The organism is Kiloniella litopenaei, assembly GCF_000982415.1.
Lineage (GTDB): Bacteria > Pseudomonadota > Alphaproteobacteria > Kiloniellales > Kiloniellaceae > Kiloniella > Kiloniella litopenaei.
The window spans coordinates 57,672-114,396 of record NZ_LANI01000001.1; the positions used below are offsets into that span (position 1 = coordinate 57,672).

At 44.8% G+C, this 56,725-nt stretch carries 58 protein-coding genes and 1 tRNA gene (2 of these 59 only partly in view); 18 read left to right on the forward strand and 41 right to left on the reverse strand.

All coding sequences use genetic code 11. The annotated features are described in order from the left end of the window. The 4 genes from WH95_RS00250 to WH95_RS00265 all read left to right on the forward strand — a co-directional run. Positions 1-754, forward strand: the 3' end of a protein-coding gene (locus WH95_RS00250) for an ABC transporter ATP-binding protein (RefSeq protein ID WP_046501496.1). Its footprint begins 842 nt before the window's first position; only the last 754 of its 1,596 coding nucleotides appear in the window; its start codon lies off the left edge, out of view; the stop codon is at positions 752-754. Beyond that, on the forward strand, positions 744-1,793 hold the full coding sequence (locus WH95_RS00255; RefSeq protein WP_046501497.1) for an ABC transporter permease: 1,050 nt from the start codon (positions 744-746) through the stop codon (positions 1,791-1,793). Before WH95_RS00250 ends, WH95_RS00255 begins: the two co-directional genes overlap by 11 nt. 4 nt (positions 1,794-1,797) lie before the next feature. After that, complete coding sequence (locus WH95_RS00260; protein WP_204247632.1) at positions 1,798-2,745, forward strand: ABC transporter permease; 948 nt, start codon at positions 1,798-1,800, stop codon at positions 2,743-2,745. A 75-nt stretch (positions 2,746-2,820) separates the two neighbouring features. Beyond that, a complete protein-coding gene (locus WH95_RS00265; RefSeq protein ID WP_046501501.1) occupies positions 2,821-4,113 on the forward strand; it encodes an amidohydrolase family protein in 1,293 nt (430 codons plus the stop codon). A gap of 181 nt (positions 4,114-4,294) precedes the next feature. Here WH95_RS00265 and WH95_RS00270 read toward each other — a convergent pair whose 3' ends face one another. Continuing rightward, positions 4,295-4,936 (reverse strand): hypothetical protein, encoded by a 642-nt coding sequence (locus WH95_RS00270; RefSeq protein WP_113771966.1) that lies wholly within the window; start codon positions 4,934-4,936, stop codon positions 4,295-4,297. Between the two features lie 302 nt (positions 4,937-5,238). Between WH95_RS00270 and ilvA the strand changes: the two genes are divergently transcribed. Beyond that, positions 5,239-6,516, forward strand: coding sequence for a threonine ammonia-lyase IlvA (ilvA, locus tag WH95_RS00275; protein ID WP_046501504.1), 1,278 nt, complete (start codon positions 5,239-5,241; stop codon positions 6,514-6,516). A 55-nt stretch (positions 6,517-6,571) separates the two neighbouring features. On the opposite strand, the gene WH95_RS00280 is transcribed toward ilvA, so the two are convergent. The 6 genes from WH95_RS00280 to WH95_RS00305 all read right to left on the reverse strand — a co-directional run bounded on the left by WH95_RS00280 (position 6,572) and on the right by WH95_RS00305 (position 12,050). Then, a complete protein-coding gene (locus tag WH95_RS00280) occupies positions 6,572-7,300 on the reverse strand; it encodes a sulfite exporter TauE/SafE family protein (protein ID WP_046501506.1) in 729 nt (242 codons plus the stop codon). A 17-nt stretch (positions 7,301-7,317) separates the two neighbouring features. Beyond that, on the reverse strand, positions 7,318-8,598 hold the full coding sequence (locus tag WH95_RS00285; protein ID WP_046501509.1) for a hypothetical protein: 1,281 nt from the start codon (positions 8,596-8,598) through the stop codon (positions 7,318-7,320). A gap of 74 nt (positions 8,599-8,672) precedes the next feature. Beyond that, positions 8,673-9,053 carry a hypothetical protein gene (locus WH95_RS00290; protein ID WP_046501511.1) on the reverse strand — a complete coding sequence of 127 codons (381 nt, stop codon included), beginning with the start codon at positions 9,051-9,053 and terminating at the stop codon, positions 8,673-8,675. A gap of 29 nt (positions 9,054-9,082) precedes the next feature. Continuing rightward, the gene (locus tag WH95_RS00295) at positions 9,083-10,588 is read right to left on the reverse strand and encodes a tripartite tricarboxylate transporter permease (RefSeq protein WP_046501514.1); all 1,506 of its coding nucleotides are present in this window, start codon (positions 10,586-10,588) and stop codon (positions 9,083-9,085) included. Between the two features lie 11 nt (positions 10,589-10,599). Beyond that, complete coding sequence (locus tag WH95_RS00300) at positions 10,600-11,046, reverse strand: tripartite tricarboxylate transporter TctB family protein (protein ID WP_046501516.1); 447 nt, start codon at positions 11,044-11,046, stop codon at positions 10,600-10,602. 26 nt (positions 11,047-11,072) lie between these two features. Next, positions 11,073-12,050: a tripartite tricarboxylate transporter substrate binding protein gene (locus WH95_RS00305; protein ID WP_052741650.1), complete on the reverse strand. Its 978-nt coding sequence runs from the start codon at positions 12,048-12,050 to the stop codon at positions 11,073-11,075. A 159-nt stretch (positions 12,051-12,209) separates the two neighbouring features. Between WH95_RS00305 and WH95_RS00310 the strand changes: the two genes are divergently transcribed. The 5 genes from WH95_RS00310 (at position 12,210) to WH95_RS00330 (ending at position 18,346) form a co-directional block, all read left to right on the forward strand. After that, a complete protein-coding gene (locus WH95_RS00310; protein WP_046501519.1) occupies positions 12,210-12,893 on the forward strand; it encodes a GntR family transcriptional regulator in 684 nt (227 codons plus the stop codon). A gap of 127 nt (positions 12,894-13,020) precedes the next feature. Beyond that, positions 13,021-14,907, forward strand: a complete 1,887-nt coding sequence (locus tag WH95_RS21765; protein WP_052741651.1) for a calcium-binding protein — start codon at positions 13,021-13,023, stop codon at positions 14,905-14,907. 67 nt (positions 14,908-14,974) lie between these two features. Then, on the forward strand, positions 14,975-16,414 hold the full coding sequence (locus tag WH95_RS20215; RefSeq protein WP_157845838.1) for an RNA polymerase sigma factor: 1,440 nt from the start codon (positions 14,975-14,977) through the stop codon (positions 16,412-16,414). Between the two features lie 143 nt (positions 16,415-16,557). Beyond that, a complete protein-coding gene (locus WH95_RS00325; protein ID WP_046501521.1) occupies positions 16,558-17,016 on the forward strand; it encodes a hypothetical protein in 459 nt (152 codons plus the stop codon). A gap of 232 nt (positions 17,017-17,248) precedes the next feature. Further along, complete coding sequence (locus WH95_RS00330) at positions 17,249-18,346, forward strand: heparan-alpha-glucosaminide N-acetyltransferase domain-containing protein (RefSeq protein WP_046501524.1); 1,098 nt, start codon at positions 17,249-17,251, stop codon at positions 18,344-18,346. Positions 18,347-18,381: 35 nt separating this feature from the next. Here the strand turns inward: WH95_RS00330 and WH95_RS21400 are convergent, their stop codons facing one another. The 5 genes from WH95_RS21400 to dctP form a co-directional block, all read right to left on the reverse strand. Further along, a complete protein-coding gene (locus WH95_RS21400; RefSeq protein WP_204247633.1) occupies positions 18,382-18,558 on the reverse strand; it encodes a hypothetical protein in 177 nt (58 codons plus the stop codon). A gap of 142 nt (positions 18,559-18,700) precedes the next feature. Then, entirely contained in the window at positions 18,701-19,630 is a 930-nt protein-coding gene (locus WH95_RS00335; protein ID WP_046501526.1) for a glutaminase, read from the reverse strand. A 356-nt stretch (positions 19,631-19,986) separates the two neighbouring features. Next, positions 19,987-21,300, reverse strand: coding sequence for a TRAP transporter large permease (locus WH95_RS00340; protein ID WP_046501529.1), 1,314 nt, complete (start codon positions 21,298-21,300; stop codon positions 19,987-19,989). Between the two features lie 2 nt (positions 21,301-21,302). Further along, positions 21,303-21,830 carry a TRAP transporter small permease gene (locus WH95_RS00345; protein ID WP_046501531.1) on the reverse strand — a complete coding sequence of 176 codons (528 nt, stop codon included), beginning with the start codon at positions 21,828-21,830 and terminating at the stop codon, positions 21,303-21,305. 78 nt (positions 21,831-21,908) lie between these two features. After that, a complete protein-coding gene (gene dctP, locus WH95_RS00350) occupies positions 21,909-22,916 on the reverse strand; it encodes a TRAP transporter substrate-binding protein DctP (RefSeq protein WP_046501533.1) in 1,008 nt (335 codons plus the stop codon). A 264-nt stretch (positions 22,917-23,180) separates the two neighbouring features. On the opposite strand from dctP, the gene WH95_RS00355 reads away from it, so the two are divergent. The 3 genes from WH95_RS00355 to WH95_RS00365 all read left to right on the forward strand — a co-directional run bounded on the left by WH95_RS00355 (position 23,181) and on the right by WH95_RS00365 (position 26,960). Then, positions 23,181-23,840 (forward strand): GntR family transcriptional regulator, encoded by a 660-nt coding sequence (locus tag WH95_RS00355; RefSeq protein WP_046501535.1) that lies wholly within the window; start codon positions 23,181-23,183, stop codon positions 23,838-23,840. A 38-nt stretch (positions 23,841-23,878) separates the two neighbouring features. Beyond that, entirely contained in the window at positions 23,879-25,390 is a 1,512-nt protein-coding gene (locus WH95_RS00360; RefSeq protein WP_046501538.1) for a malonate--CoA ligase, read from the forward strand. A gap of 178 nt (positions 25,391-25,568) precedes the next feature. Next, the gene (locus tag WH95_RS00365; RefSeq protein ID WP_046501540.1) at positions 25,569-26,960 is read left to right on the forward strand and encodes an HD-GYP domain-containing protein; all 1,392 of its coding nucleotides are present in this window, start codon (positions 25,569-25,571) and stop codon (positions 26,958-26,960) included. A 128-nt stretch (positions 26,961-27,088) separates the two neighbouring features. Here WH95_RS00365 and WH95_RS00370 read toward each other — a convergent pair whose 3' ends face one another. From WH95_RS00370 to gstA, 3 genes are all read right to left on the reverse strand, one after another. Then, positions 27,089-27,295, reverse strand: a complete 207-nt coding sequence (locus WH95_RS00370) for a tautomerase family protein (RefSeq protein ID WP_046501541.1) — start codon at positions 27,293-27,295, stop codon at positions 27,089-27,091. Positions 27,296-27,337: 42 nt separating this feature from the next. Then, a complete protein-coding gene (locus WH95_RS00375; RefSeq protein WP_046501543.1) occupies positions 27,338-27,742 on the reverse strand; it encodes a nuclear transport factor 2 family protein in 405 nt (134 codons plus the stop codon). A gap of 82 nt (positions 27,743-27,824) precedes the next feature. After that, a complete protein-coding gene (gene gstA, locus WH95_RS00380) occupies positions 27,825-28,436 on the reverse strand; it encodes a glutathione transferase GstA (RefSeq protein ID WP_046501546.1) in 612 nt (203 codons plus the stop codon). Between the two features lie 185 nt (positions 28,437-28,621). On the opposite strand from gstA, the gene WH95_RS00385 reads away from it, so the two are divergent. Continuing rightward, positions 28,622-28,975, forward strand: a complete 354-nt coding sequence (locus WH95_RS00385; protein ID WP_046501549.1) for a winged helix-turn-helix transcriptional regulator — start codon at positions 28,622-28,624, stop codon at positions 28,973-28,975. 14 nt (positions 28,976-28,989) lie between these two features. Here WH95_RS00385 and WH95_RS00390 read toward each other — a convergent pair whose 3' ends face one another. Further along, positions 28,990-29,937, reverse strand: coding sequence for a glycosyl hydrolase family 18 protein (locus WH95_RS00390; RefSeq protein WP_046501552.1), 948 nt, complete (start codon positions 29,935-29,937; stop codon positions 28,990-28,992). A 356-nt stretch (positions 29,938-30,293) separates the two neighbouring features. On the opposite strand from WH95_RS00390, the gene WH95_RS00395 reads away from it, so the two are divergent. Next, positions 30,294-31,199, forward strand: a complete 906-nt coding sequence (locus tag WH95_RS00395; RefSeq protein ID WP_046501554.1) for a DMT family transporter — start codon at positions 30,294-30,296, stop codon at positions 31,197-31,199. Positions 31,200-31,226: 27 nt separating this feature from the next. On the opposite strand, the gene WH95_RS00400 is transcribed toward WH95_RS00395, so the two are convergent. The 5 genes from WH95_RS00400 to WH95_RS00420 form a co-directional block, all read right to left on the reverse strand. Continuing rightward, positions 31,227-31,829 (reverse strand): paraquat-inducible protein A, encoded by a 603-nt coding sequence (locus tag WH95_RS00400; protein WP_052741653.1) that lies wholly within the window; start codon positions 31,827-31,829, stop codon positions 31,227-31,229. 404 nt (positions 31,830-32,233) lie between these two features. Continuing rightward, the gene (locus WH95_RS20220; RefSeq protein WP_052741654.1) at positions 32,234-33,028 is read right to left on the reverse strand and encodes a substrate-binding periplasmic protein; all 795 of its coding nucleotides are present in this window, start codon (positions 33,026-33,028) and stop codon (positions 32,234-32,236) included. Positions 33,029-33,175: 147 nt separating this feature from the next. Beyond that, positions 33,176-33,571 carry an ABC transporter permease subunit gene (locus WH95_RS00410; RefSeq protein WP_052741655.1) on the reverse strand — a complete coding sequence of 132 codons (396 nt, stop codon included), beginning with the start codon at positions 33,569-33,571 and terminating at the stop codon, positions 33,176-33,178. A gap of 35 nt (positions 33,572-33,606) precedes the next feature. Next, on the reverse strand, positions 33,607-34,323 hold the full coding sequence (locus tag WH95_RS00415; RefSeq protein WP_052741656.1) for an ABC transporter permease: 717 nt from the start codon (positions 34,321-34,323) through the stop codon (positions 33,607-33,609). A 182-nt stretch (positions 34,324-34,505) separates the two neighbouring features. Further along, positions 34,506-35,264, reverse strand: a complete 759-nt coding sequence (locus tag WH95_RS00420) for a transporter substrate-binding domain-containing protein (protein WP_046501556.1) — start codon at positions 35,262-35,264, stop codon at positions 34,506-34,508. A 265-nt stretch (positions 35,265-35,529) separates the two neighbouring features. Between WH95_RS00420 and WH95_RS00425 the strand changes: the two genes are divergently transcribed. After that, positions 35,530-36,441: a LysR family transcriptional regulator gene (locus WH95_RS00425; protein WP_082113912.1), complete on the forward strand. Its 912-nt coding sequence runs from the start codon at positions 35,530-35,532 to the stop codon at positions 36,439-36,441. A gap of 145 nt (positions 36,442-36,586) precedes the next feature. Here the strand turns inward: WH95_RS00425 and WH95_RS00430 are convergent. Beyond that, positions 36,587-36,677 (reverse strand) — tRNA-Ser (locus WH95_RS00430). Between the two features lie 274 nt (positions 36,678-36,951). On the opposite strand from WH95_RS00430, the gene WH95_RS00435 reads away from it, so the two are divergent. Further along, positions 36,952-37,842, forward strand: coding sequence for an AraC family transcriptional regulator (locus tag WH95_RS00435; protein WP_046501562.1), 891 nt, complete (start codon positions 36,952-36,954; stop codon positions 37,840-37,842). A gap of 112 nt (positions 37,843-37,954) precedes the next feature. Further along, complete coding sequence (locus tag WH95_RS00440) at positions 37,955-38,245, forward strand: hypothetical protein (protein WP_046501564.1); 291 nt, start codon at positions 37,955-37,957, stop codon at positions 38,243-38,245. A 95-nt stretch (positions 38,246-38,340) separates the two neighbouring features. Here the strand turns inward: WH95_RS00440 and WH95_RS21405 are convergent, their stop codons facing one another. The 19 genes from WH95_RS21405 to WH95_RS20230 form a co-directional block, all read right to left on the reverse strand. Further along, on the reverse strand, positions 38,341-38,763 hold the full coding sequence (locus tag WH95_RS21405; protein ID WP_052741658.1) for a DUF1353 domain-containing protein: 423 nt from the start codon (positions 38,761-38,763) through the stop codon (positions 38,341-38,343). Then, positions 38,756-38,956 carry a hypothetical protein gene (locus WH95_RS00450; RefSeq protein ID WP_046501566.1) on the reverse strand — a complete coding sequence of 67 codons (201 nt, stop codon included), beginning with the start codon at positions 38,954-38,956 and terminating at the stop codon, positions 38,756-38,758. The genes WH95_RS21405 and WH95_RS00450 overlap by 8 nt, the downstream gene beginning before the upstream one ends. Next, positions 38,953-39,270 (reverse strand): hypothetical protein, encoded by a 318-nt coding sequence (locus WH95_RS00455; RefSeq protein ID WP_046501568.1) that lies wholly within the window; start codon positions 39,268-39,270, stop codon positions 38,953-38,955. The genes WH95_RS00450 and WH95_RS00455 overlap by 4 nt, the downstream gene beginning before the upstream one ends. Positions 39,271-39,280: 10 nt before the next feature. Further along, entirely contained in the window at positions 39,281-39,655 is a 375-nt protein-coding gene (locus tag WH95_RS00460) for a D-Ala-D-Ala carboxypeptidase family metallohydrolase (RefSeq protein ID WP_046501570.1), read from the reverse strand. After that, on the reverse strand, positions 39,645-39,848 hold the full coding sequence (locus tag WH95_RS00465; RefSeq protein ID WP_046501573.1) for a hypothetical protein: 204 nt from the start codon (positions 39,846-39,848) through the stop codon (positions 39,645-39,647). The genes WH95_RS00460 and WH95_RS00465 overlap by 11 nt, the downstream gene beginning before the upstream one ends. Further along, positions 39,845-40,387, reverse strand: a complete 543-nt coding sequence (locus WH95_RS00470; protein ID WP_046501575.1) for a hypothetical protein — start codon at positions 40,385-40,387, stop codon at positions 39,845-39,847. The genes WH95_RS00465 and WH95_RS00470 overlap by 4 nt, the downstream gene beginning before the upstream one ends. A 2-nt stretch (positions 40,388-40,389) precedes the next feature. Next, a complete protein-coding gene (locus WH95_RS00475; protein WP_046501577.1) occupies positions 40,390-43,866 on the reverse strand; it encodes a DUF7483 domain-containing protein in 3,477 nt (1,158 codons plus the stop codon). Beyond that, a complete protein-coding gene (locus WH95_RS00480) occupies positions 43,863-44,771 on the reverse strand; it encodes a hypothetical protein (protein WP_046501580.1) in 909 nt (302 codons plus the stop codon). The genes WH95_RS00475 and WH95_RS00480 overlap by 4 nt, the downstream gene beginning before the upstream one ends. 116 nt (positions 44,772-44,887) lie before the next feature. Further along, entirely contained in the window at positions 44,888-47,971 is a 3,084-nt protein-coding gene (locus tag WH95_RS00485; RefSeq protein ID WP_046501581.1) for a hypothetical protein, read from the reverse strand. A 133-nt stretch (positions 47,972-48,104) separates the two neighbouring features. Next, a complete protein-coding gene (locus WH95_RS00490) occupies positions 48,105-48,935 on the reverse strand; it encodes a hypothetical protein (RefSeq protein ID WP_046501583.1) in 831 nt (276 codons plus the stop codon). Continuing rightward, positions 48,910-49,434, reverse strand: a complete 525-nt coding sequence (locus WH95_RS00495) for a hypothetical protein (RefSeq protein WP_162199363.1) — start codon at positions 49,432-49,434, stop codon at positions 48,910-48,912. Before WH95_RS00495 ends, WH95_RS00490 begins: the two co-directional genes overlap by 26 nt. A 166-nt stretch (positions 49,435-49,600) precedes the next feature. After that, positions 49,601-50,044 (reverse strand): hypothetical protein, encoded by a 444-nt coding sequence (locus WH95_RS00500; protein ID WP_046501589.1) that lies wholly within the window; start codon positions 50,042-50,044, stop codon positions 49,601-49,603. A 794-nt stretch (positions 50,045-50,838) separates the two neighbouring features. Beyond that, positions 50,839-52,152, reverse strand: coding sequence for a hypothetical protein (locus WH95_RS00510; protein WP_046501592.1), 1,314 nt, complete (start codon positions 52,150-52,152; stop codon positions 50,839-50,841). A 49-nt stretch (positions 52,153-52,201) separates the two neighbouring features. Beyond that, complete coding sequence (locus tag WH95_RS00515; RefSeq protein WP_046501594.1) at positions 52,202-53,965, reverse strand: hypothetical protein; 1,764 nt, start codon at positions 53,963-53,965, stop codon at positions 52,202-52,204. Next, the gene (locus tag WH95_RS00520) at positions 53,965-54,543 is read right to left on the reverse strand and encodes a hypothetical protein (RefSeq protein WP_046501598.1); all 579 of its coding nucleotides are present in this window, start codon (positions 54,541-54,543) and stop codon (positions 53,965-53,967) included. Before WH95_RS00520 ends, WH95_RS00515 begins: the two co-directional genes overlap by 1 nt. Before the next feature lie 103 nt (positions 54,544-54,646). Further along, positions 54,647-54,871, reverse strand: a complete 225-nt coding sequence (locus tag WH95_RS00525) for a hypothetical protein (protein WP_046501600.1) — start codon at positions 54,869-54,871, stop codon at positions 54,647-54,649. Continuing rightward, the gene (locus WH95_RS00530; protein WP_046501602.1) at positions 54,871-55,293 is read right to left on the reverse strand and encodes a Bbp16 family capsid cement protein; all 423 of its coding nucleotides are present in this window, start codon (positions 55,291-55,293) and stop codon (positions 54,871-54,873) included. Before WH95_RS00530 ends, WH95_RS00525 begins: the two co-directional genes overlap by 1 nt. Before the next feature lie 28 nt (positions 55,294-55,321). Further along, a complete protein-coding gene (locus WH95_RS00535) occupies positions 55,322-56,341 on the reverse strand; it encodes a major capsid protein (RefSeq protein WP_046501604.1) in 1,020 nt (339 codons plus the stop codon). Between the two features lie 2 nt (positions 56,342-56,343). Further along, positions 56,344-56,725, reverse strand: the 3' portion of a protein-coding gene (locus WH95_RS20230; RefSeq protein ID WP_052741659.1) for a hypothetical protein. Its footprint extends 434 nt past the window's final position; only the last 382 of its 816 coding nucleotides appear in the window; its start codon lies off the right edge, out of view — the gene reads right to left on this strand; its stop codon occupies positions 56,344-56,346.

A 56,725-nucleotide genomic window follows, 5' to 3' on the forward strand; every position in this document is an offset into this window, starting at 1 on the left:
CGTCCATCAACATGAAATAGTTGGAATAGCGGGTGTTGCCGGAAATGGCCAGTCAACCCTCGCCGATCTGCTTTCCGGTCTGGAAAAGCCCGATGCAGGTACCTTTACCTTGCTTGGCAAAGAAGTCACCAGCGCCTCACCCGCCGATATCGTGCACCGGGGTGTTGGGCGTATTCCCGAAGACCGCCACAGTTCCGGCGTTGTCGGGGACATGATGCTTTGGGAAAACCTGATCAGCGAAGACTTGCGACACGCCCCCGTTTCCAAAGCAGGCGTTTTAATAGATCGCAAAGCCTGCCTTGAACGTGCCAACAAATTGATTGATGCTTTTGACATCAGATGCGAAGGCCCCGAAGCCGAGACAAAACTGCTTTCCGGCGGCAATATGCAGAAACTGATCCTTGCCCGCGCCCTTTCCCCAAAGCCTGACTTTATCCTCGCCAATCAGCCTGTGCGTGGCCTGGACGAAGGGGCCATTGCCTATGTCCATGAACAGCTTCTCGCCGCCAGAAAGCGGGGCGCCGCCATTGTGCTGATATCCGAAGATCTGGATGAACTCTTTGCCCTTTGTGACCGGATCGCGGTGATGTACCACGGCGCCCTGACCCAAAGTTATGATGCAAAAAGCCTGACCACCGCAGAGGTTGGTTTGATGATGGCCGGAACAAACCATTTAGTACAGGCACCCTCTGACAACTCAATTCATTCAGAAACAACAAATTCAGGGAACGAGGAACAACCCCATGCAAATTGAACCTCGGGAACATATCGCCCCCTGGCGCATTGCCCTGGCACCTGTTGCCGCTGTCTTTATTTCTTTGCTCATCGGCTCTGTTCTGATCCTGTGGGTCGGTGCACCTGTGTTCGAAGCCTATGGCCTGTTGGTCAAAGGGGCTGTGGGGTCCGGCTTTGCCCTGACCGAAACACTCACGCGCTCTATTCCGCTGATCTTTACCGGGTTAGCCGCGACCATCGCCTTTCGGGCCAAGTTCTATAACATCGGCGCCGAAGGGCAGCTCTATTGCGGGGCCTTGGCCGCAACCTTTTTTGGTACAGGTCTGATCACGCTACCCCCGCTGTTGATGATCCCCTTCCTGATGCTGGTCGGGGCCTTGGCGGGTGGCGCCGCCCTTGCCGTTCCCGTCATGCTCAAAACCCACCTGAAGGTTGACGAGGTCGTGACAACCCTGTTGCTCAATTTTGTGATCCTGTTGTTTGTCGGGTACTTTCTGGAAGGCCCCTTGAAAGACCCCATGTCCATGGGCTGGCCACAGGCCGAACCCATTATTAACGAAGGACTTTTCCCAAGTCTGGTTGATAAAAGCCGACTTCACTTTGGCTTTGTCTTTGCCCTGATCGGCTCTGTCCTCTGCTGGGCCATGATGCGCTTTACCGTATGGGGCTATGAAATCAGGGCCGTCGGCCTAAACACATCTGCCGCCAGATTTTCTGGTATCAATGTCAACACCACCGTTATCCGCACAGCGCTGATCAGTGGCGGGCTTGCGGGCATTGCCGGGGTCAGCGAAGTCGCCGGGTTAAAGGGATACCTTACCCTAGATATTTCCCCCGGCTTTGGCTACACAGGCATTGCCGTTGCCATGCTGGCACAGCTTAATCCCCTCGCCGTCATTCTCTCGGCGCTGTTTATTTCCATGATCTATGTCGGCGCAGATTCCATGAGCCGGGCGATTAATATACCGACCTATATTGCGGATGTTCTGGTGGGTCTTTCGGTTCTTTCCATACTTGTCAGCGTGATGCTAACCCGCTACCGCGTGAGGTTCAGATAAAGCCATGATGGATATTCTTGAAATACTCGTTTCTGCTGGCTTCTGGGCCGCGACAATCCGCATTGTAAGTCCCCTTATTCTTGGCACGCTCGGGGAATTGATCTGCGAGCGTGCTGGCGTTCTCAACCTCGGGATCGAAGGCATTATGACCATGGGCGCCATGTCAGGTTGGATGTGGGTTTACATGGGCGGTGACCTTTGGACGGGCGTTATGTTTGCGGCTTTTCTCGGCCTGATGTTCGGCCTGCTCCACAGCATATTCACCGTTTATCTGGGGCTGTCACAACATGTGACCGGGATCGGGATTACGCTCTTTGCCTCTTCGCTTAGCTATTACGTCTATCGAATGTTATTGCCCGATGCGACAACGCCCCCGAAAATTGAACCCTTTCAGGTTTATGAGGTTCCTTTTCTGTCTGAAATTCCGGTAATCGGCGAAGCACTCTTCAGCCAGACACCCCTGACCTATCTCGCCCTGATCCTTGTACCTGTTGTCTGGTATGTGCTTTACAAAACACCACTTGGCCTTGCGGTGCGTATGGCGGGGGAAAATCCCATGGCCGTCGAAGCACAAGGCATCAATGTTCTCTCTGTTCGTACAGGGGCCGTGATGGTCGGCAGTGCCTTTATGGCCGTGGGCGGCGCCTTTATTACCATGTCGGCCTTTGATGCTTTCTTCTTTGGCATGATCAACGGGCGTGGCTGGATTTGTATTGCACTGGTGATCTTTGCGTCATGGAAACCCGGCAAGGCATTGTTGGGCGCGCTTCTCTTCGCCGGGCTTGATGCGCTACAGGTACGCGCACAGCAAACATCGGGCGCTTTGATCCCCTATCAGTTCTTCCTGATGATACCCTATATTCTCAGTATCGTTGCCATGGTCATCATGGCCCGCAAAGCCAGCTACCCTAAAGCACTTCTGGTTCCCTTCCGCAGAGGGGAGCGGACATGATACGCACGCACAGAATTTCGGCACCAGACCACGACCAACGAATTTGGCAAAAGTACCTAACGAACGGATATGCCCATGCTTGATCTCATCATCAAAAACGCCCGGCTTGCTGATAGCACAGATGCTAAAAACAGTGTTGATATCGCCGTTCAAGATGACCGTATTGTCGAGATCAGACCGAATATTACGAACGGCATCGTCGAGGGGCAGACAGAGGTCATTGACGCCGGGGGACATCTGGTCACCGCCCCCTTTATCGATCCGCACTTCCATCTTGATTCCACCCTCAGCCTCGGGCAGCCCAGACTGAACGAAAGCGGGACACTGCTGGAAGGCATTCAGCTTTGGGGGGAACTGAAACCACACCTGACCCACGAGGCGATCAAGCAACGCGTTCACGCCCTCGCCCGCTGGTCTATCGCCCGTGGCACCTTAGCGATACGCAGCCATGTGGACACTAGTGACGACCGTCTGCTTGCTGTTGGCGCACTATTGGAAGCCAAAAAAGAACTCGCCCCGTGGATTGATATTCAGTTGGTTGCCTTTCCACAGGACGGATATTTCCGTTATGAAAAAGCGGCAGAGAACCTGAAGCGTGCCCTGGATATGGGCGTTGATGTTGTTGGCGGCATTCCCCATTTCGAGCGCACCATGGACGATGGCGCACGTTCCGTAAAAGCACTTTGTGAAATTGCGACCGACCGTGGCTTGCTGGTGGATATGCACTGCGATGAGACCGACGACCCCATGTCCCGCCATATCGAAACCCTTGCCAGCGAGACGGTGCGTCTGGGCCTACAGGGACGTGTTGCCGGATCACACCTGACTTCCATGCACTCCATGGATAACTACTACGTCAGCAAGCTCCTGCCCCTGATCAAGGAAGCAGGTATTACCGCAATCCCCAACCCGCTGATCAACATAACCCTGCAAGGCCGCCACGATACCTACCCGAAACGACGCGGCATGACACGGGTCAAGGAAATGACCGCCATGGGCATTAACGTCGCTCTTGGCCACGACTGTGTGATGGACCCGTGGTACAGCTTTGGCAGCCACGACATGCTCGACGTCGCCCACATGGCAACCCATGTCGGTCAAATGACGGGCGTTGCAGAAACCAAAGCCATGTTCAAAGCTGTCACCGATAATTCAGCCAAGGTCATGCATCTGCAAGACTATGGTATCGCCAAAGGCAACTACGCTGATCTGGTAATCTTGCAAGCACAAGACCCCATCGAAGCCATCCGCCTGCGCCCCGCCCGCCTGTTTGTCATACGCCGCGGTAAGGTAATTAGCACAACCGCCCCCGTTGAGGCACAGCTTAATCTGGACGGGGACAAGGAAACGGTGAATTTTCTGAGGTGATTGTAACAAGCAGATATTCAAACCGCATTTATCAAGTTTTTAAAATCACGTCGACTGTGGGTAAAATAAGATTACGTGCTAATATAGATCAGGTCATAGTTTAACTACTTTGTTCCATTAGTGGTCATGAATGCATCTATTATACTGATTTATAGTCTAATAAATTTAAAAGATAAGTTTGTTACTCTTGTATAGATTTAATAATTTGTCGAATTTTCGTGGCATTTTGACTTGAGTTTTCAAAGATAAACGCACTTGAACACGGCGCTTGAAGGACGGTCATCAAATTTGGTTCAACACTTGGCGGAATAGTTGCCGATGGTCCTCGTAATGGAGGGTGCGTATCGACGGGATTGCTCAATGCTATTAAATATAAAAAATCAGAAAGGTTATCAGGCTCACCAAAAGTTGAGTTGTTCCAAGTCACCGTAATTGTATCGGATACATTTCCTAAAAGCACCTCTCTAACATCGATATCGAAGCGCGCATAATCAGTTATAAATGAACGTTGTTCTATAGTGCTCCTTTTTTCTGCTCGTTCCTTTTCTGATAGACCCGTTTGCTTTTCGAGAGCAGCGATGGTTAGTTTCCTAAAATTTTTATCTTTAACAATCTCATAATTAATTACTTTGCCTACAACTACAGCTTCGGCATATTTGACATCTTCCATAACCATTCTTGCGCTAATAATGCAGGCATTTACAGGACTCGAAAGATAAATAACGTACGAGCTTAAACACAATAGAACCAGACGCTTTATGTTGTTCTTATTGGTATCATTACGGCCACCAAGGACTTCATTATTTCCGATAATCTTTGCCATTGAATTCACCTTATTAGATTCAATATAGACAGTCCGCTTTTGGGCGATTGTGGGAGTACCTACATTAGAAAAAACATTATATAAAACACCCCAAAATACAATCCTTAGTGTAATATTAACCTCTATAACTAATACCTTTTTCTTGACGCTAAAACACTTTGGTGATTGAGAATAATCACCGTTAAAACCCAATGCCTTCACCGAACTGCCGCGAATGCATGAGAGCTATTCGCAAATGCCCTATACAAAAACCGGCAGAGCGACTATACAAATAGCTGTTGTTCTTCAAGGGTTAAGAGATAATGACTGCATTCAAGGGTTCCGTTCAGAAAGCGCGACAGAATATTTCCACTGTTTTTTCGGAAACACCGCTACAGCATAACCGCTTTCTATCGGATAAATATGACTGTAATGTTTATCTCAAACGCGAAGATTTGACCCCGGTCCGCAGTTATAAAATCCGTGGAGCCTTTAACTTTTTCAGCAAGGCGCTTGAGAAGGGGCATGGTACGGCGAAGGATCAACAATTTGCCGAGCAGCAATTTGTATGTGCTTCGGCTGGCAATCACGCACAGGGCTTTGCCTATACCTGTAACCATTTCAAAAAGCGCGGCACGGTCTTTATGCCAACCACGACGCCGCAGCAGAAAATTCACAAGACCCGCGCCTTTGGCGGTAAGTACATTGATGTAAAGCTGGTCGGGGATATCTTTGACGAGGCATATGAAGCCGCCCACAGGTTCACTGACGAAGAAGGCGCCTTTATGGTGCCACCCTTTGACCATCCCGATATCATCGAGGGACAGGCGACCATCGGGTTGGAAATTATGGACCAGTTGGATGGTGAGCCTCTGGATACCCTGATCATGCCAACAGGCGGCGGTGGTTTGGCGGCTGGCGTAACCCGGTATCTGAAAGAAGCATCACCAGCGACAGATTTCTGGTTTGTTGAACCCGAAGGCGCACCAAGCTTGAAGGAAAGCCTTGCCGCCGGAGAGCGGATCAAACTGGACAGCGTTGATAACTTTGTTGATGGCGCTGCCGTTGCCCTGATCGGGGAACATAACTTTGAGGCGCTCAAGGATTTTTCTGCGGATCGTGTTCTCCTGGCCCCCGAAGATCGCCTCTGCGCCACCATGATCACCATGCTTAATATCGAAGGCGTGGTGCTGGAACCCGCGGGTGCCCTGACCATTGATATTCTGCAATCTCTCGACCCCGAAAGTATCCGGGGCAAAAACGTTGTCTGTGTGACCTCTGGCGGGAACTTTGATTTTGAACGCCTGCCCGAAGTAAAAGAGCGTGCTTTAAGACATGCTGGCCTCAAAAAATACTTCATCCTTCGCATGCCCCAACGTCCCGGCGCGTTGAAAGACTTCCTCTTCCTGCTTGGCGATGAAGATGATATTTCTCGTTTCGAATACCTGAAAAAATCCGCCCGAAACTTTGGCTCTATCCTGATCGGCATCGAAACCAAAAACCCGAAGAACTTTGATACCCTGATGGAAAAATTCCACGAAAACGGCATCAAGTTTCAGGACATCACCAACAATGAAATTCTGGCTAATTTCTTGATTTGATTTATTAAAAAATAACCTTGTCTTAGTAGTAAGTAAAAAAACAGGAATTACATTCTTAAGACCACAAGCCCAATACGATCAAGTACCCCCCGACTAAAGTCGTTACGAACTTAAAGGCAGTTTGGAAAAATTTTTCTGGCATTTTTCGGACAAATACAACACCTACTGAAGTACCAAGAATCCCACATAACCCGAAAATTATAAGAATAGAAATGTACTTTAGGGGTAAAAATGCCAGCAGGGAAAAACCAATAACCTTAGTAAAATGTTGAAATGACATACACGCAGCATCGGTTCCCAAAATGGCTTCCCTATGTCCTCTTGATGCTGCTATATACGTAAAAACAGCGGGCCCTGTTGCTCCCACAAAAACGGTCAAAGCACCTGTAACTAATCCAATAATAATATCCAGATAAGATACAGCTTTGCCCCCAATAAAGTCCTTATAAGGAATATAATTATTAAAGAGAACAAAGCTGCCGATAACGACTAGTAAAATACCTTCGTCAATCTGAAAAAAAACAGCAATAGAAACGCTGGTGCCGATAATAGAACCAAGACAAAAGCGAAGAACAAAAAACCAATCAACCGACGATCTAAACTGATAAAACCGTGTCAGACTAGATGTGCCCGAAATAACAGCATGTACAGGTATAGAGAGTTGCGGAGGCAATAAAGATGCAACCAAAGCCAGTTGAATGCCGCCCGTTGGTCCAATAGCCGCATTAAAGGATGAGACAAGGAAAGTTCCTACTGCAATGATAACAATGACATGAATTTCCACCTCTCACCCCTCAATACCTAGCTATTCACCAGCTCTGAGACATCAATAATATAACGTTGGCGAGAGCCTTCATGAACAGAATCTATACAAACCTGCTGACAATCGGGGCTCCACCTTGGATGGAGATCGCAACGATTGTGTTTGCCAAGATCTGGTGGCGTATAAAAACTGCCAATATTATAGCGTTGATTATTCTCAACATCATACAAGATTAAGAAACGTTCATTCGTTACATCGTCAGGATATGTATCCGACAACAACCAACGACCATCTTTAGAAAATGTCATATGCCCATTTTCTGTCAGCTGCTCTTTGCCAATGACCTTAACTTGATTGGTTTTATCATCATAAAGGTGATAATGGATATTTCCCTTATGTGGGCCCCATACAATTACTGTATCGTCGTCTTTCCAAACAGGATGAGAAATTTGATATTCCGATTTTTCATAATCAAAAGTTCCCAAAGCATCAGGGTCAAAATCTTTTGCCAATTGTGGAATTGGGTGATCTGTACATTCCAATAATCGCAGATCGCTACCATCTTCATTGATGGTAAACAGTCGATGTAAAAAACAGAACTCATCTTCAACACGCTCTGTCCAGCGATGGATAAATAAAAACCGTGAAGAATTTGGACAAATTTCCAAATGTGTAACCCAATGAATTGCTTTATCCATAGAAGGTACATGACGGTAATTGAACAGGTCCTTTAAGCTAAGGATCAGCTTATAGCAACCTGTTTCAATATCCATACGCCAGATACCATCGTTTTCTGGTGCCAAAGGCAATTCAGGTTCCTGATGTGTTGCATTATAACCAATTGTACGATGTGTTTCTTGAAAGCGTGAATAATCAACAGATAATGCGTACTCACTATTAGGAGCCACAACATAAATAGGCAAAGGCAACTTTTTTTCTATACCAGTTTCCACATTATAAATAGTGGAACAAAAATCAGGGTAAACAGTCTCTTCACCGTCTTCGTTGCGTGTATTATAAATAATACTATGACCTTTATAGCCCTCTAACCATTGCAACTGACACCCCATTTGCCAATTCCATGTCGTAGTGGAACCAATAGGAATGTATTTATCACCGTCTTCCAAGTCAAAATACCCAACCTTTGCAACCTCTTTGCCAGTTAAATTCTGAGTCATCATCTGTACTTGGTTTGATAAAAAATATCTGCCAGTACGGTCCCATACATTTTTGTTATAATACCCAAAGAAATGATGTAGCTCCCCCTCTCCTACACGGCGAATAGGGCAGAAATGTTGAATGGCACTAACGTTGCTCATGAATAATCTTTCACTTTTCTTATGACAAAAAATATACACCTGCCAAATTCATGACAGGCGTATACTCAAATGGATTATTTGAAGCTTACAACCTCTTGGGCTAAAGGCGTAAAATCACTATCTGTCGCGATCAGGGTATAGTCACCCGCAGCAACTAATTTCTTTTTGACAAAACGGCCATAAGACCACGTCGTGACCCAATTACCTTCGTAGTCAGCTTTCGGCGCAGGGTCGACGGCATAAGTGATGTCACTTTCTACACCGTCTATTGTCCTAAAGACCAATGTCACATCTGAATTTGGAACAAATCCACTACCAGATAATTCAACTGTTCCCTTTTTATCAAGCGCCAGTGGTCCTTTGAAATTGATTTCAGGATCTGGGGTTGAAGTGGTTCCACAAGCACTAACCAATAAAGTACAGGCGAGAACACAAGCTGCAAAAAGTGATTTCATAATTTTCCTCTCTGTCCATAAAGACGTTATTAATCCTCAAGAATTTTAGATTTTTTGCGATGCTGTACGATGCCTTGATATAAGGCATAAAAACAAAGCAGCAGAATTACAAAAGAGATAGGACGCGTTACCAATTGAGTGGCAAAAGCAAAGACATCACCATGAACCAGCGCTAAGGATCTGGCTAATTCGCCTTCGGCCAATGTTCCCAATACCAAACCAAGTACGAGGGGAGCCCTGGGCACATTAAAGAGCTGAAAGATAAACCCAACGGCGCCGACAAAAAGCATAATCGCGATATCTTCAATCGAGCTACGAATAGAGTAAGCCCCCACGACTGCCAAAGTCATAATTATTGGCGCGAGAATTGGTCTCGGCACCTGAATGATGCGCACGCAGTATTTCGCAATAAATAATCCGATGGGCACGAACAAAAGGTTGGCAACAAACAAGCTGAGAATAAAACCATAGGTGATTTCAGCGTTCAGGGTAAAAAGTTCAGCACCAGGGCGTAAACCATGTATCATGATTCCCCCCAACAAAACCGCAGTCACTGGATTTCCCGGTATTCCAAGTGTGAGCAACGGAATCAATGTCCCCCCGGTTACAGCATTATTAGCTGTTTCACATGCTATAACGCCCTCAGGTGAACCATTACCAAACTCTTTTGGTTTCTTGGATATACGTTTAGCAGCATCATAGGACAAAAAGCCTCCGACACTGCACCCCACACCAGGTATAATCCCAACCACTATTCCGATTAAGCTAGAACGGAGTAGATTTATTTTCTGGCTTAGAACTTCTGGTAAAAATGTGAACGGATTGGAAGCGTCAGTATTGATAAGCGGGCGTTCAGACTGATTACGTTTAGTAACCATATCAATTACTTCAGGAATTGAATACAGTCCAATTAACGATACAACTAGAGGAATCCCATCATATAAAGAAGGTAATCCTAAGGTATAGCGCATCTCCCCTGTCAAAGGGTGATTACCGATAGTGCTCAGGATCAGACCAATTGCGCCAGCAATTAAGCCCTTTTCCATAGCGCCGGCGGATAAAGATGCAATAACTGTAATACCAAATACAGCAAGCAAGAAATATTCGGGAGAACCGAACATTAAAGAAAATTCTGCTAAGGGTGGGGCGATAAAAAGAAGAGCAACGACACTAATTAATCCACCAATACAAGACCCAAAAGTTGCCAAAGAAATTGCCCGTGTTGACTGTCCCCTCTTTGACATAGGATGCCCATCAAGCAACGTCGCGACCGCCGCCGAAGTACCAGGGATATTTAGTAGAATTGCACTAATTGAACCACTGTAAGTAGAAGAAAGATAAATCCCCCCCAGCATAGCCAATCCGACTTGTGGCGGCATTGAAAATGTTATCGGAATAAGCAATGCAACGCCCATCGTACTACTTAATCCCGGCAGAACCCCAATCATCACGCCACCGAGTACACCTGCGGCAATTGCAGCCAACATCGTTACGTCCGAGAGTGCTGATAATCCAAGCAAAATATTATCAAACATAACCTTCGCCCTTATTGCAAAAAGAGACTTTCAGGACGACTTACCGCCAAGAATTCAAAGAAAACACCGTAAAGAAGTGCTGTTACGCCGAGGCTAACACCACATATAATCAATAGATTTCGATACCCGAGATAAAAGATAAATCCGGCAATAAAAATTATTGTTGAAAGTTCAAAGTTGATAATTTGGATACCAACGGCATAGAGCGCAATGCCCGTAAAGACACTAAGACCAGCTAGAGTTTGGTCTTTTATCCCGTCAACCACAGCGCTTTCGTCCTTACCTGAAGCTGACTTAAGGCGGACTAAAAGAAGCAATGCTACCGCAGCAATGAATGCCGAAAGGAGACGTGGAAAATATGACGATTCATAAGAATACTGAAAAGCCACAATCCCACTGGTGATAGCAAAAACTATCATCAATAAAGAAAACAATTTATCCATAAAGTCTTGGCGCATCACGTACTCCTTTCAGGCTTTCTCTACTATTTTAATAATGAAATATAGCTCTCGACAGATTCAGCAGCCGTTTTGAGATAGGCATCAAAATCTTTTGCATTCATATAATGTAGCGGTAAGCCCATTTTATCTGCATGCGCTATGAATTCAGGATCTTTCATCACTTTTGCAAATGCAGCTTCAATGATTTTTTTACGGGCAGGATCCATCCCCTTAGGAACAGCAACACCACGCATTGAAGCACCTATTGACGGCACATCAACACCAGACGCTTCTTTAATGGTTGGTACATCGGGAAGGTATTTATACCGCGCATCAGCAAAGACAGCTAAGGCACGTAGCCGACCATTCTGTATGTGGCTTGTGGCAGAACTCGCTGATGGGACAGAAGCAACAACCTGATCACCTAACGTTGCCGTAATCGCAGGTCCAGAGCCGTTGAATGAAACAAAATTCACATCGATCCCCAGTTTGTCCTCAGCAACAACAACTTGCAACTGGTTGTTAGATTGAGGCCCATCACCACCAACATTAACATTACCAGGGTTCTTTTTTACCGCATCCATAAACTCTTCAAATGTTTGATAAGGACTATCGGCCTTGACCGTCAGGACAACAGGGTCCAGTTGAATATTTGCGATAGCCTCATAATCTGACATCTCATACGGCACATTATCTCGCAACATTTTGACCATAAAAATCGACGGAATATTAATAAATCCAATTTTGTAGCCGTCATTCTTAGCGTTCGCTAATGCCGTAAAGCCAATTTGACCACCTGCGCCAGGTTTGTTTTGGATAATAAGCCTTTGTCCCAAGTGAGGTTGAACATATTTAGCAATTACGCGTGCTGCGGTATCAGTCCCACCACCGGGTGAATAAGCGACAATCATTGCCAAAGGCTTTTTCGGAAAATCATCCGCTTTTAGTTCAAAAGTCGGGAGTATTGTTGATACAGCCGCCAAAGCAAAGGCTAAGGCGACAACTTTGATTCTACCATTCATTGGAAAGGAACCTCCTGCTAAATTTTAACGGCCCTTTTTAGGGGAGCTTAATTATGTACTTAATTGTATACATTTTAGTACATATGAGTCAACATATTGCAAAATAAGTTCATCTAGCGTAACTTCCATTTTTGAAAACAATAAGTTAACGTAACTATTATGAACGATAAAAATAACAAAATTGAAGAGAGCAAAAATGCTCAACCCTCACTGGGTGAATATGTTTACCAAGAAGTACTTCAGGCCATTCGCGACGGACAATACCATCCCGGAGAGCGTATCCGAGAATCAGAATTTACAAAGTCTTTAAATGTTAGCCGAACACCTGTTCGTGAGGCTTTTCGTAGATTACAGTCCGAAGGGCGCTTGACGTTTGAACCTCAAAGAGGCGCCATCGTTGCAGAACTAAACCCGCAAGAAGTTGCCGAATTATATGCCCTACGCGAAGAACTAGAAGGTATCGCGGCACGCTTCGCCGCTCAGCATGCCTCAGATATGGAAATAGCGAATATGGAGTATATCTTGGAAAAGGGTCGAGAGGCAAAAGACCCCAGAGATTTAAATCAAATCAACTGGGAACTTCATCATGCAATCTATAATGCGGCTCATAATCGCTTTTTAATTAAAGCTTTTGAAGCAATTTCTGACTCGATGGCTCTTCTGCGTGGAGTGAAATATCTTCCTTCAGACAGACCAAATCCACTTTATGAAGAACACCAACGCATAATTGAAGAAATAAAAAATCGCAACCCAGAAGCGGCTGAAAAAGCAGCTCAACAACATATAAAGCGCGCTTTTCAAATCCATTTAGAAACATCGTTTCAAAACAGAACGGCCAAATAAGAGGAGTTAACTCTGCTCTCTACAAAAAATAATTAAAAAAAAATGGAATAAAAAGAAATCCGGGCTGTAGTCCTAGTAACTTTCGAATTTGTTTGCTTGTCAGACAACGATTTTACGGGAAAAAGCTATGACGACACGCCTTGAAAAAAATTCTGCACTCGCCCCAGAAACAAACACACAGACAAACGCTGTTTCACCAGAGCTTGATGCAAGTTTAAATCACCTGATCAAGCCAGATACCTTGACCCCAGATACCCTTACCAGCGACATGATGCCTTCCGGGGCTTCTGTTAGCGCGGATGATACCCTGGTGGAATTCGCCAGTGCTTTGGGTAATCCCGAATACTTTGCCGAGATCATTGCCGCGCTTTCTGAAGAAGAGAAAGAAGAGCTTGCCCGGATATTGGATCAGGCCCCCATCGAGACGGCAGCGGGGGATGCCGTAGCACTCGTTGGGGGCGGGGGCAGTCAATACAGCGATGATTTGGGAAACGCAATCGACCTGTTGGAACGACAGGGCGTGATTGATCCAACAGAACTCGCATTTGGATTAATAGCAAATCAACCAGACACTACGGATCGTGGCAATACAAGTAATTTGAGCACCCCACCTGCTCCTTTTTTAAGCCTGTCCCTTGATCTATTGCCCTACTCGGTTCGGGATCAGGGAACTTTTGGTAATCAGCCAATCACACTCCGGGGTGGTGACGGGAACGATGTTCTTGTTGATAGCGGTGTTATTGTTGGTGACGGTGCGAACAATGTGTATCAAATCAGCTTTGCACACAACCTGTCGCCAACAGACACCATTCTGTTACAGGGTTTCCCCGCGGGAACAGTTCTAAATCAGGGCACAATGGTTCCCGGTAGCAACGGAACCGCATGGGAAGTGACGGCGCCCTTCTCGTCCATTATCTTCTCTGCCGATAATTCCTGGGCAGCAGGTTACTATAATATTCAGGCAACCAGCGGCGGATTGTCATCATCCGTCACAATCACGCACCAAACCTCTACGTCTTTTGGGGATGATCAAATCACCGGACTTGCCACCGACGACACGATCTTTGGCGATGGTGCTTTCCTGAATAATGTTGTGACAGGTGATGATGTGATCAACGGCGGCGGTGGAAACGACCGCCTGCATGGTGACAGTAATTATTTGACAAGCTCCGTAGGAGGTGACGATACGGTTTCAGGCGGTAGTGGAGACGATATCATCTTTGGTGACGCCAGTGTTATCAACAATTCAGTCTGTGGCAATGACACCGTTTACGGCGGTGACGGGAACGATACCATCTATGGTGATGGCAGTTCGCTGAATGATTCAAGCGGTGGCGATGACACGCTTCACGGCGGGAATGGTAATGATCTTATCATTGGTGACAGTAATAGCCTGAATACTTATTCGAGCACCTTATCCCTGTCCGGCGGGAACGATACCATCTATGGCGGCGCCGGCAATGATACAATTATGGGAGACGCAAGTTTTCAATCGGGCTATATTTCAGGCTTCGGGTTTAACTTTGCCCAAGGAGGCGACGACATTATCGACGGTGGTGATGGCGACGATATTATCTATGGTGACAGCCATACCTATGCAATGAGCAGCGGTTACGGTGTCGGTGGCGACGATGTCATTACGGGAGGGCGCGGAAACGACACCATGTACGGTCTTGATGGCAATGACCGCTTTGTATTTCGTCAGGCAGATATTGCCACCAATGGTCCAGTAGAGACAGATACCATCAAGGACTTTAAGTTTGATGATGTTCTTGACCTTGGTGATTTGTTGAACACCGCAGAAACCGCATCGAACCTGGACCAGTATCTGGATTTCATTCAGGGAACAAACGGTGTTAGCATTCACATCGACAGCAACCTGGATGGAACCATAGATCACACCATTGTTCTTGAAAACCATTCACTCTCGACCCTTGGTGGATCAGCTGGGACGTCTGATAATGATATTCTGACCAATATGCTGAACCAGAATAGTCTTGATACTTTGGCCTAGAGAGGTATGGTGCAATTGTTATTTTACTACCAGAAGATGTTATTCAATCTGTGTAATGGCTAGCCCCATGCAGATACAATTAGACACAACAACAGTAACAGGTCCCAAGCAATTGAATTTTGAGCAAAAACTAGAAAGCTCTATGCCAAAGCTTAAACGCTATGCCAGGTATCTAACAAAAGATGACGAGCTTGCTTCGGACCTGTTTCAGGAAACCTATGGCCGCGCCCATGCCAAACAGCATCTTTATGACGATGCATATGAAATGGAACAGTGGCTGTTTCCTATTATGAAGAACCTCTGGATCAATCAGATCAAACGGCGGCAAAAGGAACTGCAGTCACAAACAGAAATCGAAAATGACAGCATCCAGAACAACATCTGTTTTGCCAAAGAGATAGAGCACCGATCCCTTTTGAACCGCGTGCAGGATGTTCTTAAAAACCTGCCGCAAAAGGATCAGGAAGTTCTGGAACAGATTGTGTCTTTTGGCCATAGCTATGAAGAAGCAGCGAAAAGCCTTTCCGTGCCAATCGGTACCGTGATGAGCCGCTTGTCACGCGCACGAAAACGCCTGAAAGAGAAACTACAGCTTGGCGAAGAGTTTATCTTTATGTTCATTCCCCCCGTGTTTTACGCACAGGAGGATACAGACAATACGGCTGATATACTTCTAAAAGATTTTAACCCGTCACAGGATCAAGACGAAACATCAAAAGATTCTGCCCCAAGTGCTGCTGTCATAACCTCAAATTCAAAACGTCAGGGATGGCAAAACAAATCTGATCTCTTGTCACTGTATTATAAAAAGCGTCAAAAGAATAAACAACACGATCCCTATGACTATCAGCTACATGCTGCCTTTGTTATTCTGGGGGTCGAAGGTCTTTTTGAAACACTTCCAGTGGTCAGAGGTCAGGAAGATCAGGCGCTTATAAACGGCCTGTCAAGTGATCCACAACCAGAAGACACACGAACACAGCTTTCAAAAATTCAGGAAACAGACATTCGTGCCGATCAGAATAACGATCCGTCACTTATGGAAAGCACCCAATATCTCAACCTTTTGGATGAAGAACACAATGATCCTCTGGCGTCCCTTATCATCACAGGGACAACAGAAGAAAATTTGTTGCATCTAGAAGATACCAACAGCCAAAATGGACAGTCCTATCACCAAAGTATTGGTACCATACTGGAGTTACTAAACACTCAGGGTGTGTTGGACCCGACGGAAATCTTAAGCACAGCGGCACAAGTTGACGGGACAGAAACCCGGTCCGAAGAAACCCATCTATTATCGGACGAAGCGACAACGTCCGTTATTCCCATAAGTGATATACTGGGATCAGGCTCGTCCCCTGTTTTTACAGATCCCCAGTCTGGGACAAATACCAGTAGCGATGGCTTTGTTATTGTCACCACTTCTGGCGGAGGAAGCATTCTGGAAACAGTCTTGAACGACGACCCTACTCTAGGCGGAGGTCCAGTACTTCCCATTATATAACCAATTTTCATAAACAGCCTCTCAAGTACCGTTTAAGAAAACCCCTTAAACACAAGATCCCCGATCTTTGTGAACGGGATAACTCTGTTCAAAATCCAAAGATCAAACAATAAACCCTCACTTTTTTAGTTATGGATAACAAAATGAAAACAGTAACTTATATCGCACTTGGCGCATTGATCACACTAAGCCAGCCAGCAATGGCCGACCCATCAATCAACAACATGCAAGGTTGTCAGGCCCTGATCGATTTTATCGACGCCAAGCTAGGGCAAACATCGTATGATTCATCTGATGTTGCCAAGGTTCAAAATGGTCTAGGTGCCTATAACAGCTATATACAAAACGAGATTATTACCCCCGGCCTGTTGAAGTTCAGCAACGGTGATCAGGGTAAAGCCGCCAAGTTACAGGAACAGGTCGATGCTTTTAAAAGCCAGGTTGTAGCTGGGTATAACAAAAAATACCCGCAAGACCGTATCTTTATGGATCATGTCGTCGCCCTGAATAACTGTACACAACAGGCTGTTCCAAAAGGCGCAGATCTGGAAGCCCTGAAAACATCTATGGAAACAATGGTTACATTGGCTCAATCAGGATAACCGGATAAGCATCTGGTTTTAAAATGATAAAAGCAGTCGTGCAAACGGCTGCTTTTTTCGTTTCATAAATAATAAGCTAACAAACAGCACAGATAGCCTTCATATTAGTCACTTGTCAGTAATCTGTCAGCTTGCGTCGCGTATGACCTAATTCATAATACCCATAGAATTGTTCTGTATAACAAATCGACCGCCGGGTATTAATGAAAAGGTCACGACACAGGAAAGATTTATGACAACGTCTGCACGTCTGGAAGGTTTGGATTTTGCCCGCTTTATCGCCTTTGTTGGCATGGTTCTGGTCAATTTCACTGTTGCCATGGGGGCGGAAGGCCAAGGATCTTTTCTGGCGACAACTTTTGTCGGTGCTTTGGAAGGGCGTGCTGCGGCAACCTTTGTTGTCCTCGCGGGTATCGGCCTTGGTTTGACAGCAAACAAAGCCGCAAAAAATCAAGAATTTAATCACGACTTTAATGATCACCTGGTTTGGCTCACCACGAAACGGGCATTATTCCTGCTTGTTCTGGGCCTTTTGAACAGCCTGATTTTTGATGCCGATATTCTGCATTACTACGCGCTCTATTTCTTTTTTGGTGTCTTTTTTATCCGCATGAGCGCCAGGGGATTGATCAGCTCTATTATCGCCCTGCTCGTGGGTTTTGTGATTATGTTATTTACCCTGGACTACGATGTGGGGTGGGATTGGAAAACCTACACCTATAAAAATTTCTGGACCCTGGAAGGCTTTATCTGCAACCTGTTTTTTAATGGTTGGCACCCCGTTGTTCCCTGGTTGGCCTTCTTTCTGTTCGGCATTTTTCTCAGCCGTTTGTCCCTTAACCAGATCCAGGCGCAACGACAGCTATTTATCTTTGGGCTAATCGCCCTGCTAACTGTCGAGGGACTATCCCTTATGACCCTCGCCTTGTTAACCGGGGCAGAACAGGATTTGCTTGATATCGCAACGACAGAGCCCCTGCCGCCGATGCCCTATTATATGATTGCCGGTATGGCAAGCGCCTGTATGGTTCTTGCCTTTAGCCTATGGATCAGTTCAAAGGCCGCTGGCTTGTCCAAAACAGTCGGGTTCAGGCTTTGTAATAATATAGGCAGACAAACACTGACCCTATATGTTGCCCATATACTTCTAGGCATGGGAACACTGGAAGCATTAGGACTTCTTGATGGACAAAATACATCTGGAACCACAGATGATGCAGTTCTTGCCTCGGGAATTTTCATCCTCGTTACTGCCCTTTATGTTTGGGCATATACCAAGTTCTTCACACGTGGCCCGATCGAAAATCTGATGCGTATCATCGCCGGATAAAGACGAAGGCAAGGCAAATATTTCTGGCCGATAGATCACGCGACGTCCTGAAATGCATAGAAAGCGATGGTCCCCGTTACGATCCCCCAGACACACATATTGATAAAAGATCGCAGAATACCGCCGTCCTCTTCGATACTGATCCCCAGTTTCTGTACGACAATATTTCCGGGGAAAAGAAACGCGGCTTCAAGCCAGTGTAACACAGCCATAAAACACTCCTTATAAACATTCATTTAATATATATGTTTATAAATAAACCAGACAAAGTCAATTCTAAAACCATCGTGAGACTTTAGGACGCAGCTAAATCCGGTTTATGTGCAAACCAGATGACACCAAAAAATGATGTGATTAAAAAATCGAAAGATCCGTTTTGGTCGTGAACAATTCCAAGGCTTTGCCGCCGACCAATGAATTGCCATAGCGGTCGAGTTCCGGGGACCAGACAGCAACCGAAAATTCCTTTGGCAAGACCGCAATAATACCACCGCCAACACCACTTTTGGCTGGTAAACCAACAGTATAGGCAAAAGACCCCACAGCATCATAAAGCCCACATGTCAGCAACAAAGCATTGATCCGCTTTGCATCCCGGCCTCTCATAACCTGTTCATCCGCAATGGGTGAATAACCACCGCAAACCAGCGGCATAGCCGCACGGGCAAGGTCCAAACAGGACGTCGTCAGGGCGCATTGTCTGAAATATACATCCAGAAGATCCGGGATCGGGGTGTTAATATTGCCAAAGCTACACATCAAGTTTGCCAAGGCAGCGTTTCGATAACCGCATTCTTTTTCCGATATGGCAACCTCTTCATCCGGTCGGTTTTCTTCATTGCCCGATAACATTCTATAATAATCAACGATCCGGCGAGAAGCATCGGCGGATCGGCCCGCGAGTATATCGGTTACAACAATAGCACCCGCATTGATAAAGGGGTTACGGGGAATGCCCTGTTCATATTCCAGCTGAACCAATGAATTGAAAGCAGTTCCCGACGGTTCGCGCCCAACACGTGACCATATATCTTCGTCACCAAGCCCAAGAACCTGCATCAAGGTAAAAAGCTTTGAAATAGACTGGATGGAAAAATCTTCCTCTGCATCCCCCACCACAAATTCTTGCCCCGCAGCAGTACGGACAGCCATACCAAACTTGTCACCAGGTACATTCGCCAAAGCCGGAATATAATCGGCCTGTTTACCCTGTCCAAAAAAAGGTTGGATTTCTTGTCTTATCTCGGTGAGGATTTGAGGAAAATCAATAGTATCAACAGTCATATAGTAGCCTGATCCCTAAACTAGAGTTACATCACACCAAGTTTAATGGTGCGAACAGAGCTGTGAACGGGCAAATCAATAAAGAAGATAGATTTCTTTGCAACCCATTTGTTTGATTTTATGATCTCATCCCAGAACAATATTCTAAAAAATACCTTATAGAGATAACAGGCCTTATTTCCCACTGCCCCGTTCTTCTTATAGGTTCTGGCCGCGTTGCCATATCACCATTTAGCCATATCAACGAGAAAGCCCCACAACCTAAAGCCCGGTAATTACGCCTGAATATAAAAAATCGGCTGTCCAATGTGGATCAGCCGATTTTTATCACCATTCCGCAAAAAGCAGGTTCGCTGTTATGTTCCACCCATCAGATAATTGGGTAGCCATGTTGCAATCTCGGGGAAGACACAAAGAATAGCGATGGCCAAAACCATACAGAGCATAAAGGGAAGTGCCCCTTTGAGAATGGTGGGGAGCGATACATCCGGCACAATGCCGTTGATCACATAAAGATTAAGACCCACAGGTGGTGTAATCAGTCCGATTTCCATATTGATGGTAAAGACAACTGCAAACCAATAGGGATCAAATCCAGCCTGAATAATAATTGGCAACAGGATCGGTGCGGTCATCAAAATCACCGCAACAGGTGGCAGGAAAAACCCGGCAACCAGTAAAAACAAATTGATAATAATCAGAAGCTGCCATTTTCCGATATCCAGACTGGCGATATATTCCGCCACCGATTGCGTCACAAAAAGGGACGAAAGGGTGTAGCTGAAAAGAGCAGATGCCCCGATAATCATCAGGATCATCACAGACTCTTTCATGGAATCAGACAGGATCGCCCAAATTTTTCGCGGCTGCCACATGCCGTATATCACGACAACCAGAACCAGACAGAAAAGTGCCCCCACACCCGCCGCTTCTGACGGTGTAGCTACCCCGCCATAGAGCACATAAAGCACCCCAACGATGATCACGAGAAAAGGAAAAACCCGGGGCAAAACTTCAAACTTTTCTCGCCAGCTATATCCACCGATCTGATCTTTAAAGCTGTAACCATTCCGCCATGCTGTATAGAGTGACCAGCACATAAACAGAACGGTTAGAAGCAATCCCGGTAACAGCCCGGCAAGGAACAAACGGCCAATCGATGTTTCCGTCGCAATACCATAGACAATCATCGTAATTGACGGCGGAATAAGAATTCCAAGGGTTCCCCCGGCCGCAATAGATCCCGTGGCCAGGCCATCCGGGTATCCCCGTTTGCGCATTTCTGGAATGCCCATTTTCCCAATCGCGGCACAGGTCGCAGGTGATGACCCACTCAAGGCCGCAAAAATAGAACAGGCCCCGATATTAGAGATAATCAAGCCACCCGGTACACGATTAAGCCAACGATCAAGCGCAGCGTATAGATCTTTCCCCGCGGGGGAAGAAGCAACCGCAGCCCCCATAACAATAAACATGGGAATGGAAACCAACGCAAATTCAGCCAATCCGGAAAAGAAAGTTTCCGCCACAACATCAAGCGAGCCAAAGCCCTCGAAAGCAACCAGAAAAACAACCGCGACCAGCCCAAGACCAAAGGCAACAGGAATGCCAGATGAGAGGACAAAAATCGTCGCAATCGCAACCAAGACACCAATATAAAGTGGATCCATGACTATTCCCCCTCAAATGAACTATGGCTGTCCATCACAAAGGGCATTTCCCGCCCACTCAATAGGGCCAAAATATCTGCGACATATTGCAAAGACAATAAACCGATCCCAACAGGAAGGGATAGATAGGGTATCCACAAAGGAAGTTCCCAAATCGTATCTGTTACCCACCCGCCTTCCAAAGCCTCGGCAAAGAGTTCATACCCCTTCCAGGTCAACAAAACGGTAAAGATCAAACCACAGATACTGGCAACAAAGGCCAGGATTTTTCGAGCTGGCAAGCTTAAATAGTGCGGCAATAAATCGACATTCACGTGCCCCTTGATCAACAGGACATAAGGGCTGCCGATCAGTGTGGCAGCAACCAGTGCATAGGTCACATAGTCAGTCTGCCAAACGGTAGATTCCTGTAGGAAGTAACGTAGTACCACCATCTGACAAACAACGACAATCGCCGAAGCAATAAGAACAGAAGCAAATACGCCACATACACGAGAGAGTTGACGCACGAGATCAATAAAAAAATTCATACTGAACGGACCAAACGAAAGAGCAAATCTATGCAAGGAAGATGCCTTACAGATACCTGCAAGGCATCAATACCTGCCTTATTCAACGGCGAGAGCTTTGTTGATTAACTCTTCCCCGCCTTTTACTTTTTCAGCAAAGGCCTTGTACGATGTCTCCTTGGCAATTTCGAGCCAGGCAGCAGCATCTTCGTTACTCATGGTTACCACTTCGACCCCAGCGCCTTCGTATGCCTCTACCAATTTCGTATCCAACCCTTTGGCTGCATCTAGGAAGAAATCTTCAGATTTCTTACCCGCAGCCATCAAAGCATCTTGCTGCTCTTTGTTAAGCTTGTTCCAGCTTTTCTTGGACATAAGCAACGGCTCGTACATGAACCACAACGCGTTATCCCCCGGCGCGGTCAAGCACTTAACCTGTTCATAAATACGATAGGAAACAAAGCTTCCTGAACTGGTGTTGGCCGCATCAAGTACACCCGTCTGCATGGCAGAATAAATTTCTGAACTTGGCATAGAGGCAATTGAGGCCCCGGCCCCAACAAGCATCTGTTCAAATGATTTACCCGCGGCACGGGTTACCTGGCCCTTCATGGTATCCGGCCCCAAAATACATTGTTTTTTAGAGGCAAACCCGCCAGCCAACCAAGCATCTGCAAGAACCACGACACCCGCATCATCGATGATTTTTTTGATATCATCCATGAAAGGTGATTTGTTCAAACGTGTCGCATGGTCATGATTTTTGACAAGGCCCGGCATATTGGTTGCGTTAAATTCCGGGTGACGTCCCGCCGCATAAGCCAAAGGGAAAGCAGAAATATCCAGCTGTCCCTTTACCATCGCTCCCCATTGTTCTTTGGGCTTAAAGAGTGCCTTGCCCGGATAAACCTTTATATCCAGACCAACATTGGCTGCATTGACTTCACGCGCGATGATCTGAACCATTTCATCACGGACGTCCCCTTTTCCACCGGGCCATTGGTGCGAAGCTTTCAAGCTTTTTGCCATTGCTGTTTCAGCAAATAACCCACCTGTCAGCACAAAGCTGCCCAGCGCCAAGCCCAGCGCTTTTTTTGAAATTTTCATTGGTAGTCTCCCTGTTTTAGGTCAATTAGTCCCCAAAACCAGAGGATATGACCCGTTGTTTTTTTAGAATTCCAACTTCAATTCTGAACACAATAAGCCAGCTTGGAAATACAAGTCAATAATTCTTGTATACAATATTTATATTTAAATATACAAAATATCCTGTATTATAATTTTCAATTCTTTTGCTTTTAAGAGATAAATTCTGTCTAAAGGCAATAGAGCAAAAACAATAAGGTATCAGGAGTTCTGCGCGTGGCGAACATGTCGTCAAATGACTTGAGAAGACAGCTTGAGCATGAAATTGTCCTGGGGGAGATTGTTCCAGGCACACGTTTAGACGAAGTGGCATTAACTGAACGATTTGGCGTCTCGCGAACACCTGTACGAGAAGCCCTTCAACAGCTAAACATGATGCAGTTGGTTGAAATTCGCCCCAGACGCGGTGCCTTTGTGAAGAAAATGAGCCTGAGAGAGCTGGTGGACATGTTCGAAGTTATGGCCGAACTGGAAGGAACCTGTGGTAAACTGGCGGCGGATCGCATGACTGATGAAGAGCGTGACAGATTGAAAGAACTGCACCTCGTCGCAGAACCTTTGGTCTCTGACCGAAACTATGACAGCTATTACAAAGCCAACGTCGCTTTTCACGAAGCCATATACAAAGGAAGTCACAACGACTTTCTGAGCGAACAAACAAAAAACCTGCGCAACCGTCTAACACCCTATCGACGCCTTCAACTACGCCAGAGCAACCGTCTCAATAATTCATTTCAGGAACACGCCGAAATTACAGACGCCATTATAAAAGGCAACAAGGAACTGGCCGAGCAGCTTTTAGGAAAGCATGTGACAGTCCAACAAGGATCATTCAACGATTTCCTTGCCAGTTTGCCCATGGATATCATCGATCAAACAGCCTGATATTCCCCCAATAGATACATTCTTCGCCGAGCTTATTTATGTCTAAAAACCTTTACGCCCTTTTTCAATCGCGCTTTCCCCAAGATATGTCAGCGGATTTTATTAAATCCCCTGACGGACGTAACCTGAGTTACCAAGAACTGGATCAACAAACAGCTCAAATGGCTGGGGCCCTTATCGCGCTGGGCACAAAAACTGGCGACCGTATCGCCGTACAAGTGGACAAGACAAAAGAAGCTGTTGTTCTCTATCTGGCCTGTTTACGCGTAGGTGCTGTATATCTGCCCTTGAATACTGCCTATACAGCCGACGAACTTGATTATTTCATGGGGGATGCCAGACCACACATTATGGTTTGTACCCCCGAGAAGCACAAAAACCTTAGCCCTGTAGCACAAAAAAATTCTGTTTCTCATTTACTAACACTGGGAAGCAAAGCAACAGGCAGCTTGATGGATCAATTCCAGCGTGCAACCCCACACATTGAAATTGCAGATGTTACAGGGGATGATCTCGCCGCGATCCTGTATACATCCGGAACAACCGGACGATCCAAAGGCGCAATGTTAAGCCATGATAATCTGGCCAGTAACGCAACAGTCTTGCATAAATATTGGGGATGGGTGCCCGACGATATTCTTTTACACGCCCTACCCATATTTCATGTTCATGGTCTCTTTGTCGCAATCCACTGTGTGCTGATGAACGGTTCCGGCATGTGGTTTCTACCAAAGTTTGACGCAGCAGAAATGATCGCCCTCATCCCAAAAAGCACTGTCATGATGGGGGTTCCAACCTTTTATACCCGATTACTGGATCAACCGGAATTCGATCGATCTACCTGTCAGAACATGCGGTTATTTATCTCTGGCTCGGCACCTTTGCTGGAAGATACCTTTGTCCGTTTTGAAAAACTGACAGGCATGACGATACTCGAACGTTATGGCATGACAGAAGCTGGTATGATTACATCCAATCCCCTTAACGGGGACCGCATCGCCGGTACTGTTGGCTACCCCTTGCCGGGGGTTGAAGCCCGGTTGTCGACAGAAACATCAAACCAAGACGCAGGCGTACTTGAAATCAAAGGGCCAAACGTTTTTAAGGGCTATTGGAAAATGCCCGAAAAAACAGCCGAAGAGTTTACGCCCGATGGATATTTCATAACTGGTGACATTGCCACTATTTCAGCGGACGACCGCGTTGCCATTGTCGGTCGCGCCAAGGATCTGATCATCAGCGGCGGATACAATGTCTATCCCAAAGAAATCGAACAAGTTATTGATGCCATAGACGGTGTAAAGGAATCTGCTGTTATTGGGGTGCAACATCCAGATTTTGGTGAGGCCGTCGTTGCCGTAATTGTTGCCGACAACACAAAGAACATTGATCAAGAGGACGTAACAGCAAACCTCAAGGGGCAACTTGCCCGCTTTAAACAGCCTAAAAACATATTTTTTACTGATGAACTTCCCCGTAATACCATGGGAAAGGTACAAAAGAATGTTCTGCGACAAGACTATGCCGATCTGTATAAAGAAGTAAATTAGGCGTTATCCCAAAGCTCATATTTGATAAAACAAAGGCCTAAACTACTTTAGCCACCGTTAATCAGGTCCGTTCCCATCAAAAAAATAAACCTTAACTTAATTCATACAGGGTTATTTTACTGCGTCATTATTATTAACCCATGGCCAGTATATGAATATACCAAAGCAGAATACAGACATGTCAAACAGTCTGCATTTATCAGAATTGGTCAGTGCAATCAGTACTGCCCTGGACATGACCGAAGGACAGCCCATCGGTCATTGTGTCCGCAGTTGCTGGATTGGCATTCATATAGGGCAAGAAATTGGTCTTCGTGATCAGGATATTTCTGATCTGTATTACATGATACTACTGAAAGATCTGGGATGTAGCAGTAATGCAGCCCGCATTTGTCAGCTTTATCTGACCGATGATCAAAAATTCAAACACGATTTCAAAAAAATAAATGGCAGCCTGCCACAAGCTTTACGATTTGTACTTTCCCACACCGGATTGCAAGCCAGCCTGAGCGAACGCTTTCAGGCAATTATCAAGATATTGCAAGATGGAGGGGAAATTGCGAAAGAGCTGATCGAAACCCGTTGCCACCGCGGGGCTGAAATTGCCTTAAAGATGCGTTTCTCACAAAAAGTTGCCGAGGGTATTTTAAATCTGGATGAACGCTGGAATGGCACGGGCTTGCCTTCGGGGGTTTCCGGTGATGACATACCCGTCTTTTCCCGAATTGCCCTGTTATCCCAAGTGGTTGATGTATTTCATACTTCTGAGGGTCGCCATGCTGCGTTGGAAGAGGTTAAATCCAGATCAGGAACATGGTTCGAACCCGATATGGTTAAAGCCTTTGAGAAAGTTGCATCCAAGGATGAATTCTGGGAGACAATCAAAGATCCCGATCTGGAAAATATAATTCAGGATCTGGTCTTTCCAACCCATGACATAACCGTCGACGAAGATTATCTGGACGATATCGCAAGTGCCTTTGCCAAGGTTATTGACGCAAAAAGCCCCTTTACCCACGGGCATAGCGAAAGGGTTATGGGCTATAGTGATTTAATCGCACAACAAATGGGTGTTCCCTATCACAAGAGACGTTGGTTAAGACGTGCCGCCCTTTTGCATGACATCGGTAAACTGGGTATCAGCAACAGTATTCTTGATAAACCTGGCAAGCTTACAGACGAAGAATTTGCAATAATAAAGATGCATCCGGTTTTTTCCGTCAATATCCTTAAAAACATTATCGCATTTGCAGACATATCCCCCATCGCCGGGGGGCATCACGAACGATTGGACGGCAAGGGTTATCCGCATGGGTTAAACGATAATGAAATAGATATGGATACCAGAATTGTTACCGTCGCCGATATCTTTGATGCCCTTACAGCTGATCGTCCCTATCGCGCAGCAATGCCGGTAGAAAAAGCCATTTCAATCATGGATGAAATGGTGGACAGCGCAATTGATTCCCAGTGTTACAAGGCTTTGAAATCCGTCATTCAAGAAGTTTCAGCACTCAATACATCACTACAAGAAACACTTGCAAAGGTTGGCATAAAAGAAACGGCCTGAGCCAGGGGAAATACCTCTAACAGAGAAAATAACAGAAACAGTCCTTATGACCTATTAAACGCCAGGATTTTACGAAATCTCAAAGGACCATTTCTGTTCACTTTTGCTTTTTCAAACAGATTTTAGTGTCAGGAAGAATGAAGCTTCCTATATTCATCGACCTGTAACCCGCCGATACCCCAGTCTTCTAGTGCAACTTCATTAATAACAACAAAGGTTGTATTAGGGTCTTTGTCCAATACTTCCTGTAAAAGGTCGGTTACCCCTTTGATCAATTTAGCCTTCTGTTCCTTTGTTACACCTTCATCAGTCACTTTTATATTTACGTACGGCATAATTATTCACCCTGTAAGTTGTTAAAATTAATATTAAAGATCTCAAGTAAGATTTTTGATTTCAAAATCAAATACTTTAGAAATAATTTTCCACTCACCCTCCAGGGGGCCATCCTGGGGATCATCCACGAAAATCAGTGTCAGGAAATCGTTAAAAATCTTCTCTCCGATTGCGCAATTTAAATGGACAAATGCCGTGGTATCACCAGCAAACCGAATAGAGAGTATTTGATCTTGCCGTCTTTCACCACGACTGGCCGGTGACGGTCTTTTTTCAACAATCGGGAAATATTCTTCCATTGTTAAATAAACAAGTGGCGGATCCGTAGCACAGACGTAATGCGCCTTTGGATGAAAGACTTTTTTCAACCGATCTGTATCGCTGTGATAAAGGCCATCAAAATAAACCTGAATGGTATTTACAACGGCTTGATAATCCTTGGGCATCCTCTTGATCTCTTTTATAATTTTATATCAGTCAACAAATAGGTGCCTGTCCCAAGAACAGGACAGGCACAACCATTCCAGATCAATTAAGCAAACCTTCGGCTGCAAGGGCCGTCTGGGTCTTTTCCCGTGATGCTACCCGATTTACAAAAGCAGCGAGGTTCGGAACGCTATCCATGTTGATGCCCACAAAATTTGACCAGTTACTAACAACAAAGAGATAAGCGTCAGCAACGGAAAAGGTATCCCCCAACAGATACTTACGACCATCTGAGAGAATTTTTTCAAAGTGGGCCATTTTCTTTGCGACATTCTCTTCCGCTGGCTGCCGTGCATCCCCCTCGGCATTACCGGAAAAGAAAGGGCCAAATGCTTTGTGCAGCTCTGAAGAAATAAAATTAAGGTGTTCTTGAAGTCTGGCGCGTTCCACTGACCCTGTTGCAGGTGTCAGGCCTGATTCCGGTTTTTGATCAGCTAAAAATTGAAGGATCGCGGCTCCCTCGGTTAAAACCTCGCCATTATCCAGCCTAAGTGCTGGAACGTATCCATTTGGATTAACAAGCCGAAAATCTTCACCGCTTTCAGTTTGTTTGATATCTGTATCGACTTTTTCAATATCAAAATCATGTCCCAATTCTTGTAAAATAATATGAGACGCCAAAGAACATGCACCTGGTTTATAATAAAGTTTCATAGGATCTTTCCTCAATAAAATGGTTTGTGACAACCAAGGAGGTAAGTTCATTAGTTACTTTTATAAACCATATGATATTATGATACTTAATTATATAGTTTCACCAAGGTAACTCGGTTTCCTTTTGGTAACGGATGAATATAAAACGTTAATGAACATAATTAGCCGGACCGGAGAGCACCAACATGGCTTTGAAAATGCGGAAAAACCAAAGCGGAGATGTCCCCTACAACTGCCCACTATCAGAGTGTATGGCTATTCTTGGTGGTGCCTGGACCACGAACCTGATCTGGTTCTTATCTGGCGGTCCCCGCCGTTTTAGTGAGCTAAAAAACGACTTAGAGGGGATTTCAGCAAAAATGCTTACGACACGGCTAAAAGAACTGGAAAGCAAGATGGTTGTGGATCGAAAAGTTTTACCAACATCGCCGCCGTCTGTTGAATACAGCCTGACCGAGTTGGGAACAGAACTGGTTCCCGCGATCAATGCAATTGTCGAGGTTGGTCATAAAATCAAAGTACGAAACGGAAAACTATAAATCAAAAAAGACGATTATTGAGACAATGCCCTGCCGACCTCGCCATTCCAAGCACGATGATCCTGGGTATGCGTTGAAAATTGCCACCCGGCGATACCCCCAAATAAGTCGCCGAATTCACTGCTCAGCGGTATGATAATTTTCTTGATGATATCTTCAGGTGGCACATGACCGCTAAAGGCATCGGCTTTATAGACGGGCTTGCCTATGACAATTTTTTCACTCGGCCAGGCCAAGGCTCCATTTTTAGCAACCAACCCACGATAAGAAGTGCTATAGACCTTCTTTCCTGTTCCAACGACCTTTGTTACCACCGGGTCGTCTTGTCCAGGGTTATTGTAATACTGTACAGTTATCCAATCGATTTCCTCTGCCGATGCTTTCAATATCTCTAGATAGGGCCCTCCGTGCCATTCCGGGTTTAAATACGGAGATTGCGGCGCATGGCTGATAGAAAACTTGGGGGTAGGCAGTTCGTGCCGTAAAGCCTTGGTGAATTTTATCAAAAAATCTTTTCCATCAGCAACTCCCACCTTTCGTTTTTTATAGAGCATTTCACTTGCTTCAAAATCAAGATCCACACCATCCAGTTGTTTTTGCCGAACATACCGACCAATAGCAGAAGCCAGTTCACTTTCTCGGCCGACAAAACGTTTATAATCTTCTGCCTTGGCCAAGCCACCGCCAAAAGAAATCAATACCTTCATCCCCTTCCGCTGTAAAATCTTCACACTCTCCCATTGACCATCTATCTTGGCAGGGGGCCGGAGAACAATTCTGTTTTCTTGATCAATTTCCGCATTCAAAAAGGATAGAATGACATGAGTATATTCAAATTTTGCAGCCTCTGCTAAAGCGGAAGCATCGCTATTATAATAAATGATAAAACGCGGCTTTGCCTCAACAGAAAAATAACCTGTAAAGAATGTAATCAGAAAAAGTACGAACGTTCTTTTTACCATAAAGACAAATCCCACCCCCGAATAGGTATCAACCTGAATAGGTATCAATAAGAACCCCAACGAACACGAAGCATGCCATATCCAATAGAACAGAGTAAATTATCAATGTTTAAGCTGGTGGTTTTATTCACAATGCATGCGAAGCCTGATGACACTTATTTAATGACCTAACGAAAAGAAAACATTTGCGAACTTTTTTACAGACGTTTTTTGTGTTTCTAAATTACACAAAAAAACTTTGAGCTTGTACTATTTCAAAAGCGGAAAGCTTATTAAAGCAAGAAACGGATAGTTATATTTATCAATCTCGCTATAAGTTATGATCAGACATTGAACCATCCGGCAGACAAAGCAATATGAACACATCTATCAATACCACCATGGGTACCAGTGAATGGATCATGCTAGTTGTCCTGTCTATTTTATGGGGTGGTTCATTTTTCTTTGTTGGTGTTGCGGTATCCGATCTGCCGCCCTTTACGATTGTTACTATTCGTGTTGGATTGGCTGCAATAGCCCTATGGACCGTTATCTTTGCCCTTAAGATGCCCGTACCCACAACGATAAAGGCATGGCAAGCCCTTATATTCATGGGATTATTGAATAACGTAATCCCCTTTACGCTCATCGTATGGGGACAATTTTACATTCCCTCTGGTTTGGCATCAATTCTGAACGCAACGACGCCCCTCTTCGCAGTCATCGTTGCGACGCTTTTTTTGCCAGATGAAAAAGCAACCATATTAAAGATATCAGGCGTTATTGTCGGCTTTTTTGGTGTTGTTCTCATGTTTGGATTGCCAGAAGACAACCAAAACTTCCTTGCTCAACTGGCTATTTTGGGTGCAACACTAACCTATGCAGTCGCAGGGGTTTTTGGGCGACGGTTCAAAGCAATGGCTATAAATCCAATCGTAACAGCCGCGGGACAGGTCACAGGTGCAACACTGCTCCTTTTCCCAATAGCATACATAATCGACGGGGTCCCCTCTATAGATATCATTTCGAATGAAACGTGGATATCCCTTGTTGCGCTTGCCCTACTTTCAACAGCTGTTGCCTATATTCTTTATTTTAAGATTTTGGAACGGGCAGGTGCAACCAATCTATTGCTTGTTACCTTACTTGTTCCTGTTTCCGCTATCTTACTCGGCACGATATTTTTGGATGAGAAACTTGAAATTTCTCATTTTATCGGCATGACCTTTATTGCCATTGGATTGTCCGCAATTGACGGAAGACTTTGGAAAAAATTCAGATAATAGAATATCAAAAAAACAAGGATTGGATTATCTGCTATCAGTTAATTTATCAATCGACCTTTTGAGCAGAATAACAGCCAGCATGGAACAGATGACCGAGGTACCAAAATAATACATCCCCGGTTGTGAGGTTGCATTTGCCATCCCGGATGATTTTGCGGAAATGACAATCATGCCGACAATAAAAACATCAAGCATACTCCATTTTCCCAAAATATCGATAAGCTTCACAGCCCGATGTACGGATTTGTGACCAACAGCACGCGCACGCCAAATGTAATTAGCAACCAGAATTTTAATCGTGGGAAAAATCACCGAGAAAAGAAGAATAATAATCGCAATAAGATACTCACCACTATTGACCAACTGATCAATGGCCCCGGAAATAGAGATAAGGTCTTCAAAAAGGAAAAATTTTTCAACTCGTAAAATGGGAATGGTTAACCCGGCAAACAAAGTAATTAACGCCACGATCAGCAAAACGGGAACAAGTCGAACAAGACCAGATGATCGTTTGGAAAGTGAGTTTTCGGCCCGCTTGAAGGTAAAAAGCAGATGCCACCAGCGAAGGCTTTCATGCTCTGAAGACCAGAACCGCTGCGCCTGTTTCAGAAGTCTAATTTCCTTCATGGAATTTCCCGGAAAATCAGATGCACGATCTTGTCCAGATCAAAAACCCCAGATCAAAAACCATTGATGAACCAGCCTATGGCCCGGGGCAACAATACCCAGGCCAAGCCTTTATCCAATATCAATAACGCGTATTTTTATAATTTGAATCCCGGTCACGACGCCTTACACGTACAGGCACAACGGCCCGCGCAGGTTCAGATGAAACGGTAAAGGTTCGTAGGATCGAAAGGATCAAAGCAGATAACATAAATAAATCTATTCCTAGTTTTTTTTGTTACCTTCTTATTTAGGCTTTTCCGCCTTCCCGATCAACTTTAATTCAGAAATAAAACTTAATTAGCTTAAAAATTTTGATTGCTTAAAATAAGCCCCTGAGATCCAGAATAAACCTAATGCCCAAACTAATTTATTAAATCCACTATTTGAGTATGCTCTTTTAAAAATGTTTCTTTAATTTCTAATATCTTACCGCTCTCAGATAAATCAGCCAGAGTATCATTAAACTGAGCCACTAGCTTTTCGGATCTGTCAAATCCTCTGGGAAAAATAATATATCCATAATCTGTGCTGATTGTTCTTTCCAATTCAACAATCTCGTCAAACCTTTCTGTAAGTACTTCCCGACGAAAAATATCTGCAACAAAAACATCTTCTACAAAAAAATCGGCACGTCCGTTTAAAATCATCAACCAGCAACTTTTAATATAAGGCGTACGAACCCGTTTAATTTTCCCTTCCGCATGAAGTTTGTCCAATTCAGGTAAGCCACCATAATGATGAGGCAGACACTCTCTTAACCCCAGCAGATCAAGTGAACTATTGTACACAATGCCGGAATCTCTGCGCACATAAACGTGGCTTCTCCATTCTATTATTGGGTCGCTATAATGGAATTCATTTACACGTTCTTCTGTTAATAAATAGGGATATGTAGCAGCATATGTCCCCTTTTTTGAAAGAACATACCCACGTTTCCAGGGTAAATAATCAACCGTAAAATCATACCCCATTTCACGAATAACCAACTCTACGATTTCAGAAACTATCCCACCACCCGGTATATTTTGGGTCGTAAAGGGAGGGTACTCACCCGTCGTCAATCGCAGCTCATCAGCGCTTGTGCGATTATAAATAATTCCGGTCAGCACGAGAAAAGCTATAACAACGAGAACTCGCTTATATAAATTTCTCAACATGAAAGTTTCCTAGCATATAGTGTCTGAAATAATCCCTGTTCAATTATTTCTAAGCAGTCTGACCTGCTCCCCAATGTGTACTCATTTATAAGTTAGCTGTGTTTCTGTTTTGGTCCACTGTTGACTTGGTAGCATATTCATTTGGTGTCAGCCCCTTAAGGCTGGTGTGAGGCCTTTGGGAACAGCCTGATAAGCCCCACGCATTATCTCTGCGGTGAAGGCACAATTTACAATTGAAAGGGTAAGGATTGCGCACCAAAAGGCTTCCCGCAGTAAAGGCCAGGCCACTGAGCTACGCAACCATTCAAACTGCCCAAGCCCATAATACACGATATAGAGCTGTACTAATAACGGGATACCACGAATTGCATAGGATACAAATCGTGCTGGGCGATTGATTACAGCCTTATCATGGATTTGCAAAGCAAATAGCCCAACGGCAAGAACAAAGCCAATGCTGATGCTAGAGAAAAACAACGTTAGCGTCATCCCTATGCCAGAAAGCAGCTCGGGAAAAATGTTGATGAATATATCTATGTCCATAAGGGATCCCTTCCCCCCAATTTACCCGATTACAATTACTTCGGATGGCTCCAGCGGCGTTGACGCATTTCCACATGGCTGATGACAAGGTTCGACACATGAGCCAAAGCCAAAAACAACAAGCCAACCACAGCATAAAAAACAAAAGGTTGTCCGGTTGCCCCTGCCCCTACATTAGCAACACGCACCATATCCGACAGACCAATCACACTGATTAGTGCCGTTTCCTTAACTGTAGTAACCCATAGATTTCCCAAGGGCGGCAAAGCGATCCTTAGCATCTGTGGCGCAATCACCAAAACGAAGGCCTTAACCGGCCGAAGCCCCAGTGCAGCAGCACATTCAGACTGCCCCCTTGGCACAGCCCCCCAGGCGGCTCTTAGTATCTCGACAGCAAAACCACCAGAAACAAAACCCAAAGCCAGAATTCCAGCCGTAAAAGCATCAAAATCAACCCGGGAGCCATACCCCAATAATTTCGCGAACGTGGTTATCAGCGCACCACCCCCATAATAAATAAAAAGGATCAGCAAAATTTCAGGGACACCCCGCACGCATTCCACATAAGCAATAGAGATATAACGACTGATGCGCCCTCCCCTAACCTGAGCAACAGCGCCAAGGCTCCCGAGGACAAGAGCTAGAACAAAGCCACAAATGGCCAAAAGACAGGTGGTAACAAGCGCATGACCGAACTGCTGCGCCCAACCTGCTATTTCTGGAGATAAAAAAGTGTTAAACAGATCTACCATCTTATGAGACAAACTAACTTGTGATTAATCGCAAGGGGAAAAGGAGTGCACCTACCTAGATAGATGCACCCAGGGATGGACCGCGAAACACTCTGAGGCCAAACATAATCTGGTCGAGGTCTGGCGTCATAAGATTTCTGGATCAACATCAAGGGGGATAATGACGAGAATATTTCCTGGCTCTAATCGTAAGAGCCAATACCCCATTTTTGTGCAATCTCGGCGTACTGCCCAGTTTTGCGAACATGCGCAAGAGCTTCATTAAACATTGCAATTAGCTTATCGTCTTCCAAACGAGATGCCATGCCTAAGCCGTTTATGTTCACAGGACCGCCAACAAATTTGAACTTATCGCCAGCGTCCGTTTTAAAAATCTTCTTCTGAGCAACTGTATCTGAGAGAACAATAGCATCAACACGTTGTGCCTTCAGATCGGAAATAATAGCTTCGGTAGAGGGATAAAGCTTTAGATCAGCAGTTCCACCATAGTAAATTTTTAGATAGTTCAATTCAGTCGTTGCTTCCTGTACACCGATGGTTTTCCCAGCCATAGCTTCTGGTGAGGTATCTGCATCAGCAGATTTTGGTATCACCCATCGCGAAGGTGCACGGGCATAAACATCAGAAAAGAGAACCTGCTTTTTACGCTCATCTGTAATGCCCATAGCACCAATGATGATGTCAAACTTGCCTGCTTGCAAAGCGGGAATTATACCTGACCATTCCTGCGCTACAAAACTGCACTTAATTTCCAGATAATCACACATGGCATGAGAAAGGTCGATGTCAAACCCCTGAACAGATCCATCCGCAGCGGTTGAATTGAATGGTGGATAACCAGCCTCATTCCCAATAACAACTTCTTTCCAGTCCTTAGCACTTACAGATGCAGAAATCATCATAGCTGACAAAGCGACTAGGCCTACAAACTTTTTATACATAATTTTCCTCCATATTAGAGTCTGTCCTTAGGGTATTCTTATTTTTTAGGCCTTTATCGACCTTTATAATAAGAAGAACTTACCAGTGCTTTTAAGGAGAAATGTAGAACCGATGATGAATATCATTATGCATTTATGTATATCCATATTATATTAAAATACAGACATATGTGCGATTACCGCCAAAACCCGCAACTAACATGTTGATAAATAGATCATTTTCTCTATCTCTAAATTAAACACAAACATAAATAAAAGTGAGTTCATGAGCAGGCTACTCAATATCGATTGGAATGATGTCGCAACTTTCGTCACCGTTGCGCAAACAGGAAACTTGTCTGTAGCCTCTAAATCCATGCATATCTCACAACCGACAATCGGTCGCCGTATTGCCAGACTGGAAGAACGCATTGATTTAATTCTCTTCCACAAGGGCCCTACGGGATATGATTTAACACCCGCAGGCAAAGAGATCCTGCCAACAGCACTTAAAATCATTGATGAGCAGTTTAATTTTCAACGAGAGATAAAAAAAACAAAAGAAATTATGCAGCCCACTCTGCGGATTTTTAGCGGAGAATGGATGACACCTTTAATTGCAGATATTCTGCCCGAAATAAATAAATTGGCCGGAAAAGATCTCAATGTACTCATCGAAACAGGACGCCAACCTACCCAAGATGCCATTTTACCAAATGACATCGTGATTATGAACGACCCCGTTGATCTCAATAGCTTTGTTCTTCGTCGTTTAGGGCAAGCACCTTATGCAGTATTTGGAAGCCAGAACTATCTTGATCAACACCCTGAATCTTCTAAAGAACGGCGTTATGAAGAGGGACACTGGGCTATAGTTAATCAATTAACACAGCTAGGCGAAGCTGCTGTGACCAATTATGAATGGGGTTACCCTGAACTCGGGCCAAATACCACTATTTATCGTAGCACCAGCGTACTTTCTATGATGACCCTGCTAAAACAAGGTAAAGCAATGGGTTTTGTTCCACTCTTTATTGGTTCTAAAACCAAGGACTTGATACAGTTTTCGGATGAAATACAGAGCTTGGAACACACTTACTGGCTAGTTTATCGTAGCGATAGCCCGTATATTGATCAGGTCAAAAAAATAACAGCTGTGTTATCAGAGCATTTAGTCGATAGTTTACATATTACATAACGTGATAGGCGGAAATAATAGCCTTGTTATCAACAATGGCTTTTATCATAAAAAACGAGAAAACGTTATTTTGAATATTCCGTGTAAAAATCATCAAAAAAGTAGAAACCATCAAAAAAAGCGCTTGGAAGCGCTATTTTTGTTATGGCGGAGAGTGAGGGATTCGAACCCTCGATACGCGATTAACGTATACTCCCTTAGCAGGGGAGCGCCTTCAGCCACTCGGCCAACTCTCCACAATCTGTGAACAGCCGAATTACTAAGGTCTTACATCAAATCTGTAAAGTGAAAAAATACAGAAAAATGTACTTTCTAACAAAGTACGCAGGAACAGGGGCGTTAGAGCGTACCAGAAACATGTATAGGTAGAGAAGATCGATTCTAATTATGGCGAATGCCTTTAGCCTAAAACTTCATAGCTAAATACAAAAAATTCTTATAAAAATCAGACGACGCCTTTTCAAAAGCAGACACTACAACCAAAGCATCAGAGGACGCGACAACCAAAAGATGGTGTTAGTAACACAACAAGACATACTCGTTCTACCTCAGGCACTACACAGTTTCCCAGAAGCTACCTGCCTTATGGAATATAGGAAAAGTGCTATTTTCTATAAGGACTTAAAAAGAGATCTGCTCGATGTAGAATTTTACTGCAACTCCCCGTGTTTTATTTACGCTGAACAGGGAAAAGAGAAAATAACGTCCTCTGAAGAAGATGCAATCATCATTGACGCAGGCACAATAACATTCTTACCTTACGGCAGAAACTTACACAGTGACTACGTTAGAACATCAGGACAATTAAAAGCTTTTCTGCTATTTCTCGATGAAGATGTCATCAAAGACTTTATTGCTGATCACAATCACAAAACTAAAAATAAAACAAAGTATGAAAACAAATTTCTAAATGTGAACAGTAACACATTACTGGATCAATATTTTCAATCCCTCAAGATTTTCGAAACACAACGTTTCACATCAAAAGGATTGTTAAAGAGCAAATTATTGGAATTTTTACACCTGCTAACTCTTAGCAACCCAGAAGTAGATTTTGCATCATTGATTGGTTTGCAAAAATCAAGATCAGAAAAGCGCAATGTCAGACGCTTATTGCAAAAACCTTCACATCTAAAACTCAACATAGCTGATTTAGCAAGACTTTCAGGCAGAAGCCTGTCAAGTTTCAACCGCGATTTCCGAGCAACATACAACATGCCCCCCAAGCAATGGCTAAAAAAACGGCGCCTATCATACGCAGAAAAACTCTTACGCAGAAAAGACCTGACGATAACAGAAATTGCTTTTGATATCGGGTACGAAAATGTTTCACATTTCATAAAGTCCTTTAAAGACACCTATGGAATGACACCCAAGCAATACCAAGATTTTATAGCTTAAGGAGGCCCTTAAAATTAAATGAAATAAAAACAGTATTATTGGCATTTCCAAGGTAGTTTGTTTTTTTCATTGGCCTAATCTCTTCATTACTAACTAAATGGAGTAAGGCAAAATGCCAATCAAAGTAACTTTAAACTGTCAGCTTAATGCCGAAAAAACAGATGAATTAATTATTTTCTTACAGCAAAATTTGCCAAATGTGCGTAATTTCCATGGCAACAAACGTGTAGAGATATTTTTTGATAGGGCAAAAAAAGAAATGCTGATTGATGAGGATTGGAAGTCCGTCGAAGATCATCAAAAATATATCAAATATATTACTGACAACGGAATTATGGCCAATTTAATTAGTTATTTTCTTGAGCCACCATCAGTCAAATATTTTAATTACCAGGACCTCTAAAATTAAAGGTGACATTCGCGAGAACAAAGCAAGAGTGTCACCTTTTTAGATATGATCGCCCCTACGTCAATTATCAGGCAGCGGCATCCCTTTTATCAATCATCATCGTCCCAAGCTGGTTGCCCACCAAGCCTGACTGCGATATAAGCCGCCCATCGTTTGAGCCATGGCATCCGGTCTTGCTCTGCCACGATCCGCAAAATCGCATCAGCAACAGCGCGTGAACCTTCCCGGCTGGCATAAAGTAGATCATGTAAAGTGGCGGCCCGAAAAAACCGTGCATCGGCACGAGGAATAAACCACCACAACGCACGAGGAACACTTGCCCCGTCGTAATTAAATCCACCCGGCACAATCACGTCCATTCCTCTTGGCCCTGTAATCTTATGCTCACAAGCAGCCGTAAAGGGATTGTCGGGATCTTCGGGCGATACCCAGACCAGCACCGCCCCCGGTGGACGCGATGCCTTGATCTGGGCCAGATCGTATTCAGGTGTGAACTCATACACCTTAGCCATTGTTTTTACCTGTGGATTTTCCCGCTGCTTCCCAAGCTGCCCAGGCATCATCTAACTTTGCGGCAATGGCCGGCCACTCGGCGCGGATTTGTTCCGGCGTCTTGTCACCATTTTGAACGGCCTTGATTGATTTGAAGGCAAAGACCCCAATTTCAATAAGCGCGTTTACTGTTGCGATTGTTGCCGGGTTCATGATTCAACACCTTTCTTTACAGTCAGAAGGATAAAAGCCGTTTCCTGCAAAGTGGTCAGTGCAGACTGATAATCTGTCACCTCACCAGAACAGAGCTTCACAGTGGATGGCATCAGGTCAGAAACGGTCTTGATCGTTTCTTCTGACAACTCCCCCGCCGCTCGATAACCCGCGAGCACACGTACTGTAGAGATAATGCCCTCACAGGTAATTTGTACTTGCTGTTCAGCACTCAGGCGATTGCCACCCGGTGTCGTACAGGCAGACACAAAAAAAGCCGCTACAAGAGCGACCGTCATCAGTATGTTTTTCATAATAACTTTCCTAATAACTCCATGACGCAGGGCGATATGCGTAGGGGTGGCCCTCGTCTATGTGAATGAAAGTCTTAGCAACCCCGATACCCTTAAAACGCATGTCGCTAATGGTGGTAAGTAGATCGTAACGCCGTGCTTTCAGCGGAACGATATCTGCGGCAAGTCCCAATGAATGCGCGCCGGGCCGCTTCTTGTTTTTTTCGACCGGATGATTCCGGCACCGAAAGCCGCTCGTAATCCGCATTGGCCCGACAAAATTACGAAGCTCTTGCAGCTTTGCCATAAACTCCGGGTTCATATCCGCACGGCCGTTACATTGACCACACTTACAGGCAAATTCGTATGCCGAGAAGTTAGGGTAATCTGACCAGTTAAGGGGCATCCTCGTTCCTCCGCTTCACTTCCAGATATTCCTGTCGGGCTTTAGCGATACGAAAGGCCAGCAAGGCAAGCCCCCCAACACCGATACAGACAGCAACACCTGTATTGAAATAATGAAGCCACAAGGGAGTAGATACGGCTGTAATACCGATAAATTTATCGAGGTTTTCTCCTCTTAGAAATGCATCAATCATGCCTTACCCCAATTCGCATCATCAAAGACATCGATATTAGCCAACTCTTTATCGGGCAACGACTTCAAGAGATTTGATTGTTGCCGTATAGCTTTAATTTGATGTTTTATTCCCTTGAGAACTGTTACTTCGTTATCCTCTGCATTACTCAAATCTCTAAAGTTTCTAATTTCGATTAACTCTATTGCACGCTCTAGTTTTTTGAGTGGTACAACCTCGTCGATACGACGAGCAGTTTCATTGTTGATTTCAACACGCTTCTGACTTGCGATTTGTTCAACAGCTTTATCCTGCAAAGACTGCGTAATAACCCATTCGTCCCCGACCACGGCACCGCCATCATCAATAACAAATTGATAAGGATTGGGGCTGGCTTTTACGGTCAGGACAGCCCGAAGCTTGGCCCCATCATTCAAATCAAACGGCAATCTTTGAGGAACCTGATTGTTCCCCACAAGACCGCATTTTTTAGCCAGTCCCGGCGTCCAAGCACTGACAGAAGAAATAAGGACCCCATTTTTCTCAATTGCATATTTCATGATTAATTCCCCAAGATAGCCGGAAGGTTGCCGCCACCCGCTACGTCTGCGATGGCAAAGCCAATGTATGTTCCACCGCTTGCATTGTGGGTATTCGCTGTTCCACGGATTTTGAAACCATTTGCTGTTATATCAATGTCACGCGTAGAACTAGAACTCTCGGCGTTACTCAGATCTGCATACAAGCCAGTATTGACAGGGTTAAATTCGTTCCGTTCACAATCGTAAATCAACCAACTACGCGAAGCATTAGTTTGCTTGAACAAAATCCATCGTGGCTTAAATCCGCAGACGACATTAGGCCCGTCACCAGAACCGGTGCCTGTGTATTGGAAGACTTTAGATAAGCTCGCAACAGACCGGACACAAAAAGCTACAAAATTTTCCGAATTAAGATTAAGTACGGATCCAGCATTTCCCCCTGTATTAAGCACAGTCGCGCCGATGACGCCGTTATGGATATTAGCACTACCGTCAGACAATAAACCGTTTGCTCCGTCCAATATTAGGTAATGCCCCAACGCAAGCGTCATGCCAATGTTGTTTGTATATACGTACCTGGAGCCGACAAAACTTCTAGGTGTCACGATTACCAAATCAGGTGTGTCCGGCAAGCCATGGCCAACAGTCATTCCCGCAGTGCCGTCGGCTGTGTAAATCACTAATGACATAAAGCCAGAACTATCAACAATAACTTGTGATGGGATCGTACCGTCGTTGTTAGTGACTTCCGTGCCGTCGTTACCAAAAATCCAGTCAACAAAGTTATTGCCATTGTTGTTCAGCCCGTTGCGGTCACCTATAAAAATCTGCCCATCGTTGAAGGCTTTAACGCTATCTACCCTAGTTGCTTCAGCACTTGCTAGGCTTGAGTACAATTCTTTTCCTGCCCCGCGAAGCCTGTCTTGCAAAATGTGTTCGTTCGAGGCAGTTCTGTTCTTAGTCCAAATCAAACCCGTCTTATCGAAAGGGGTGAGAATTATAGCATCTGCACCTGTTCCGGTTCGTAGATTCACATCAAACTTGTCACGTCCGTGGTGTTGGGGTGTTTCAAGGTTTGAGCTTTTGATTTCTTTGAAATCTGTGGGTGGCGTATAGGCAAATGGTTTTTGGCCAAAGTTTATGTCCCAGATGTTTGATCCGGCGGCTGAACTCACTTGACCAACCGCTGCCACGTAACTTAACCCTGCTGTTACAGGGAACTTTCCGCGGGAAACATTATTCTTGAAAAACTCAATCTCATTGGCATCAAAATCAAGTGCGATACCGATCACATCGCCTGTTGTATATGTGGCACCGCTAGCACCGCCGGAACCATTTGAATAAACCTGTCCGTTGTACCCATAATAACCAAAGGTGTTTTGGTTTCCGTACCAAGAACCAGAGAGAGTTTGACCATCTGCAATAATACCCACCGCACCTTGGTTTGGGCTGGCCCCGCCGGATATTGTGACTTCCCAATACCATTTACCGGAAGACATCGTCAGGGAACTTTCCGCATTTCGTGTGACGCCGGAAGCAGATAACCGTGTACCACCGTGACTAATTCCTAATGCTCCGTTTCTGATTTGGGCCAAAATAGGATAAGGATCACCTGGTGTATCTGTTAGCTGATCGTCTGATGTGATTCCCGTCGGTGTCCAGGTTACGAGATTACCCGCTTTTATTTCTCCTATCTGTCCACCATTTTCAAACAACAGCTGCCCACCGTTAGGACCGTACTCAAGATGTTCGCCATCACTTTGCGGAGCTCGTAGCGTATCAAAACCTACATGAGCAGGACCAACAAAACCAGTAGGTGGTGTCTCCTTCCAAGGGCTATCACCAAAGTTAAGCAAGACCCCCGTGTCATAGGAATTCACCATAACCCGATAAGCAGTGTCGGTGATGGTATGACCACCTGTCCCCGTCGCAGGATTGCCGTCCTGCCAAATACCATCGGCTCCCATCCAGAACTTGTTATCGTCAAGATCAACAGCAAAGGTCAAAGTCTGTGATGCAGTTCCAGATACAAATGTTCCTATGTTCGCACCACCTTTAAAAGCGATAAGACTGTTACCTTGATACAGCCCGATACTCTCGACTATGCCGCCAACAAATTCCTCGTTACCTGAATAGCCCTCATTACCAACTTGGGCGATGCCGACAGCATTTGAATTGGATGGATTTTCCAACTCGGCTTCAAAGTATATTTTCCCGGAAGACAAAACAAAATTGCTGTACGCCCCGATAAATGACGCACCTGTCGCGCTATTCCGAAGCCCCCGTTCAGAAAGAACACCGGGTGTTGAGCCGCTCGTTGGTAGAAGCTTACACCGTTTCAAGTCCGACTTTGCGGGTTCTTTAAGCGGACCATAACCCGCTACCGGGTATTTATAATCGGCCTGTCCAAAGTTGACCTTGGCTCCACTTAAACTGTGTATGGTATTGTATAGCCTGACATCGCCATACTGAATTGTTATCCCCCCGCCACCCGACGTAGGGTCTCCAACTTGAGAAACACCGTCGAGAGAGTAATAAAATTTACGAGAGGTCAGATTTAACTGTATTGAAATAATCTGTCCGATTGCAGGTGCTGGACTTTGCAACAAACCACTCTCGACACCATTATTATTTTCAATAAAAGCGTTACCCCCAGCATAAATACCCGTTGGAGTGTTATAATTTGACCAAGCCCCCGTATTGGATGAATCATCATCAGGCCCCACAAAAATCTGTAAATTACCTGTATCAAGCAGTTCGTACTCAACTTGAATTAAACCAGTGGATGGCAATACATCGGAATAAATACTATCCCATGACGCATGATCGCGCTCTACGTATTGACCTTTATCCAGTATCTTGGTGAGAGTGCTTTGTGGACTGTTTTTATGTAATGCCAAGAACCGCTCTTGCTGTCCCTCGGTCGTGAACTTCTTGGTCGTGGTAATGACGTTGTTACCAAAAGGCACATTCTGTGTTCTATAGTTGATCATTTCTTGTGGCGTCAGAACTTCGCCATCAAGAAGCACGAAATCAGATAGAACATGCTCTCCTTCACCAATCTGCATGGCGGTACCAGCTAAGTTCACACCCACAGCCGCATTTTGTGTAGGGGGTGTTTGCGTATCCCACAGGTCAATTTCTTCGTCGTTCACAACCATCTTGATTGTTCTGGCCACGGTATCAACGGCAAGCCCCAGGAACATCCATTCGGTATCACGGAATTTTCTGGTTGTGTGATAAGCCCCAACTGCGGACGTGCCATTCCAGCGCAGGGTGTCATCTGTATCAAAATACCAATAACAATAAGTCCCGCCGGAAAAGATGTAATGCAGTCCTCCCAATTGGGTGCGACGCACGTTACACATAACCGTAAATTGGCGTTGATTACCTGAAACCGTGGGGGTGTAAGTCAGCTTTTTTCCCACAGATAGTGCCAAGGAATTTGAAAGATCGTTGCGCCAACGACTATCAGTACCTGAATAAAGTGCTCTCATTCCAGCACCTCCAGAGCTACACGGGCAACACCATTTACCGTAGACATATGCATGATGGTAATCACCCCGTTCCCCACACCGAATGATCCCTTAACATAATCAAAGCTGGAAATATCCAACACTCCGGCTGTCGGTCCATTGGTTACCCAGACATCAACCGAATTGTTATTAACCTTGTCGGCAGTAATAACCCCATCACCATTATTGGTCATGGATGTCAGGAATGTCTTGGTCAGATCAATCACGGGGTTGTCTGTCGTATTGCCATATGAATTGACTGTGGTCGGATAACTCACGCCCAGAATTCTGGATAAATTGGTCAAAAGAACCTGATCTGTCCCGGTCAAAACCGAAAAATCATGGGTGTGTGCCTGGCCTGTATCATTGGCAAGATTGATCAAATCCTGAACCGTCGACATCAAGGTGCTAAAACCAACTGATGACATCACCAGCTTACCATTTTCATCATAGTACGGCACCTCATTGGGCACCGGTGCCGGGAACTGCAGTTCGTCACCGGAATAGGCAATGGGTAGTTTAATCGCCCGGCCGATCTGTACATCCTGTTCCTGATTTTGAATGGTCAACAGATCAACAGCTGTCTCAATAACATCGGCGGGCATACCATCTGACACAGCAAGGTCAGTCTGCTGCTCCAACGGCGTCGCCCCGAGCACAGTAACCGTATCCCCCGTAGCAGGAGCATTAGTAAGCGTAACAGAACCCCCATTTTCGGCTCCTGCACCACTTATTTGCGAAGGCGTCACAAAGCTTTCAGCGCCGCCTGAAGTTGTCACCACAACCTTCAAGTGGTTATCAGCAAGAAACTTGAAGGGCACAGCAAAAGTTACCGTAGAGCCATCCCCGGTGTAAGAAGCTCTCCGCGGTGTCGCAGAAATAGTCATGTCAAATTTTCCCAATAAAAAAACCTCCGCTAAAAAGCAGAGGTTGAGACCTGTTTATCCAAGAACGATTATAGGTAATGAATCAGAGACGAACAATTCATCATAACAAACTGATTTTAATGCACGAAAGAAGATATCTTAGGAGTCAAAATAGGTGAAAGTGTTCCTGCTAGCCAAGTTTTATTTGTAATATTTTCTGTAGCTCCCTGCCAAATTTCAGCATTGGGATCATTGTAAAGACCAGCGATCAGTGCATTCACGCCACCTTCGACCGCATCGGTTAAAAGCTGAGTTCCTTGATTTTTCATAATTTCATCAACGGGTATACCTGTTTTCTCAGAAATCATGATTACATTGCCAATTACTCGGTTTGCAAACCACTTCTTAGCAGGTTCAGGCAAAGCTTTTACCAGTTTATCGACCTTTATCGCTTCGATTGCCAAGCCTGTTGCAGCACCGGTAAGAATAGCAGCGGACTTTTCCTTTGCGCTAGCTTGATTGTTGACAGCTCGTATTTTCTGCTTGTGCGCTCCCTCCCCTGCTGCGACGACAGCCATCATAGGAGCACTAACCGAACTAATACCAATTTTAGTTAAAACTTCGCCTGTATCATACGCAAGATCGGTAACCCAATGCTGTTGATCTGGCTTAAGGTATTCCGAGAAATTAGTAATTTCCCCTCCAACGTCTTGAAGCCCTTTTGATAAAGCTTTAGACGGATCTAACATCCAACCAAGTTGATTTTCTTCTAAAAAGGTTGAAAGTACTTCAGGCACGATCACCTTCTGAAATTGTTCCTCAGAAATCACCCCCGAATTAAGCATCATTATAACTGGCGACAAAGCAGGAAACAAAGAAGCCTCAATCGCTCCCGGCGCTAACTCATCAACGGCTTCAATGATATCCCCTACTCCGCTCACAGCAGAGCCGACCACGTTAACTCCTCCAGCAAAAAACGCAGACGTAATGTCATCAAGCCCCGGAAAATCTTGCTGACTAATATCAGGAGGGCTTATTACTCCTTGGACAGCAAGCTTACCCATAATAGCTGCCACTTCAGCGTGTTCTAAAGGTCTAGGTCCCGTAAAACGAGTGCTATGTTGCTTTCTACTTTTGAGTTCTTTTTCAACAGCGTCATAAACTGTAACAAGCGCCTTATCAAAGTTATCTTTTTTATTAAGGTTATACCCACTGGAAACCACATCCTTTATAATGGAAAAGTTTATTTTTTCCTCACCAGTAGGATGCTTGGACAACATTTTTTTCATTCTGATAATGTCATCTTCAATATACTTATTGGTACCAAGAAAAGGATCGCTGTTATTAAGTTTATCTGGCTCCTCATGCCAGGTTGTTAAAAATCGAGACACTGCACTATTATGTATTGCATCATCTTTTTTATAGTCACTTAAACCACCTTGATCGTTTTTGCTTTTCTGGATTGCATGAACAATTCTTTCCTGCTGCCCGTTAGCAACCTCAATTGATTGATCCTTAACAATAGAATCCTCGTGTTTTTTTACTGCATCAAGTATTCTCTCTTGTTGTGCACTTCTTAATAAAATCGAATCATCTTCTGTTTGATCGACAAAACTATTATCCTCATCCCCGTGCACAGGCTGAAGCACCTCACCATTGGCGACCATGTTATTGGCAATTTTCTCAATCTCAAAAGGTCCGGCGGGTTCTTTGTGCGTTCCGTTATATTCATCAATTCTTTCATCAAGTTGAATTCGGAAATCTACAAAATCTGGGCGACTAAACTCTTCTTGCCCGCTCCTTCCCGTAATTTTCTCCCAAGTCTTCTGCGCCAAACGTTCACGCAATTTAAAACTGGCAACAGCACGAGGATCCGGCTCATTTTTCTGCATAGCCATAACCTCACCGATTTGCTTTGGAGTTAGATCCTTAAAGTAATGAGATAAATCATAGTCTGGAAAAGCTTCAGGATCAGCGACTTGTAACGCTTTGAGTTTGTGTAGGGTACGTAAACCTTGAACACGCCTAAACTTAACATCAGAAGAGAAATCGTTTTCAACTGCGTTCATCTGATCAGCATATTCTGCTATCTGATTTCGATCTATTTCAGCTAAATCCAGAGAAAGGTCATTAACATTGATGTTACCCTTATTTTCAACAAGATAATTCCATGCCGAATAACGCTGTCCCTTTAGTCTTTCTCTTTGCTCTTTAGCTTGAAGGCGTCGTTCATTTCGCCAGAGAAGAGCCGCCTCCTCACCCACGAACTGATCTGGATAATATTCCAACGTTCTAAACAAATCTTCTTCGGAAAGCCCCGCAGAATAAATATTATCCAGAAGCTTCGTGGCCTCGTTACGTACAATTCCTTTAGAGGCGATGGATTGAAAATATCCCTTATCTTCGCTACCGACATATTCATCAATGTTGATGGCCGTCCCTGTTGCGGGGTCAACGCCATCCAGCAACAATTGTAAGGCTTCATAATTTCCCTGCTTGGCGTGTCCCTGAAGCGCAAAGGTCAGCAAACTTTTTCGTGCTTCCCTGCTTTTTCCAACAGCGGCCTCACGCCCCATTCCTGGCGCCAGATCATTGATATTACTATCAATAACGATAATGGCATCCGTCAGAGTATCCGGATTATTAACAACACCGGAACCATACTTTTCAATGTGGCGATCAACAGTCGTATGAATTTTCTCTTTGATGATTTGCTGCTTGAAAGCCCTGAGAGACTGCAGATCAAAACGAGCCTTTTCGTCAAACCGCTGACTAAAGGCGGCGGCCTCATCTTCATCTTTGAAATTCTGCCGCGCCATCTGATCAGTTTTCATATCTGCATAGGCCGAATTGATTTCTTCATCAATTTTGGATGGTGAACTGTCGGTGAAACCGAGCTGCTCCTTTATCCCCTGATAAAGACCAGAAGCAAATTCGGACATTTCTTCATAAAGGTCGATATCACGCAGCTTTTCCTGCATAAAATCAGATGCGTCCCTCAAATCTGATTTCACGCCTTCGATAAAACCTTCACCTTCTGGGCTCTCAAGACGATCAATATCATCAACAGCGGCCTCCTGTGCTGCTTTTTTTTCCTTCTGATCTTTTTCATGAACCGCTTTTGCAAGCCTGGAAATACCGCTCGTAACAGTACCAATGTTTTCATCTGGAAGCTGAAATCGAACCGTAGCAGGGGCTCGACTATCAGGAATATTTGGCATTTTCGATAACCTTTAAGCTTGAACCCACTGAAACTTGGGCAAAAAAATAGATCCAGCAATTCTGCTTGGATCCAAAGAAAAAACTAAAGAGATAGGGGGAGCAATGCTTACAGAGATATTAGATCATTGCTATTTACTGTGTCCGTAACAGTTCATTGTTTGAAAAATTATTCAAAAATCCGGCCACATTGTTTTCTATATCAACATCAGGATTATCTATTTGAGGTTTCGTGAAACCTTGTCGCATACGCTCTGATAAGATTTCATCCGTATCAATGGCATCTTCAGGATCCTTTAAAAGAGTATGAGAAGATGATGAATTCTTACGATCAATGCTTTTCTCAGACACTGTCTCATCAGGCCCAAGAGCACCAGTCAGACGGTCATGAAGTATTGATCTCTCAATTTTATCACCGATTATCTTCTTGTGTGATGGAACCATTCGCAGGCTGTCACTCTTTTGGTAAGACTGAACCCAACTCTTTATTCTTCTATCCGCAAAACCCCAAACATCTTCGGCGTACTTTAAATTTTTCTCTCTCAGATTACCTGTGCCGATGCCCACAGTACGAATATGGTAATTTCCATCTTTCACGACGATAGAACGCTGTACCAACCCTGGATCAAGAAGGTGCAAGTTTGTTGTATAATTTGTCACAATACCGGAGTGAGCCGAGGAATGCTTTACAAACCCTGGCCCAGCAAAATTTCCATACTTTGGCCCTAGTGGTGTTGCAAAGGTCGCCAACGCTGCGGATACAATTTCCTGGTCAACATCTTTGGCTGAAATACCAAGATCATGTAAAAAGCCGTATTCATGATAATCCTCATGGCTCTTTTTAATATCAATGATGTCTTCACCAAGCGTATCGAAAAAGTTATCCTGATCAATCGTGACAGGACCATATTCATCCGTGAAAAAAGTTGCAGTGCCATCGTTATTTAACTGCCATTTGTCTGACATTCGCGTTTGTCCCTTTATGGTAAAATCTTAAATAAACAGCTGCACCAATCAACGCTTCAACCAAATTTCTAATAAAACCTTTCACCCAGATTTCATACCCGCAAGCTGTTCGAACATAATCAACAATAGCCACGCAATCCCTAGTGCTGTACCCAAAGCTTGAAGTACCTTCACGCGGATGCATAAAATCAAACAGGCTATAAATATCATATGAAATGAAGCAGATAACAAATAGCAGATATGTCCAAATAATCCGTTTCACTTTAAAGAAATTCAGGACCAATCCCCCTAGGAGAACGGGCAAATTTGACGGGATATGATAGAGAATTAAATAAAGTGAAAACTTTATGACTAACTCCAGAGCTCTGTCCAGAAGTAGAGTTACCTTTTGCGGGTTCGCTTCATCTATCAAAGTAAAGTCATAATAAAGCTTATCAATAAATTCATACGCAAAGGTCAGAAAAAAAAGAACCAGCATAGAAATAACAAAAGCTTTCAATACCCGCTTGAATTCTATTCCCTTAAAACGTGACTGAATAGCTGTCATAAACATTCTTCTAGCTCATTTTTTAATCAAACTTCAGATAGCCAATTAACTCAGAAAGCACCACTTTATTCAACCATAAGATATAACGGGATTAAATCTCTATCTCCTATAACATTATCTATAAGAAGCTTGATCCCGCATTGAGAAAACCACCGATCATGGCGTTGTTTCCGGCACGTTTATAGGCTTTGGCTTGCTGATTCCCGGCGTAGAGAATATTATCCACTTCCTGCGCCCCCAGCTTTTCAGTCTCTTCAATTAACAGGGCCGGACTGCCTTCAATTTTTAAACCCGCCGCTGCAAAATTGGCACGCTGTTGCCCCGCCAAACGTTGTGTATTGCGTCGACTGATCGCGGCCTCCTGCGCCGCAAACCGCCTTGCCATTTTGGCCTGTTTTTTCGCGCGTTTACGTTCGGCAAAGCCGTTAAAAAGCGCCCCACCCGCCCCGAGTAAACCAGCCGTCGACGACAAACCACCAATTCCTGCCAGCGCACCAATAGCCGGAGCCGCACCCTTTAAAACTTTTTTGACACCTTTAAAAAGCTTTTTAAAAAACCCCATCACGTAACCCTTTATGTTAGATTTCTTGTCAAAACTTGATCAGCATCAGGGATATATTCATAACACGTTTGAAACACTTCAAACGGCACAACATTACCGCCACTTAGCCGACCTCACCTTTATTTAATTGTTCAAAGGCCTCAAACTAGCTACCATTGCGTGCATTATATAAATCGGCACTGTTCTCTATGCATTCTCTAATCGATAAAATCGAAGCTGAATTCAAAAAACGTTGCTTGGCTTACAGTATACTCGCCTGCGTCTCTGCAATCATCTTCTGTGTACTTCTGTACATATCCCTAGTGTTTGCAAAACCATCTGATTTCACAATGTACTATAGCTGGGACCCCCCCCCCGAGATTTATATATACAGAAAATATTGGGGAATGCTTTTATCAACAGCATTGATCTCTATCCTCATAATCGCCCTACTTTTAACGATCACAATTCCTTTTTACCTGATAAAAAGACAAAAGCTGGATAGCTATTTCAACACTTTGAAAAACAAGTCAAATTTACCATGTGATTTTATATATATCCTCAGATATGCAACACTGTTTACATCTATCATATGGTTCATACTTACGATTACTTTTTGCTATGACACACTATCTGAACTGTACCCGCCTGTTCTTTTGGAAACAGTAGAAGAAAACCATGACATCGCGACAGCACGACACTGGGAAGATTATACTTATTTCCTGTTTTGTCTTTTTTCAGTGGTTAGCAGCATTTTTGCAATAACTCCCGTATCCCTGAGCAGCTATCTTATTTTCAAAGGCCAAAAGTAAATGTCATTGAATAGATTTTGATTGTCTGTTTATTTGAGAAGACATTAAAGAATTGCGGGGAAAGCCATTTAAAAATCCCAAATTTTCTTGTTCTTTATTACGATCAAGATGATTTAGATCTTCTTGTTTTCCTTGACCTAGATCACTCTTTTTCCCAGACCAAAATTCTAAATCATCATTTTCAGGTAAAAAATTCTCGGGATTGATTTGGTCCAAATAACTTTGGTTTCTATGAACAGGAGGAGCATCAATTGTTTTATTTCCAAGCACATCAATACTATCAAAATCAATGTTTTGGTATTTTAGACGCGCATTTCTTCTCAAGTTAAGTTCTGTCGCTTCATAGCTATCAGCTAGAATCTCCCGGTTAGTAAAATCACCAGAACCTCCGCCAGGGGATGGAGGACGACCTGGGGGCCACTCCTCTCTTATCCATTTATTATTCTTACTGAATATCCAACCATCAACTTTCTGTGGATTACCAGTATAATTCTTGGTTCTCACTCTCGAAGTGATTTCCTTTCGAACATTAAGAGGGATCGGGGCACTGACACCAAATAAAATACCTTCAAAAAACTCTTTAGAATCTCTTTCTTTTAGCTCTGTTTTCATTGTGTAACGGGTCGCAGCTGCATTAATCGCCAAAAACTTTTCCAGCTGTTCGGGATCTTGTTTTATTGTTTCGCCAATTGTTTCGCCTGATTTTAGCTTATGATCCCAAAAGTAAAACGCACCTCCCCAACCGGCTAAATCCTGCTCACCTTCTTTTAAAGCACCATCAATTTCAGCATTAATAATTTCACTGATACCTGGCAATATCCTGATACTTTTCAGATTGTTATCATTATTTCCACCCTCGTTTAACTCCTGCTTATTTATCTCATATTTGTGTTTTTGCAGTTTTTTTATAACGTAACTTACGACCCCGCGACCAATGATCTTCGTTGTCTCATCTAAACGATCTTTGGTTCCGTCCATTCCTGTTTCATCTTTAATATCAAGAGACTTTCCTGAATAATGTAGCCCGTACTTTGAAACAGCTCGTATAAACTTATTTGCTGAGCTTTTTGGGTCATCACTGTTAATTTCCGCTGCTCGCTCAAACCATGTTTTCGTTTTCTCATAGTCAGGATCATCTCGGTTGACCCCTAACATTTCTGGATTTTCTTCGAGAACTAAAGCAATTTCGGCATAGGCTTTATAGAAATTTTTAGTACCCTCTTTAGTGTTCACCTTAATATTTCCTAAGAGTTCAGCAGAACTCTTAGGAACTTTTAATGAACGACGAAACGCTTCTAAACGATGAGTGTTTTCCATTTTATGCCTCAATAATAACGCCCCGGAAAAAGCAAAACGTGAGAGGGAACTACCCCTCTGACTGTACTTCTGTGATCAGTGATCTGATTGTTGCGGGTAGTGGTTGTCTTGCGCGGATAAAAATTTGTGCCTTGTCGCTAAAGCCGTTTTCCGGGTCAATTTCCAAGTACCCGGTGTAGAGATCCGGGGACTGCCCAAAGGGTGTCGAACCATCGCGAAAGATATGTGTTTGGGTATCTGCCAGCGTATCACCGGCTTCGATTGTTCCCGTGTTCATGACATCCACACCCATGGAAACAACCCGCTTTTTCTTGCCTCGACCAGTTCCATTTTGCAGTGCGACAATCGGGGATAAAGGCTGGACGACAGATTGATAAGGCAAGCCGGCTGTAATTTTCAAACCTGTACGGTTATTCTTTAACGATACCTTGCCATCATTTGCCACCATTGATCGTGGAGACACCTTGCCATCATGCAGGATATCCACCTCTTCACCCACCAGATGATCAAAACCGTTAATGGTGTTTGCCGCATCCCCTTCATAGGTTCCGCCACAATCCACAAAGAAGGCATCTTTTTTATCACCACCATCGTCAAACCCGGCTTCCATAAATTCAATGTGGCGCACGATTTCTCCATTGACTTTGCGCTTCACCGACAGCCACAGAACTTCCCGTTTGGCTTCATAAGTTACGGCAACGGTTTCAACTTCGCCCCAATCATGGTCGTCGGTTGATCCGCCCAATTTATGGCGATGAAAGGCGACAACTTCCTGTGATTTTTCATAGGTAACGCCAACCAGTTGCCCGTCATCCCGCACCATCCAGATAATGGAATCAGGGTCATTGACCATGTCCATATCCTTGATCCCGGTGCCCGTAATATGTTGGGATAAAAAGGTCTGATCCGGCGCAATAAAGCTGTCGCGCTCAAACGAAAAGACAAACTCGTGCAATCGCTTTCTGTTCCGACTTAAAAAGAGAGCCACTTCCCCCTTCTGGATCGGCGGAATAGCAGCTGATCCTTCCGTGGTATGGCGGCGATTGATCACCGACGTCACGGTCAGGGCTTCATTGGCTGACGATCCGCTCAATGTTCTTGTTGCTCCCGATGTTCCCATCATCAGGGCACGTCCCTCGACCATCCATTGAATATGATTGACCTGTCCAGCCTTGATCGTGGCTTTAAAGGCATCGTCAGCATTGGTGCCTAAAGTAAAGTTTTTCTCGTTGGATGTTTTCGACGTCCAGATGGTTTGCGGTTGATCAGGTGGCGAGGCAAAGATAGATCGCTGCTGGTAAAAGGAACAGCGTCTGGGATAGTTCCCTGCCTTCCATTCCGATGGCTTGGCAGTAAAGGTAATATCCGCCAGTGACCAGTCGGCATGATCATTCCGTTTTAGCTCTTTTGGCGGGTGATCCTTGTGTACAATCCACAGGCTGTTTTCCGTCTGGGTAAAGACCAGATCAAACAGCTCTTCTTCTTTGTAGGGTGTGGTAATTTCATAAGGGGCATCATCTTTTTCAATTTGCCCGAAATCACGATAAAACCGCATGTAAAGATCGCCAATCTCCAAGATGTAGGCGTCTTCTGTTGAGTATTCGAACGAAATTAGACGGCATTGTTTATCGGCGTGTTTTGCCTTTGCCACAAAGCGGGTTCCCGGACGACGTGTCATGCCGCCATGTGGTAACACAATCCAGTTTTCACATAGTGCCAATCCTGTCTGGTAGAGCTGCGTATCTTCCCGTCCGTGTAATCGGGGCGTTATCTCACCGCGAACAAAGCTGGCTTGAAGGGTTCTTGGCGGCATCAATTTCGCGCCTCCACCCAGGACGAAGGAACCAAATCGCTCACACCGTCTTCCATCATGTCATTGGACTTGGCCAGTGCCAGATCATTCCTGTAAAGGCCAAGGGCCATATTCAGTTTGGTTTGTGACCCGGTTAATACCTCTGCCAACCTCACCGCCAGTTGAGCCGCTACAACACGACGCAAGTCCGGTGGCATGTCCGACGGTTCCACTTCACTACTGATATAGCGGTAATAAAGCGGCGCGGACTGATGACACAGGATGTATCGCCCTTCCAGCTGATATACCACGGGCAGGCCATCATATTCCCCTGTTGTGGTAATAGGCAGAACCTGAATATCATCAACCGGGCGTCGATATCGTTTCCATTCACCAAAGGCTGATGCCTCGGCGGATGCAGCCAGTTTCACCCGGCGGATCGCGCATGACCAGGGATAGGCACGCAAAACGGTTTCGACTGCTCTGGGATAGGCGATCTTGCATTGACGCGCCTCCTTGCTGTTTTCATCCAAGGAAACAATGGATTTATCACCCAGGATCTGCAAAGCATCCCGACAGATTTCAACTTTGCTGCTCATCTGTTTTCCTGACCTGTAGTTATGGGATAATACAAAAGCGGGCGACCAGTTCCCCCGATCTCCCGCCTTCTCAAACATCAAAGGAATTCAATCCTTGATGATATCAAGCCCTTTCCATCCAACTGGATGAAAAGTGTTCGGCCTCTCTCAAGTCAAAGATATCTCCCTCTTCCCTGAGCTGGGCACCGTAATACCCCAGGGCAATCGCGCGTACCTTCAGCACTTCTGCTTTAGGTACAGTATCAAGGCTTGCCGCCGACACAGCTTTGGCAGAACTCCGCCCTCTCTTTGCGGTCACTCCTTTCGCGGATTTTGGCCGCAATGCCATTAACTCTGCACTCCGGCGACAATTGCTGCTGAAATCTTGCCATTGGTCGGATTTGTTCCCGTCACCGTATAGCGAAGACGCATGTACCGTTCATCCAGACCCTTGGGCAAAATGTGGAAAGACGTCTGTTTTCCCGCCACAAGATCAGCCTGCACAATCGACTGAGACAGCACTTCGCGTGGGGAAGAGAAACTGGTTGTGCTATCCACTTCGATTGCGATTTTCAGTGATGTCAGATTGTTAAAATCCTCTGTCACCTGCACATTCAACGGCACCGCAGTGCCATCACCGGGGTTGCTTGGCAGTGCTGCAGACGCCCCGACAACTGTCCCGGTTGTACCAAGATCAAGAATATTGGTTGATGCAGCAGTACTGGTAATTGCCTGCTGATCCGAAAAGGTAAGTTGCTTACTATGAATCATATTAAATCTCTCTCTAAGTTCGGAAAAATTAAGCAGACAGAACGCGTGCTTCGGTATTAAGAAGCGCGTCAGTTTCACGAATTGGAATACCGCGATAGGTCAAGACTTCCTGACCTTCCAGTTCACTGTCTTTCAGGCGAACAAAGTTATCCCCGGCCCCGGCATTGGTTGCCAAGGCATCCAAGGCTTCAAGCACATCACGGTTACAGTAAATAACCTGACGCCCCCCTGCCGCATCACCGCGACGGATACGGCTTTGCAGTTTGTAATAGGCTTTACGCATGAAATCATAAAGCTTCACATTACCCGCCTGCATCTCAGATACATCAATGTTGGCGACACGGGATACATAGCGCCAATCCTTGACGGCCAGCCCCAGATGCCATGTGAACTTTTCTTCCTTCACATAGTATGGGTTGTTGTTGTCATCCAGAACGCGTTGGCGCCCCATATCATCCCGTTGCAAGCCCGCTTTTGTGCCTTGCGGATAAAGCAGATGACAGTGACGATCACCCCAGGTTACAAACCAGATAGATGTGTTATCCGACCCGGTACCACCTGCATCAATGACCTGCTCACCTGCACCACCGCCGCCGATGGCATTAAAACGTGCAGAAAGCCCTTTGAACTTTTCCGGTGTTGATGCTGTGTCATGATAAAACAGACCAGATGCTGCTTCCTGGTTCATTGATTCCATAAACGCCATGGCTTCGTTCAAACGAACACCCGCTTCGTTCTTGGACAGGTTTAGGACACGTTCATCAATGGTGGCCAAAGCTTCCAGATAGCCCGTTGTATCGGTGACCTGTTGTTGTTTGGCTTTTGACTGTGTAATGCCTTGATACAACGCGCCCCATGAAACGGATGGTAAACCGGTACGAATGGTATGCAGGTGTTCTGATCCTTTATTGCATTCCATCGCAATCGCATCATCCAGAATAGGGTTTTGCTGTTTCAGAAGCTCGATAATTGTTGCAGTCGAACCATTCGGATCAGTTTGTTTATAAATATCGATAAGATCGACAAAAGTATTTCCAAGTGTAGCCATAATCAGCCTTCCTTAGTAGATGATGGGTAGAGAATTTCCGCAGCAGATCTGTTGCGTCTGGTTGCACCGGCTCCGCCGGGGCTGCTGTCCTCTACCAGGGAGAGGCCAGCTTTATGAAAGGCGCGAATGACAACGGGATCATTTAAGATCCCGGCTTCAGACAACACCCCCTCAAGTTCAGAACCACCCAATGCCTTGAGGGCACGATTGGCGGTTCTGACATTCACATCCATTTTGGATCCCCACTCTTCGCGAAGCGTTTGCGTGGTTTCCTCAATTTGTTGGCTTAAATATTGTTGTTGTTCACGTTCCAGATTTTCCATGGATTGCGTTTTGGCCTGCAAATCCATATCGGCCAGCACCTGTGCCTGTTCTGGGGAAAGC

What these genes read in the sequence shown, in the direction of transcription:
- WH95_RS00385 (WP_046501549.1), top strand. Translation starts at nt 28,622, where the DNA reads ATGGCTTTGAAAATGCGGAAAAACCAAAGCGGAGATGTCCCCTACAAC.
- WH95_RS00395 (WP_046501554.1), top strand. Translation starts at nt 30,294, where the DNA reads ATGAACACATCTATCAATACCACCATGGGTACCAGTGAATGGATCATG.
- WH95_RS00295 (WP_046501514.1), bottom strand. Translation starts at nt 10,588, where the DNA reads ATGTTTGATAATATTTTGCTTGGATTATCAGCACTCTCGGACGTAACG.
- WH95_RS00535 (WP_046501604.1), bottom strand. Translation starts at nt 56,341, where the DNA reads ATGGCTACACTTGGAAATACTTTTGTCGATCTTATCGATATTTATAAA.
- WH95_RS00330 (WP_046501524.1), top strand. Translation starts at nt 17,249, where the DNA reads ATGACAACGTCTGCACGTCTGGAAGGTTTGGATTTTGCCCGCTTTATC.
- WH95_RS00300 (WP_046501516.1), bottom strand. Translation starts at nt 11,046, where the DNA reads ATGCGCCAAGACTTTATGGATAAATTGTTTTCTTTATTGATGATAGTT.
- WH95_RS00260 (WP_204247632.1), top strand. Translation starts at nt 1,798, where the DNA reads ATGATGGATATTCTTGAAATACTCGTTTCTGCTGGCTTCTGGGCCGCG.
- WH95_RS00270 (WP_113771966.1), bottom strand. Translation starts at nt 4,936, where the DNA reads ATGGCAAAGATTATCGGAAATAATGAAGTCCTTGGTGGCCGTAATGAT.
- WH95_RS00450 (WP_046501566.1), bottom strand. Translation starts at nt 38,956, where the DNA reads ATGAACCCGGCAACAATCGCAACAGTAAACGCGCTTATTGAAATTGGG.
- gstA (WP_046501546.1), bottom strand. Translation starts at nt 28,436, where the DNA reads ATGAAACTTTATTATAAACCAGGTGCATGTTCTTTGGCGTCTCATATT.
- WH95_RS00435 (WP_046501562.1), top strand. Translation starts at nt 36,952, where the DNA reads ATGGTGTTAGTAACACAACAAGACATACTCGTTCTACCTCAGGCACTA.
- WH95_RS00440 (WP_046501564.1), top strand. Translation starts at nt 37,955, where the DNA reads ATGCCAATCAAAGTAACTTTAAACTGTCAGCTTAATGCCGAAAAAACA.
- WH95_RS21765 (WP_052741651.1), top strand. Translation starts at nt 13,021, where the DNA reads ATGACGACACGCCTTGAAAAAAATTCTGCACTCGCCCCAGAAACAAAC.
- WH95_RS00390 (WP_046501552.1), bottom strand. Translation starts at nt 29,937, where the DNA reads ATGGTAAAAAGAACGTTCGTACTTTTTCTGATTACATTCTTTACAGGT.
- WH95_RS00410 (WP_052741655.1), bottom strand. Translation starts at nt 33,571, where the DNA reads ATGGACATAGATATATTCATCAACATTTTTCCCGAGCTGCTTTCTGGC.
- WH95_RS20215 (WP_157845838.1), top strand. Translation starts at nt 14,975, where the DNA reads ATGCAGATACAATTAGACACAACAACAGTAACAGGTCCCAAGCAATTG.
- dctP (WP_046501533.1), bottom strand. Translation starts at nt 22,916, where the DNA reads ATGAAAATTTCAAAAAAAGCGCTGGGCTTGGCGCTGGGCAGCTTTGTG.
- WH95_RS00290 (WP_046501511.1), bottom strand. Translation starts at nt 9,053, where the DNA reads ATGAAATCACTTTTTGCAGCTTGTGTTCTCGCCTGTACTTTATTGGTT.
- WH95_RS00345 (WP_046501531.1), bottom strand. Translation starts at nt 21,830, where the DNA reads ATGAATTTTTTTATTGATCTCGTGCGTCAACTCTCTCGTGTATGTGGC.
- WH95_RS00510 (WP_046501592.1), bottom strand. Translation starts at nt 52,152, where the DNA reads ATGGAAAACACTCATCGTTTAGAAGCGTTTCGTCGTTCATTAAAAGTT.
- WH95_RS00500 (WP_046501589.1), bottom strand. Translation starts at nt 50,044, where the DNA reads ATGGGGTTTTTTAAAAAGCTTTTTAAAGGTGTCAAAAAAGTTTTAAAG.
- WH95_RS00455 (WP_046501568.1), bottom strand. Translation starts at nt 39,270, where the DNA reads ATGAAAAACATACTGATGACGGTCGCTCTTGTAGCGGCTTTTTTTGTG.
- WH95_RS00400 (WP_052741653.1), bottom strand. Translation starts at nt 31,829, where the DNA reads ATGAAGGAAATTAGACTTCTGAAACAGGCGCAGCGGTTCTGGTCTTCA.
- WH95_RS00515 (WP_046501594.1), bottom strand. Translation starts at nt 53,965, where the DNA reads ATGCCGCCAAGAACCCTTCAAGCCAGCTTTGTTCGCGGTGAGATAACG.
- WH95_RS00530 (WP_046501602.1), bottom strand. Translation starts at nt 55,293, where the DNA reads ATGATTCATAGTAAGCAACTTACCTTTTCGGATCAGCAGGCAATTACC.
- WH95_RS21405 (WP_052741658.1), bottom strand. Translation starts at nt 38,763, where the DNA reads ATGGCTAAGGTGTATGAGTTCACACCTGAATACGATCTGGCCCAGATC.
- WH95_RS00365 (WP_046501540.1), top strand. Translation starts at nt 25,569, where the DNA reads ATGTCAAACAGTCTGCATTTATCAGAATTGGTCAGTGCAATCAGTACT.
- WH95_RS00420 (WP_046501556.1), bottom strand. Translation starts at nt 35,264, where the DNA reads ATGTATAAAAAGTTTGTAGGCCTAGTCGCTTTGTCAGCTATGATGATT.
- WH95_RS00355 (WP_046501535.1), top strand. Translation starts at nt 23,181, where the DNA reads ATGTCGTCAAATGACTTGAGAAGACAGCTTGAGCATGAAATTGTCCTG.
- WH95_RS00305 (WP_052741650.1), bottom strand. Translation starts at nt 12,050, where the DNA reads ATGAATGGTAGAATCAAAGTTGTCGCCTTAGCCTTTGCTTTGGCGGCT.
- WH95_RS00470 (WP_046501575.1), bottom strand. Translation starts at nt 40,387, where the DNA reads ATGAAATATGCAATTGAGAAAAATGGGGTCCTTATTTCTTCTGTCAGT.
- WH95_RS00325 (WP_046501521.1), top strand. Translation starts at nt 16,558, where the DNA reads ATGAAAACAGTAACTTATATCGCACTTGGCGCATTGATCACACTAAGC.
- WH95_RS00335 (WP_046501526.1), bottom strand. Translation starts at nt 19,630, where the DNA reads ATGACTGTTGATACTATTGATTTTCCTCAAATCCTCACCGAGATAAGA.
- WH95_RS00490 (WP_046501583.1), bottom strand. Translation starts at nt 48,935, where the DNA reads ATGTCAGACAAATGGCAGTTAAATAACGATGGCACTGCAACTTTTTTC.
- WH95_RS00360 (WP_046501538.1), top strand. Translation starts at nt 23,879, where the DNA reads ATGTCTAAAAACCTTTACGCCCTTTTTCAATCGCGCTTTCCCCAAGAT.
- WH95_RS00460 (WP_046501570.1), bottom strand. Translation starts at nt 39,655, where the DNA reads ATGCCCCTTAACTGGTCAGATTACCCTAACTTCTCGGCATACGAATTT.
- WH95_RS00475 (WP_046501577.1), bottom strand. Translation starts at nt 43,866, where the DNA reads ATGAGAGCACTTTATTCAGGTACTGATAGTCGTTGGCGCAACGATCTT.
- WH95_RS00310 (WP_046501519.1), top strand. Translation starts at nt 12,210, where the DNA reads ATGAACGATAAAAATAACAAAATTGAAGAGAGCAAAAATGCTCAACCC.
- WH95_RS00465 (WP_046501573.1), bottom strand. Translation starts at nt 39,848, where the DNA reads ATGATTGATGCATTTCTAAGAGGAGAAAACCTCGATAAATTTATCGGT.
- WH95_RS00265 (WP_046501501.1), top strand. Translation starts at nt 2,821, where the DNA reads ATGCTTGATCTCATCATCAAAAACGCCCGGCTTGCTGATAGCACAGAT.
- WH95_RS00485 (WP_046501581.1), bottom strand. Translation starts at nt 47,971, where the DNA reads ATGCCAAATATTCCTGATAGTCGAGCCCCTGCTACGGTTCGATTTCAG.
- WH95_RS00375 (WP_046501543.1), bottom strand. Translation starts at nt 27,742, where the DNA reads ATGCCCAAGGATTATCAAGCCGTTGTAAATACCATTCAGGTTTATTTT.
- ilvA (WP_046501504.1), top strand. Translation starts at nt 5,239, where the DNA reads ATGACTGCATTCAAGGGTTCCGTTCAGAAAGCGCGACAGAATATTTCC.
- WH95_RS20220 (WP_052741654.1), bottom strand. Translation starts at nt 33,028, where the DNA reads ATGTTGAGAAATTTATATAAGCGAGTTCTCGTTGTTATAGCTTTTCTC.
- WH95_RS00340 (WP_046501529.1), bottom strand. Translation starts at nt 21,300, where the DNA reads ATGGATCCACTTTATATTGGTGTCTTGGTTGCGATTGCGACGATTTTT.
- WH95_RS00285 (WP_046501509.1), bottom strand. Translation starts at nt 8,598, where the DNA reads ATGAGCAACGTTAGTGCCATTCAACATTTCTGCCCTATTCGCCGTGTA.
- WH95_RS00525 (WP_046501600.1), bottom strand. Translation starts at nt 54,871, where the DNA reads ATGGCATTGCGGCCAAAATCCGCGAAAGGAGTGACCGCAAAGAGAGGG.
- WH95_RS00415 (WP_052741656.1), bottom strand. Translation starts at nt 34,323, where the DNA reads ATGGTAGATCTGTTTAACACTTTTTTATCTCCAGAAATAGCAGGTTGG.
- WH95_RS00425 (WP_082113912.1), top strand. Translation starts at nt 35,530, where the DNA reads ATGAGCAGGCTACTCAATATCGATTGGAATGATGTCGCAACTTTCGTC.
- WH95_RS21400 (WP_204247633.1), bottom strand. Translation starts at nt 18,558, where the DNA reads ATGGCTGTGTTACACTGGCTTGAAGCCGCGTTTCTTTTCCCCGGAAAT.
- WH95_RS00520 (WP_046501598.1), bottom strand. Translation starts at nt 54,543, where the DNA reads ATGAGCAGCAAAGTTGAAATCTGTCGGGATGCTTTGCAGATCCTGGGT.
- WH95_RS00480 (WP_046501580.1), bottom strand. Translation starts at nt 44,771, where the DNA reads ATGACTATTTCTGCGACACCGCGGAGAGCTTCTTACACCGGGGATGGC.
- WH95_RS00370 (WP_046501541.1), bottom strand. Translation starts at nt 27,295, where the DNA reads ATGCCGTACGTAAATATAAAAGTGACTGATGAAGGTGTAACAAAGGAA.
- WH95_RS00255 (WP_046501497.1), top strand. Translation starts at nt 744, where the DNA reads ATGCAAATTGAACCTCGGGAACATATCGCCCCCTGGCGCATTGCCCTG.